Raw genomic sequence first — 57,671 nt, 5'->3', positions numbered from 1 at the left:
AGGAACGCGAGTTCCTCCAGTCGCTGGCCGGGCTCGTGCAGGAGCACGCCGAGACGGTCAAGGGCATGGCGAAGTCGGCGCGATCGAGCCCTGAGGCGACGGCCGCGGCTGCGCCTCGCCAAGGGTCCGAGGCGAAGGCCGAGCCGGTGACGACCGAGTCGGCGAGCGATCGGCCCTCCGGTCCCCAGACCAACCCGCCGGCAGGCCGAGGATCCTCCGAGGCGACGACGGACGACACCACCCGCGTGCCCGAGAGCGACGACACCACCCGCGTGCCCGAGGGCGACGACACCGTCCGCATCGTCGAGGAGCCGGCCACCGCGGCCGCCTCCCGAGGCGAGGCGGACTCCGAGGGCGACCGATCCCTCCGCGAGCTGTTCTGGGGCGAGGACTGACCGACCCTCACGGGGGACGGCGGTACGGGCGCGACGTCGCCGGACGCTACCTCGCCGCGCTGGGGTTGGGAGCGCTCTGCCTCGTGAGCCTGCTCGCGGGCCTCGCCGTCGAACGAGGGGCGTTGCTCGTCGGGCTCGCGGTCGTGACCGGTTCGCTCGCCCTCGTCGCGCTCGCCGACGGCACCCTCAGGCGCGTGCGGGCGAGGCGTAGTCGGCTCGGCGCACGCTGATCCGCACAGGCTCGCCGTCGATCGACGTGTCCACGGCGGGGCCTTCGACCTCACCGTGGATCACGTCGACCGCAAGGGTCTCCCCGGCAACGGTGTCACGGTGGACGGTGAGCGCGTCGGACACGACCGGTCCGGCATCGACGCCGAGCTGGATGCGGTCGGAGATCTCGAGACCCGCTGCCTTCCGTGCCTCCTGGATCGCGCGGATCAGCTCCCTTGCCACCCCCTCGCGCCGCAGGTCGTCCGTCAGGTTGAGATCGAGCGCGAGCGTGACACCGCCCTCGCTCGCGACCCCCCAGCCCTCGCGGACATCCTGCGAGAGATCGACGTCGCCGGGCCCGAGCGTGACGCCGCCGTCGGAGGTGCGCACGACGACCGAGGCGCCCGTGGCGAGCTCGCCTGCGAGCGAGCCGTCGTCGGCCGCCAACGCGACCGCCACCTCCTTCACCCGTGGTCCGAGCGCCGGTCCCAGCGCCTTGAAGTTCGGCTTCGCATGCCATCTGCCGAACGACCCTACGGACTCGGCGAACACGACCCGGTGCACGTTCAGCTCTTCCGCGACCAACTCCAGCAGCGGTTCGAGGCCCTCGAGGCTGCCCGGGAGGTGCACGACGGCCTCGGCCAGCGGCTGGCGCACCCGCGTCTTCGTTTCGGTCCGCACGGTGCGACCCAGCCCGACGATCGTTCGCGCGGCCTCCATCGCGGCATCGAGCGCGTCGTCGATCGCCGCAACGTCGGCCTCCGGGTAGTCGGCGAGGTGCACCGAGTCGGGCCGCCCGGCCCGGCCGGCCGCGAGGTTCCGCCATATCGCGTCGGCGATGAACGGCGTGAATGGAGCGAGCAGCGTCGAGACCGTGACGAGGCACTCGAACAACGTGTGGAACGCCGCCGACGCGTCGGCTGCGTCCTCGCCGCCGGGGTTCCAGAACCGGCGGCGCGAGCGGCGCACGTACCAGTTCGAGAGGTCGTCGACGAAGCGCTCGATACGGCGGCCCGCGCCGGTGGCGTCGTAGGCGTCGAGGCCGTCGCGGGCGGCGACGACCGTGCGTGCGAGCTGGGACAGCACCCACCGGTCGAGCAGGGGCCGGTCGGCGACGGAGGGTGCAGGCGACGCAGGGTCGAACCCGTCGGCGGTCGCGTAGGTCACGAAGAACGCGTGCACGTGGCGCAGGGTCAGGAGGAACTGCCGCACCACGTCGTCGAGCACCTCGTGCCCGATGCGCCGGGACGCCCACGGCGACCCGTTCGTGATCATGAACCAGCGAAGGGCGTCGGCGCCCTGGCGGTCCAACGCATCCCAGGGGTCGAACATGTTCCCGAGCGACTTGGACATCTTCCGCCCGTCGGCCGCGATGATGTGGCCGAGACAGACGACGTTGCGGTAGGCGGTCGAGTCGAAGTGCAGCACGCCCTCGGCCATCAGCGTGTAGAACCACCCGCGCGTCTGGTCGATCGCCTCGGAGATGAAATCGGCGGGGAAGTGCCGCTCGAAGTCCTCGAGGCCGCGGCCCAGGTCGGGGTGGTAGCCCCACTGCGCGAACGGCATCGCGCCCGAGTCGTACCAGGTGTCGATCACCTCGGGAACCCGGCGAGCCGGCTCGCCGCACTCGGCGCAGGCGAACGTCACGTCGTCGATCGCCGGCCGGTGGGGATCGACGTCGCGGACGTCGCGACCCGCGAGCTCGCCGAGCTCGATGAGCGAGCCGACGGCACGCAGGTGACCAGCCGGGCAACGCCAGACCGGAAGCGGCGTGCCCCAGTACCGCTCGCGGGACAGGGCCCAGTCGACGTTGTTCTCCAGCCAGTTCCCGTAACGCCCGTGCTTGATGTGGTCCGGGAACCAGTGCACCCCCTCGTTCACCGCGAGCAGGCGATCCTTCACCTGGGTCGTGCGCACGTACCAAGACGTTCGCGCGTAGTAGAGGAGAGGCGTCTTGCATCGCCAGCAGAACGGGTAGCTGTGCTCGTACGTCCCCGAGCGCAGCAGCAGACCGCGCTCGCGTAGGTCCTCGACGATTCTGGGGTCGGCGTCCTTCACGAAGTGTCCACGCACGAACACCGGCGCGAGATCGGTGAACCGTCCGTCGTCGCCGACCGGTTTGTGCACGGGCCAGCCCTGCTCGAGGCCGATCTGGAGGTCTTCGGGGCCGAACGCGGGGGCGAGGTGCACGATGCCGGTCCCTTCGTCCATCGAGACGAAGTCGGCCGCGACGACGCGATGGGCGTCGTCGACGTTGGGATAGGGCGGCTCGTAGCGGGCGCCGACGAGCGCCGCCCCGGGGATCGTGCGGACGAGGTCGCCGCCCTCGCCGAGCACGGCCTCCCGCAGCGGTGCGCCCACGATCAGCCGCTCGCCGTCGAGGGAGAGCTCGGCGTAGTCCGCCGTGGCATCGACCGCGACCCCCGTGTTCGAGGGCAGGGTCCACGGCGTCGTGGTCCACACGGTCATCGAGGCGCCCACGAGCCCGGCGTCGTCCGCCTCCACGATCGGGAACCGCAGGTGCACGCTCGGGTCGTCGACGGTCTGGTAGCCGAGCGCAACCTCGGCGTCGGACAGGGCCGTGCCGCATCGTGGGCAGTAGGCCGTGACCTTGTCGGCTTCCTGCAGCAGGCCCCGCTCGAACAGCGACTTCAGCGACCACCACACCGATTCGATGTAGCTGGTCGACATCGTCCAGTACGCCTCGTCGAGGTCGACCCAGTAGCCGATGCGCTCGGTGAGCCGCTCGAACTCGCCGACGTACCGCTGCACCGACTCCCGGCAGCGCCGATTGAACTCGGCGATGCCGAACGCCTCGATGTCGCGCTTGGCGGTCGTGCCGATCTCCTTCTCGACCTCGAGCTCGACCGGCAACCCGTGGCAGTCCCATCCTCCCTTGCGAGGCACGAGATGGCCGGTCATGGTCTTGAACCGGGGGTACACGTCCTTGAACGTGCGAGGCTCCACGTGGTGCACGCCCGGCTTGCCGTTCGCGGTCGGAGGCCCCTCGTAGATCATCCAGAGGGGCGCGCCCTCGCGTCGGGCCAGCGAGGCGCGGAAGACGTCGCGCTCCTTCCAGAACGCGAGGATCTCGCGTTCGATCTCCGGGAAGCTCGCCCTCGTGTCGACCGGCTCGAACGCCGCCATCTCCAGTCCTTCCCTCGCCGCCGTCCGTGCGAGGCCCGCAGATGCGCAACGCCCCGCCCCACCGGTGCCGGGACGAGGCGTCGAGTCTGCCCCGCGGTACCACCCCGCGTTGCCGCGCCCTCACGGGTCGCGGCCGCTCGCGGCCTTCGAGGGAAGGCCCCCCGCTGTCACGGGCGGAACCCGCCTGCGCCTCCCACGGCCGCCTCGGCCGGCTCGGGCAGGGGCTCGGGGATGATGTCCACGCGGGGCTCGGCGCCGGGCTCCCACCACCCCCGGCTCGCTCCGGCCTCACGGATCCGCGCGGCGCGTTCCCGTCGTTGCCTATGATTGGCATGTTACATGCCATGGCGAGCCTGACGGTGAGGGTGATGCCTCGATCCGGCCGGACCGAGGTCGTGAAGGGGCCTTCCGGCGAGGTCGTGGTGCGGGTCCGGGCCGCCCCCGAGCGAGGGAGGGCAACGACGGAGGCGGCCGCCGCGCTCGCCGCGCTCGTCGGCGTTCCACCGAGCGCCGTGACCCTGCGCGCCGGGGCTCGCTCCAGGGTCAAGGTCTTCGCGGTCGACGGGGTCTCCGAGGCCGACCTCGAACGGGCGCTAGACCCCCTCTGACCTGCGACGACGCGTTCTGAAGGGCCCCATCTGCTACCCTTCGCCGACCATGGCCCAGACCAAGCTCACCGCCAAGGAGATCGGCGACCTCAAGGGACGCCTCGAAGAGGAACGGGTCGAGCTGCGCGATCAGCTCGCCACGATCGAGGAGGAAGCCTTCGCGGCCACCCAGTCCGAGCTCGCGGGCGACGTGGGCCTCGACGACGAGTCGGCCGATGCGGGGACGGCGACGTTCGAGCGCGAGAAGGACCTGTCCATCGAGAACAACGTGCGGGACCTGCTGGCCAAGATCGATCGTGCGCTCAGGCGCATCGACGACGGCAGCTACGGCACGTGCGATCGATGCGGGAAGCCGATCGAGAAGGCGCGCATCAAGGCGCTGCCCTACGTCGACCTCTGCATCAAGGACGCGCAGGCGCAGTCGCGCCGGTAACGGCCGTGGACCGCGCTCGGCGCAGCGGAGCGATCTGGCTCTTCTCCGTCGCGGGACTGGTCTTCCTCCTGGATCGCCTCACGAAGGTCTGGGCCGAGCAGCGGCTCGCCGACGATCCGATCGAGGTGATCACGGGCGTCCTGACGTTCCGTTTCGCGACCAACCCAGGGGGGGCGTTCAGCCTGGGCCAGGACGCCCCGTGGTTCTTCGCGACGGCGAGCATCCTCGTGTCGATCCTGATCGTCGTCACCGCGTTCCGGCACACGAACCTCCTCACGGCGGTCGCGCTCGGACTCGTGCTCGGCGGCGCCGTCGGGAACCTGACCGACCGGCTCACGCGCGGTGAGGAGTTCTTCTCGGGACAGGTCGTGGACTTCATCGACCTGCAGATCTGGCCCGTCTTCAACATCGCCGACGCCTCGATCGTGGTGGGGGCGGTGATCCTGGCCGCGAGCTCGTTCGTCGGGAACCGTGACCCGGCGACGTCCGACGCTGCCGTCGGCGGGGGCGCATCGCCGGCGCGGGGCGGACACGCCGTCGATGAGCGCTGAGACGTTCGTCGGGCACGCCGGTCGACTCGACGCCGTGATCGCCCGGCTCTCCGGAGCGGCGCGGGCGGACGTGCAACGCGCGATCGCCGATGGACACGTACTCGTCGACGGCGTCGTGCGCCCGAAGTCCTTCCGGCTCCGCGGTGGCGAACGGCTCGAGGTCGAGTTCCGGGTCGATGAACCGCTCGCGGCGGAGGGCCCGCCAGTGCCGGTCCGGTTCGAGGACGCACACCTGTTGGTGATCGCGAAGCCGACGGGGCTGATCACGCACCCCACGGAGCAGCGGCGCACCGGCACCCTGGTGAACCGCCTGCTCGGCATGGGCATCCCGCTGTCGGACGCCGGCGGTCCCTTGCGTCCGGGCATCGTGCACCGGCTCGACGCCGGGACGTCGGGGCTGATGCTCGTTGCGAAGACCGACGACGCCCACGAGGAGCTGTCGCGCATGCTGCGAGGTCACGAGGTGGAGCGCCGGTACCTCGCGCTCGTGCGTGGCCGGGTGGAGCACGAGACGTTCGCCGTGGACGCGCCCCTCGGTCGCCGGGCCGAGCGCATCGTCGTGGACCACAGCGAGGGCCGGACGGCCGAGACCGGCTTCGAGGTCCGCGAACGACTACGCCGCGCCACGCTCCTCGAGGCGGCACCCCGCACCGGGCGGACCCACCAGATCCGCGTGCACCTGCAGGCGATCGGCCATCCGATCCTCGGCGACCGCGCGTACGGGGGAGGCGGGGACGACGCGGCCGCCCTCGGCCTGCATCGGCCGTTCCTGCACTCATGGCGGATCGCGTTCGACCACCCCCTCACCGGAGAGCACGTCGACCTGGAAGAACCATTGCCCGCCGACCTCACCGACGCCCTCGAGAGGGCCCGCGACCTGCAGCCTTGACGACCCCAAGGGCCCGGCGTAGGTTGGTCACCCGCTCGAATCACACCGGTGTAGTTCTCCACAGCCGCCGGGGAAGCTGTGGATATCCGCCCCGCAAGGAGCCGCACACCGCACATGACCGACCGCAGCGACGGCTTCGTCCACCTCCACGTGCACTCCGAGTACTCGCTGCTCGACGGGGCGGCCCGCATCGAGCCTCCCTCGTCGAATCCAGGCGCACCCACGATCTTCAGCGAAGCGCAACGCCTCGGCATGCCGGCGGTCGCCGTCACCGACCACGGATCGATGTTCGGCACGCTGCGGTTCTTCGAGGCGGCCAGGGCGGCGGGCGTGAAGCCGATCATCGGCGTCGAGGCCTACGTCGCCCCAGGCTCACGGTTCGATCGCAACCCCGGCGAGAGCGAGGAGAAGTACTACCACCTCACCCTCCTCGCCCGGAACGACGCCGGCTACCGCAACCTCCTCAAACTCGTCTCCGCCGCCTACCTCGAGGGCTTCTACCACCGTCCCCGCATGGACAAGCAGCTGATGGCCGAGCATGCGGAGGGCATCACGTGCCTGTCTGGCTGCCTGTCGAGCGAGGTGTCAGTGCAGCTGCTGAACGGCCAACGGGAGCGAGCTCGCGAGACGGCCGCCGAGTACCGCGACATCTTCGGCGCCGACGGCTACTACATCGAGGTACAGGACCACGGCATCGGCGAACAGCGCCGCATCCTCCGCCAGCAGTTCGACCTCGGGCGCGACCTCGGCATCCCGGTCGTGGCGACGAACGACCTTCACTACTCCCTCAAGGAGGACGCGAAGCCGCACGACGTGCTGCTCTGCATCCAACAGCAGAAGGTGCAGACCGACCTGAAGCGGCTGAAGTTCGACGCCGACGAGTTCTACCTGAAGAGCGCGGAGGAGATGCGCCACGTGTTCGCCGAGGCACCCGAGGTCTGCGACCACACCCTCGACATCGCCGACAGCGTCGAGCTCGATCTCGTGTACGGCGACCGGGCGCCGGCCCACCAGCGGTACCACCTGCCCCGCTTCGAGACGCCGGGAGGTATGGACCGCGACGCCTACCTGCGGCAGCTCGTCGACGAGGGCGCCGTGGCCCGCTACGGAGAGATCACGCCCGAGATCCGCGAGCGCATCGACCACGAGCTCGACGTGATCACGAACATGGGCTTCGGCGGCTACTTCCTCATCGTCTGGGACCTGATCCGTCACGCGCGCGAGCAGGGCATCCGGGTGGGCCCGGGGCGCGGATCGGCGGCCGGGTCGGTCGTGAGCTACGCCCTGCGCATCACCGACCTCGACCCGCTGCGCTACGGACTGCTGTTCGAGCGATTCCTGAACCCCGAGCGCATCCAGATGCCCGACATCGACATGGACTTCGACGAGCGCCGCCGCGACGAGGTGATCCGCTACGCCACCGAGAAGTACGGCGCCGACCACGTGGCGCAGATCGTCACGTTCCAGACGATCAAGGGGAAGCAGGGCATCCGCGACGCGGCGCGCGTCCTCGGGTTCCCGCCGGTCGTCGGCGATCGTCTCTGCAAGATGTACCCGCCGGCGGTGATGGGCCGCGACTACCCGATCGAGGACGCGCTCAAGCTCTCGCCCGACCTCGCGAACGCCTACGAGCGCGAGCCCGAGGCCAAGGAGATCGTCGAGACCGCGCGCGCCCTCGAGGGACTGCGTCGCGAGGACTCCGTGCATGCGGCCGGCGTCGTGATCGGCGACGCGCCGCTCGTGAACTACCTGCCGCTGAAGCTCTCGAAGGACTCGCGCGACGACAGCAAGAAGGTCGTCACGCAGTTCGACATGAACGGGGTCGAGGCACTCGGCCTGCTGAAGATGGACTTCCTCGGCCTTCGGAACCTCTCGGTGATCGAGGACACCCTGCGGCACCTGCGCGCCCGCGGAGTGGAGCTCGACATCGACCATGTCGCCCTCGACGACCCCGCGACCTACGCGATGCTGCAGCGCGCAGAGACCACCGGCGTGTTCCAGATGGAATCGGCGGGCATGCGCAACCTGATCAAGGTGCTCAAGCCCGACCGTTTCGAGGACCTGATGGCGCTGGTGGCCCTCTACCGGCCCGGGCCCCTGAACAACGGCCTGCACACCGAGTACGCCGAACGTAAGCACGGGCGCCGCCAGGTCGCCTACCCGCACGACGACCTCGAGCCGATCCTGCGCGACACGTACGGGGTGATGATCTACCAGGAGCAGGTGATGCAGGTCGCCGTGGCGCTCGCCGGCTTCTCGATGGGCGAGGCCGACACGCTGCGAAAGGCGATGGGCAAGAAGAAGCTCGACGTACTCATGCCGTTCAAAGAGAAATTCATCGCCGGCGCCGTCGCCAAGGGCTACCCGCAGAAGCTGGCCGCCGACCTGTTCGAGATGATCGTGCCGTTCGCGGACTACGGCTTCAACGCCTCGCACGCCTGCGCGTACGGCTACGTGGCGTACCAGACGGCTTACCTGATGGCCCACCACCCAGTGGAGTACATGTCGGCGATCCTCACGTCGGTCAAGGACGACAAGGATCGCAAGCCCTACTACCTCTACGCCTGCCGCGGCATGAGCATCGAGGTCTTGCCCCCTGACGTCAACGACTCCGAGACCGACTTCGCGCCGGCGAAGGGCGACGTGCCGGCGATCCGGTACGGGTTGTCGGCCGTGCGCAACGTGGGGGAGGGGGCGGTCGCGAAGATCATCGAGGCGCGCCGTGCGGAAGGGGCCTTCACCTCGTTCTCCGACTTCTGCCGGAAGGTCGACCCGGGTGTGCTGACGAAGCGCGTGCTCGAGTCCCTCGTGCAAGCGGGCGCGTTCGACTCGCTCGGGTACACGCGACAAGGCCTCTTGCAGGCGCAGGACAAGGTCGCGGGGCCGATCCTCGCCGAACGCAAGGCCGAGGAGGCCGGCCAGTTCTCTCTGTTCGGCGGAGGCGACGACGCATCCGGGGCCGGGGCGATCGACGAGTCGGTGCTCGAGGCCCAGGAGTTCGACAAGCGCACGCTGCTCCGCCTCGAGAAGGAGATGCTCGGGCAGTTCGTGACCGACCACCCGCTGCTCGAGGTCCGCGATGCGTTGTCGTCGAAGTGCTCGCACGAGATCGCCGACCTCGAGGCGCTCGGCGACGGCGACCTGGTCACGATCGGCGGCATCATCGGAGCCGTCGCCCGCAAGTACACGAAGCGCGGTGAGCCATACGCGCAGTTCCGACTCGAGGGACTCGCCGGGGGCGTCAACGTCGTGGCGTTCCCGAGTGTCTACGAGGCCGTGCCCGGCATGATCGAGACCGATCGCATCGTGCTCGTGGTGGGCCGCATCGACCTGCGCGGGCGCGAGCTGCAGATCCGCGCGACCGAGGTCCGCGAGCCCGACCTGGGCGGCGTCGCATCGATCGTCGCGGCGCCCGACGCGGTCGTCGTCGACCTGCCCGCGGCGGCGTGCACGCCGTCGGTCCTCGCCAAGCTCAAGGATCTCTTCGAGGCACATCCGGGCGGGGCGCCGGTCCGGGTGCGGTTCCTGTCGTCGGAAGGCGTCACCCCGCTGGAGCTCGGCACGTATCGGGTCCATCCGGGCGGCCCGCTCCTCGGGGAACTGCGGTCGCTGCTCGGCGGTGACGCCGCACGTGTCGAGCGTGACCCGGCGGCCGAGCCCGAGCCCGGCGTGCCCGCCACCACCTCGTCCCGGCCCGACTAGTTGGGGCTCACGTCGAGGCCGGCGCCCCCCGCCCCTGCCCCCAGGGCACGCACGAGGGCGGTCTCACGCCGGAAGATCGCGCGCACCGCGGAGAGCCGTTCCCCCGCACCGGCCACCTCCAGCAACGATTGCTGCGTCGGCACGAGGGCGGGAGTGGCCGCGGCGAGCACGTAGCTCGCGGTCACGGGATCGTGGGGGATCGCGGGGACCTGCCCGGCGGGCTCGCCGGTGACCGACAGGTACGCCCAGAGCGCTTCGGCGGCGGCCTCGACATCGTCGGTGCCGGCCCCACCCTCGTCCGGGAAAGGCTCGACCTGCCAGACCGGATACGGGTCGTGGGCACTCGGCGCGATCAGGGCGAAGCGATCCCGGCCGCCGATGCGCAGGCGGTGGGATCCGTCCTCGTCGCGATCGTGCGCCTCGACCGCGACCGTGACGCCGACGCGGTAGGCCTCGTAGGGGCCGCCCACCTCCTGTCCGTGCCGGATCGCGACCACGACGAACGTGCCCGCCGGGAGCACGTCGTCCATCAAGGCCCGGTAGCGTGGCTCGAATACGCGCAATCCCATCGTCCGGCCGGGGAACAGCACGGTGTGGAGCGCGAAGACGGGCATCTCCATGCGTCCATGATGCCAGCGCGCGGCCGGTAGGGTTCCGTCGATGGGCTTCGAGGTGATCCCCGCGATCGACGTCGCCGGCGGGCGGCTCGCGTCGTATTCGCCGGGCGGTCCGGTTCCCGCGAGCGCGTTCGACGGCGACCCACTCGCCGCCGCCGCCGCGTATGTGGCGGCAGGGACCCGGTGGGTGCACGTCGTCGACATGGACCTCGCCTTCGACGGTCTCGCGCGCAACCTCGACGTCGTGCATGCGATCGCGGCGCTCGGCGTGCAAGTGCAAGCGAGCGGCGGCATCAGCACGATCGACCAGGCGCGCGCCGCGCTCGAGGCGGGCGCGCACCGCGTCGTGCTCGGGTCGGCGGCCCTCGTCGATGAGGCCGCCGCCATCGAGGCGGTCGCCTCGCTCGCCGACCGGCTGTTCATCGGCATCGAGGTCGACGACGGCCGCATCCGCCCTCGAGGGACTGACGGCGTAGATCTGCCGCTCGTCGAAACCCTCGGCTGGCTCGCGGGGGGCGGCGCGCGGGCATTCCTCGTGACCGCGGTGGCCCGGGTCGGGACCCTCGACGGACCCGACGTGGCGGTGGTCGAGCGCGTCGTCCGGGCGGGTCGTCCGGTGATCGCCGCCGGGGGAATCGCGAGCATGCACGATCTCGCGTCGCTCCGCGCGGCAGGCGCGGTCGGCGCCGTCGTTGGGCGTGCGGCCCTCGAGGATGGTATCGAGCTCGAGGCGGCCCTGGGCAGCGCCCTCGGGTGAGACGGTCGCGACGCGACCCATCGGTAGACTCGCGGGCTCGATGGGATTCCTCACCGACCTCGTCACCCGAGTGCGACGCGACCTCGACGAGCATCCGCTCGACGAGGGGGCGCTGCTCGCGCGCGCCGGAGCCCGGCCCCCGGCGCGCGGGTTCCTCACCGCGCTGCGCGCGCGGACGCCTGCACTGATCGCCGAGGTGAAGCGCGCGTCGCCGAGCGCCGGCCCGATCGCCGACGGCGCCGACCCGGTCGCGCAGGCGACCTCCTACACCGACGGAGGCGCCGCCGCGATCTCGGTGCTCACCGAGCCGCGACACTTCCGAGGGTCGCTCGCGGACCTCGACGCCGTGCGGGTGAGCGTGAACGTACCGTTGCTGCGCAAGGACTTCCTCGTCCATCCGGGTCAGGTGATCGAGGCGCGGGCCCACGGCGCCGACGCCGTGTTGCTGATCACCGCGGCGCTCACCGACGACGAGCTGACGGCGATGCTGGCGATCGCGCGAGACCTCGGCATGGATGCCCTCGTCGAGACCCACGCCGACGACGAGCTCGAGCGCGCGATGGCGAGCGGGGCCGAGGTGATCGGGGTCAACGCCCGCGACCTCGAGTCACTCGACGTCGACGTCGATCGTGCGCTCGATCGTGTGCGACGGATCCCCGAGGACCGAATGGCCGTCTTCGAGTCGGGCGTGAGGAGCCGCGCCGACGTCGAGGCGGCCGTCGACGCCGGAGCTTCTGCCATCCTGGTGGGCGAGGCCCTGATGCGCGCCGCCGACCCGCGCGCCACCCTGCGCGAGCTCATCGGGGGCGCCCACCCACGATCCGAACGAGGAGGCGACCGGCATGAGTTCTGACACCGCCACGTCACCCGTGCCGACCGTGCCCGACGCGCGAGGACGCTTCGGCGATTACGGGGGCCGGTACGTGCCCGAGGTGTTGATCCCCGCGCTCGACGAGCTCGCCGGCGCGTGGACGCACCTGCGCGACGACGCCGGCTTCCGCGGCGAGCTCGGAGCCCTGAGCCGCGACTTCGTGGGGCGCCCGACGCCGATCACCCACGCGGTCCGTCTCTCCGCCGAGCTCGGCTACGAGGTGTGGCTGAAGCGCGAGGACCTCGCCCACACGGGAGCCCACAAGATCAACAACGCCCTCGGGCAGGCGCTGCTCGCGAAGCGACTGGGGAAGCGGCGCATCATCGCCGAGACCGGCGCCGGGCAGCACGGGGTCGCCACCGCCACCGCCTGTGCGCTGCTCGGGCTGCCCTGCGTCGTCTACATGGGTGAGGAAGACACCCGCCGCCAGGCACCGAACGTCGCCCGCATGAGGCTGCTCGGCGCCGACGTCGTGCCGGTGACTGCGGGCACGAAGACGCTCAAGGAGGCCGTGAACGAAGCGCTGCGAGATTGGGCGGCCACGGTCACCGACACCCATTACATCATCGGATCGGTGGTGGGGCCGCATCCGTTCCCGCAGCTCGTGCGAGACCTGCAGCGGGTGATCGGTGACGAGGCGCGGGCCCAGTACGCCGAGCGGCTCGGTGGCGATCCCGAGGTCGTCGTCGCGTGCGTGGGAGGAGGATCCAACGCGATCGGCATGTTCACGGCGTTCGTCGGCGTCCCCGGCGTGCGCCTGATCGGGGTCGAGGCCGGCGGCCGCGGCATGAACCTGGGGGAGCACTGCTCCTCGATCACCCAGGGGCAGCCAGGCGTGCTGCACGGAGCGATGATGTACCTGCTGCAGGACGCCGATGGGCAGATCGTCGAGACCCATTCCATCTCGGCCGGGCTCGATTACCCGGGGGTGGGCCCCGAGCACGCATGGCTGCACGACGAGGGCCTCGCGGAATACGTGAATGCCTCCGACGACGATGCGCTCGCGGGCTTCCAGGCGCTGGCCCGCACCGAAGGGATCCTGCCCGCCCTGGAGCCCGCCCACGTGATCGGCTGGCTGCTGCACCGCCCCCTGCCCGAGGGCGCCCGGGTCCTCGTCTGCCTCTCCGGCCGGGGCGACAAGGACCTCGATACCGTGCTCGCGGCGCTGGGGTCGCGCGCCTGATGGGGGCCCTGGAGACCGCGCTCCGGGAGCGGCGCGACGCCGGCGGGCGCTCGTTCGTCCCGTACCTGACCGGTGGCTTCCCAGCCGTCGACGCCACGCTGTTGCGTGCCGTGGCCGACGCGGGCGCCGACGCGATCGAGGTGGGAGTGCCCCACTCCGACCCGGTGATGGACGGGGGGGTGATCCAGGAGGCGTCCACGGCCGCGCTCGCGGCCGGCACCCGTCCCTCCGACGTGCTCGCGACGATCCGAGAGGCGGCGCTCGACACCCCCGTCGCCGTGATGACCTACGTGAATCCGGTGCTCCGCCGGGGGGTCGAGGCGTTCCTCGACGAGGCGCGCGACGCAGGCGTCGCGGGCATCATCGTGCCGGACCTGCCGGTCGACGAGGCGGAGTCGTTCGATGAGGCGTGTGCGGACAGGGGCGTCGATGCCGTGCTGTTGGCGGCACCCGGAGCGGCACCCGCGCGGCTCGCCGAGATCGCCGCCAGGTCGCGCGGGTTCGTGTATTGCGTGGCGACCTACGGGGTCACCGGCGCGCGGGATACCTTGGGCGGCATCGCGGAGGAGCTGGTCTCCGCCCTTCGCCCCTTCACCGACCTGCCGCTCCTCGTCGGCGTCGGGATCGGATCGCCCGATCAAGCGCGGGACGCCGGCGCGTTCGCCGACGGCGTGATCGTCGGCAGCGCCCTCATGGCTCGCCTGGTCCAGGGCGACCGCGAGGGCATGCTCGACCTGGCGCGAGACTTCCGCGAAGCGCTCCCGCTCGCCTGAACGACTCCGAGACGCTCGGGCACGCATCCCGCACGGTCCCGTCGAACGTATGCACGTGCAGGCCGATCCGACGGAGCGATTGGCTTGGAGGTTCGGGATGTGGTACCAACACCCGTCTCGAAGCATCGATGGGAAGGGGGCCCTATGAAGCGTCGACCTTGGCTGACGGTGATCGCCACCGTCGCCGTACTCGCTCTGGTGGCGAGCGCATGTTCCAACGACGAGGGTGGTGGCGACACCGGCGGCACCGACACCGAGACCGCGGCCACCGACGAGTTCGGGACGATCGAGGTCGCGGCGGGTGAGCCGATCAACCTGGGCGTTTCCCAGGTGATCAGCGGCGCCGACGCGGCCCTGGGGCAGGACCAGGTGAACGGGATCGAGCTCGCCGTCGACTACATGGACGGCACATTCGACGCCACGCCGGGCATGCTGCTCGGCCACGACATCAATCTGGCGATCGAAGACGACCTCTGCACGGCCGAAGGTGGCCAGGCGGCCGCCACGGCCCTCGCGGCCGATCCGTCGATCGTGGGCGTCATCGGAACCAGCTGTTCCAGCGGCGCCCTGGGCGTCGCGGACACGGTCCTGAGCGACAAGGGCGTCCTGCTGTTCTCCGGATCGAACACGAACCCCGCCCTGACCTCGGAGGAGGCGCATCAGCCGTTCTACGCGCGCACGGCACACAACGACCGCATCCAGGGTGCGATCGTGGCCGAGTTCGCCCTGAACGAGGTCGGTGCCACGAAGCTGGCCACGATCCACGACGAGAGCCCGTACACACAAGGCCTCACCGCCGCCGCGGCGCTGAACTTCGAGGCCGGCGACGGCACCGTGACCGTGCAGGAGCAGATCAACTCCGAAGACACCGACTTCAAACCGTTGCTGCGATCGATCGCGGAGACCGATCCCGACGTGCTGTATGCCCCCGTGTTCGTCGCCGCGTGTTCGCTGATCCTGAAGCAGGCTCTCGACATCATGCCTGACGTTCAGATCATGGCCTCCGACGGATGCATGAGCTCCGACACGATCAAGACCGCGGGCGCGGCGGCGATCGAAGGGGTGAAGCTGTCGTCCCCCGACACATCGGTGTTCAAGGAGGGCGACTTCTACGCGAACGATTTCCTGCCGGCGTACGAGGAGCAGTTCGGATCCGAGCCGACCTCCGTCTTCCACGCCCACGCGTTCGATGCGACGAACGTGCTGTTCGACGCGATCGAGCAGGTGGCGGTCGAGAACGACGACGGGTCGCTGTCGATCCCGCGCACGGCGCTGCGTGATGCCGTGTTCGCCACCTCTGGGTACGAGGGGCTGACAGGCATCATCACGTGCACCGAGCTGGGCGACTGCGCGACCGACGTCACGATCGGCATCTTCGATGGGCCGAACTGGCCCGTCGACGGGGGCGAAGGCGACGGCAAGCCCATCTACACCGACACCAAGTCGCTGGACGACGTGCTCTAACCGGTAGCGAGGTCACAAGGGGGAGTCCCGGGCGGCTGCTTCGCGGCCGCCCGGGACCATCCGCGAGAGGGGGGTGCGGCCGCACGTGTCCGGGTCCGGAGCGGCTTCCGCCGTCGATAGGCGGGTCAACGGCATCGCCACGATCCATTGGCGCCGCATCATCCTCATCATCCTCGGTGGCGCGATCGCCTTCGTGGTGGTCGTCGGTTCCTACAAGACCCTGACCCTTCCCGAAGGTGGCTACTCCGGGGACTTCTGGATCGACCAGGTCGTCAACGGGCTCGGACAGGGCGCGATCCTCGCGCTGATCGCGCTGGGGTACACGCTCGTGTACGGCATCCTGCGCATGATCAACTTTGCCCACGGCGAGGTGTTCATGGCCGGCGCCTTCATCTCGTTCTGGTTCGCCGACGCGTACCAGCGGAGCGGCTTCCTGAACGCGCAGCCGTTCGCGGCACTCACGATCCTGTTGGTCGTCGCGATCGCGGGGTCGACGCTCGTCGCCGTGCTGCTCGAACGGATCGCGTATCGTCCGCTGCGCAACGCGCCTCGGTTGGTGCCGTTGATCACCGCGATCGGGGCGTCGCTGTTCATCGCGAACACGTTCCGCGGCTTCTTCGGACCGCAGCCGTACGGCTACCCTCGGCCGACCATCCTCGAAGGCTCGATCGAGATCCTCGGTGTGCCGGTCGCGAAGGTACAGCTGCTGGTCTTCGTCACCGCGATCGTGGCGATGCTCGGGCTCCAGCTCTTCGTGCACAGGAGCAAGACCGGCCGGTCGATGCGCGCGGTCGCGGAGGACAGCGAGATCGCCAGCCTGATGGGTATCGATGTCGATCGCATCGTCGTGATCACGTTCATCGTCGGCGGGGTCCTCGCCGGGATGGCCGGCCTCCTGTACTCGCTGGCGTTCACACAGGTCCAGTTCACGATGGGGTTCCGGCCCGGCATCGCGGCGTTCACCGCCGCGGTGCTGGGCGGCATCGGCAGCATCGCCGGGGCAGCGCTCGGCGGCTTCGTGCTCGGGCTGCTGCAGGCGATCGGGCCGCCGCTGGTGCTCACGGGGTTCGGCGTCCCGAGCGTGTTCTCCCTGCGTGACGCGTTCGTCTTCCTCGTGCTCGTGCTCGTGCTCGTCTTCCGCCCCGGTGGGCTGCTGGGTTCGGGCGGAGCGGAGAAGGTCTGATGCGTGAGGCCTTCAAGACCGGGGTGATCGCCGGCATCGTCACGATCTTCTTCGCGGCAGTGGGTCTGATCGGCAACTTCACCGACCTGAACCTGATCGGGGAGGTGGTGACGTTCGCACTGCTGATGATCCTGCTGCCCCCGGTCGTCGCCGGGTACGTCACATCGCGGCCCCGGGTCGTGGCGGGTCAGGTAGCCGAGCGATCGCAGGCCGAGGCCGCGCCGATCGGCGCCGTGACGGGGGCGACCGCGGGCCTCTCGTTCGGGGCGTTCGTCGTCTTCGTCGACGCGTTCGGGGTCGAGCGCATCCGCGAGGTGTTCGTGAACATCTCGCCTGCGCTGATGGAGTATCTCCTCTCGGGACGGACCGCGATCGTGACAGCGGCGCTGCTGGTGATCGCGTCGGCGGTCGCCGGCACGCTCGGCGCCGTCTACCGCACGCTGCCAGAGGGCGTCCGAAAGCCGATCGGGACCGCGATCTGGGTCACGCTACTGCTCGGCTTCCTGCAGCGCATCATCCCGATCGCCCTCGACCAGCTCGGCATCGAGCGAGACTGGCTGTACAGCAAGGTCACGGGCGGACTCACGTGGATCGGAGCCGTCACGGTTGCCCTCTTCTCCGCCGGCGCCTCGGTGCTGAAGGCGCGCAAAGGCGACGCGATCCGGGGAGCGCTCACACCTCGGCGCTCCCGCGATGACGAGCCGGACGACGGCTCGCGACGACGTCCCGTCACGCCGCTGATGATCGTGGTGATGCTCGCCGGGCTCGGCGTGCTGCTGGTCGCGCCGTACGTGCTGGGCTCGGTGATCTCCGAGGTGCTCGGCACGGTGATGGTGTTCGCGCTGCTCGGCCTCGGCCTGAACATCGTGGTCGGTTACGCCGGCCTCCTCGACCTCGGGTACGTGTTCTTCTTCACGCTCGGCGCCTACGCGCTCGCCCTGCTCACCGGCGCAACCCTCAATACCTTCATCGGTTCGACCGAGCCGGCGGTCTCGCTCAACCTGAACTTCTACGTCGCGATCCCGATCGTGGTGCTGATCGCGGCCGCATCGGGTGTCCTGATCGGCGCGCCGGTTCTTCGACTCCGCGGCGACTACCTGGCACTCGTGACCCTGGGTCTCGGCGAGATGATCGTCGTACTCGTCACGAGCCCATGGCTCGAGCCGCTCGTCGGCGGTCCGCAGGGCATGCGCGATATCACGAACGCAGCCATCGGCAACTTCGGGTTCCGCGAACCGCAGCACTTCTACTACCTCGGGCTCGCGTTCGTGGTGCTCGCCCTGTTCGTCTCCTGGCGGCTGGCCGGCTCCAGGATCGGCCGTGCATGGACCGCCCTGCGCGAGGACGAACAGGTCGCCGATGCCATGGGCGTGAGCACGACCACCTACAAGCTGCTGGCCTTCGCGATGGGGGGTGCGATCGGCGCAGTCGGGGGCGCCCTGTTCGCAGTGAAGATCGGTTCCCTCACCCCAGCTTCGTTCCAGGTGCTCGTCTCGATCCAGGTGCTCGGCATCGTGATCCTGGGCGGCATCGGCAGCCTGCCGGGCGTGATCGTCGGTTCGCTGGTGCTCGTCGGCCTTCCCGGCCTGCTCCGGGAGTTCGAGGAATACCGTCTGCTCGCCTACGGCGCGGCGCTGGTCGCGGTGATGATCTTGCGACCGCAAGGCGTCGTGCCCAACGTCCGCCGCAGTCGCGAGCTGCGGGAGGAGGATCGAGAACAGGACAAGTGGGCGTCCGACGTCGCGGCCGACGAACACGTGGCGCCGCCGGTGACCCCGCTGGGGGAGGGCGCTGGATGAGCGCTGCGCTGCTCGAGGTCGATGGGGTCACGAAGCGATTCGGCGGTCTGAGCGCACTCAACGAGCTCTCGTTCAAGGTCGAGGACGGAGAGATCGTCTCGATCATCGGCCCCAACGGCGCCGGCAAGTCCACGGTGTTCAACGTCATCACCGGCCTGTACCCTCCCGACAAGGGAGACGTGCTCCTTCGCGGCCAGTCGATCGTCGGGCTGTCACCCAATCGCATCACCAAGGCGGGCATCGCGCGCACCTTCCAGACCGTGCATCTGTTCCCGAACATGACGGTGCTCGAGAACGCGATGGTCGGACAGCACTGCCGCAGCAAGGCCGGCATCTTCGGTTCGATCCTGCGCACCCCTCGCGTGCGCGCGGAGGAGACCCGCATCCGAGAGTATGCGAGTGACAGTCTCGGCTTCTTCGGCTCCCGGCTCGCGGGGTACCGTCAGGACCAGCCCGCGTTCGCGCTCTCCTACGCGAACCGGCGCCGCCTCGAGATGGCGCGTGCCCTCGCGACGCAGCCGACGATCGTGTTGCTCGACGAACCGACCGCCGGGATGAACCCGCGCGAGACGCTCGAGCTGCGCGACCACATCGTGCGGATGCGCGACGAGCTGGGGCTCACGGTGCTCGTGATCGAACACGACATGCGGATCGTCAAGGGCGTCTCGGATCGTGTGATCGCGTGCGACTACGGTCGCAAGATCGCCGAGGGCACCTACGAGGAGGTCGCGAACGACGAGCAGGTGGTCGAGGCCTACCTCGGACGGCGCCACGAGGAGCTGGGATGAGCGTCGACGTGGCGGACCGCACCCCGGTGCTCGAGCTGCGCAACGTCTCCACGCACTACGGGCTCGTCGCGGTCCTGCGCGAGGTGGACATGCAGATCTACGAAGGCGAGATGGTCTGCCTGCTCGGTGGGAACGCGAGCGGGAAGAGCACGACCCTGAAGACGATCCTCGGCTACGTCGTGCCGAGCGAGGGCGAGGTGGCGTTCGAGGGAGAGCCGATCTCGGGGCTCCCGACGTCGGAGATCGTGCGGCGCGGCATCTCGATGGTGCCCGAGAACCGACGACTGTTCGCCGACATGACCGTCGACGAGAACCTCGCGCTCGGCGCCTACCTGCGCAACGACAAGGAGGCCATCGCCCGCGATCGGGAGCAGGTGCTCGAGACCTTCCCCCGCGTCCGCGAGCGGCTCAAGCAGAAGGCGGGCACGCTCTCCGGCGGCGAGCAGCAGATGGTGGCGATGGGCCGCGCGCTGATGGCCGACCCGAAGGTGCTGCTGATGGACGAGCCGTCGATGGGCCTCGCCCCGGTGCTCGTCGAGCAAGTGTTCAAGATCATCCAGACGATCCGCGAGCTTGGGCGCACGGTGTTCGTCGTGGAGCAGAACGCGAACATGGCCCTGCGCATCGCCGACCGCGGATACGTGATCCAGACCGGCGAGGTCGTGCTCGCGGACACGGCCGAGGCGCTGCTCAACAACCCCCAGATGCGCCAGGCGTACCTGGGCGAGCTCTGAGGCGGGCCCCGTGCGGGTGCCTTTCGTGGACGCCGACGAGCTCGCACGCCGACTCCCGACACGCGCCGCGATCGACGCGCTCGAGGCGGCGTTCCGCGACGGCGATCCCTCGGCGACCCCGCTCCGGTCGCACGTCGCGACCCCGGCGGGGACCCTGCTCCTGATGCCCGCGGTGGCAGAGCCCGGTGTGGGGGTGAAGCTCGTCACCCTGACCGAGGCGAACTCCGACCGGGGACTCCCTCTGATCCACGCGATCTACGCGCTGTTCGACCCGGTGACCCAGGCGCCGCGGATGCTGGTCGACGGGTCGGCCCTGACCGCCCTGCGCACCGGGGCGGTGAGCGGACTGGCCACGCGCCACCTGGCGCGTGTCGACGCGGCGCGGCTCGTGATCTTCGGAGCGGGAGTGCAGGCCCACGCGCATCTGGAGGCGATCATGGCGGTGCGGCGGGTGACGCACCTCGTCGTCGTGAGCCGCACACTCGACCGGGCCGAGCAGCTGGCGCACCGAGCGGCAACGATGGGGATCGAGGCGGCCGTGGGCTCCGCCGACGCCGTGGCCGACGCCGACATCGTCTGCACGTGCACGACGTCCGTCGAGCCGCTGTTCGCCGGTCAGCGGCTCCCCCCAGGGGCGCACGTGAACGCCGTCGGCGCGTACCTGCCCGAGGCCAGAGAGGTCGACACCGAGACCGTGCGCCGCGCCCACGTCGTGGTGGAGACGAGGGCGGCTGCGATGGAAGAGGCGGGCGACCTGCTCCTGGCGATCGCGGAAGGCGCCATCTCTGCCGACCACGTGGTCGCGGACCTGCAGGAGGTCGTGCGAGGCGCCGCCGTCCGCCGAAGCGACGACGACGTCACCCTGTTCGAGTCGGTCGGTCTGGCGTTCGAGGATCTCGCGGTTGCGGGGGCCCTCGCTGCGACGATGTGAGGGTGCCGGGAGAGGGGGTCGAACCCTCACGAGCCGAAGCTCACGGGATTTTGAGTCCCGCGCGTCTGCCAGTTCCGCCATCCCGGCCGGAGCCTCCATAGACTAGCGGCCACCCCTCCCATGACCCTGCGCATCCGAAGGCCGATCGTCCTCGCCGTACTCGCCGTGATCCTCGCGAGCATGCCCGCCTGCTCTCCCTCAGCGGCCGGCGGGCCGGACGTCAAGATCGCGTTCTTCCAGGACCTCTCGGTCCCCGACCACGTCGACCTAGTGTCTCCTTCCTTCCTCGCGCTCGACATGGTCGTCCAGCGCAAGCTCGCCGACGGCGGGGTGACGGCCGAGGTGGTGCAGTTCGACACCGGCGGGGACGCGCCGACCGCGATCGAGATGGCGCAGGAGGTCGCAGCCGATCCGGCGTTCGTGCTGGCCGTGGCCGCGCCGTTCTGGCACGAGCCCGCGGAGGTGGCGCGCATCCTCGCCGAGGCCGGGCTGCCGACGATCAGCTTGTCGCCGGTCAGCGCGTCGCCCTGGCTCGCATCGCCGCCGCCTGCGGGCGACGCGTCGACGCTGTGGCGACGGTTCGTGCCCGACCGGAGCGCCGAGGCGTCGTTGCTGGCCGAGATCGCCGGCAGCCGGTCGGCCGACGGCGAACCGCAACCGGTCTGCCTCGTCGACGACGGCAGCCCGTACGGACGCGGGTTGGTGGAGCAGGTCGAGATCGCCCTCGGGTCCTGGCCCTCGTCGCGGATCGAGGGGTCGGTGGCGACGGGGGCCGCGGACGAGGTCGCGACCGCCGGCTGCCGCGTCGTCGTGTGGGGAGGTTTCCCACCGGGTGCGCGGGACCTCGCCCGGGCGATGCGGGCGGCGGGGTCGGCCCGGGGGCGCCCCGTCGACCTCGCCGGGGACGCGCTCAAGACGACGATCCCGCCGACGTCTCCGGCCGGCGACGGCGAGGTGGTGGGATCGGTCGCGTGCTCGTGCGTCGACGTCTCCCTCGACCTTCGTCTGGCGAGCCGTCGATTCGTGAACGCCTATCAATCCGAGCACGGGCTCGCGCCGGGCGTCTACGCCGCGGAAGGCTGGGACGCCGGCCGTCTCGCGGGGGACGCGATCGCGTCGGGGGCGATCGATCGCACGGCGATGCGAGCGGCGTTCGACGCGCTCACGACCTACTTCGGCGTGGCTCGCACGTACGCGTTCGACGACCACGGCGAACTCGTCCGAGCAGAGCCGGGCCTGTTCGCAGCCGCGGGCACGAGGTGGCTCCCGCTTCCTGCCTGAGCCCGCCTCGATCGGCGGTGAACCCGCGGACCTCCGCTCTACGTAGTCCAAGCGGGGGGACCTGCGTGCCCGCGTTGCCCGTCGGTCCCCCCGGGCCTATAGTCCGGCGAGGGGGCGCATGAGTCGCGCTTCCCTCTGGAAGGAGGCAGGATGCGCAAGTTCCGGTTCCGGTCGATCCTCGTGCTCGTGGCGGCGTTGTCGCTCGTCGCGGCAGCGTGCGGAGGCGGTGACGACGACACGTCGGGCTCGGCCGACGGCGGTGGTGGAGGCAGCACCACGGGCGCCTGCGCCGACGCCGACACGTCGGCCGGCGACCTACTCGCTCAGATCTGCGAGGAAGGCGTGATCACTGTCTCGACCGACCCTGCCTATCCGCCAGCGTCGTCGCTGAACCCCGAGACCGGTGAGTACGAAGGCTTCGACATCGACGTCGCGACCGAGATCGCGAACCGCCTCGGTGTCGAGGTCGCGTGGGAAACTCCGAAATGGGAGGCCATCACCGCCGGCAACTGGCAGGGCCGTTGGGACATGAGCGTTGGATCGATGACTGTGAACAAAGAGCGGGCCGAGGTGCTCGACTTCACCCCTGCCTACTACTACACACCGGCCGCGATCGCCGTGCCCGAGGACAGCGACGTCACCTCGCTCGATCAGCTCAGCGGTGCGACGATCGCCCTCTGCTCCGGCTGCACGTACGACTTCTACATGCAAGGGACCTTGGAGATCCCCGGCTATTCCTTCGACCCGCCGCCGATGACCGACGCCGCGGTCAAGGGGTTCGACACCGACTCGACGGCGATCCAGGCGGTGGAGTCGGGCCAGGCCGATGCCGTGATGTCGTCACTGCCGATCCTCCAAGGTGCGATCGACAAGGGGCGGCCCCTCCGCATCGTCGGTGAGCCGCTGTTCTACGAGCCCCTCTCGGTGGCGATCGACAAAGCATCGGAGCTTGACCAGGCCTCGCTCGTGGCAGCGGTCTCCGACATCGTCGACGAGATGCACAGCGACGGCACCTTGAGCGAGCTGTCGACTCAGTGGTTCGGAGAGGACTTCACGGTCTCGACCGAAGGCTAGCTCGCGGGCCCGCGCGGTCCGCGCACGATCGAACGGGGGACGACGTGGCGACACAGGAGATGGGGGCCGGGGCGACCCGGCCCCCCGCCCAGCGCCCCGAAGGGCGCATGGAGGGCATCTCGCAGGCGAGCGCGAGGGTGCCGTTCCGACTGAAGGTGGCGGTCGTCTGGGTCGTGATCTTCCTCATCCTCGCCTTCCTGTTCAACGCGGCGGACTTCGACACGCAGTTCATGCGCGACCGCGCCGACTTCGTCGTCAAGGGCATCACCTACACGATCATGATCGCCCTCGCCTCGATCGTGCTGGCGATCTTCATGGCCTTGCTCGGAGCCCTGGGTCGGCTCTCCCGCAACCCTGTCGCCTATGGGGTGTCGGGGTTCTACACGTCGTTCTTCCGCGGTACGCCGCTGATCGTGCAGCTGTTCCTGATCACGTTCGCGCTGCCCGTGGTCGTGCAGAATCTCGGACTTCCCGAACAGGTCGAGGACCTCCTCACGCTCGACCCGTTCGTGGCGGGCATCATTGCCTTGGGCTTGAACTACGGCGCATACATGACCGAGATCTTCCGGGCGGGTATCCAATCGGTGAGCCATGGTCAGTCCGAGGCTGCGGACGCGCTCGGCATGACGTACAGCCAGAAGATGAAGCGGGTCGTGCTACCGCAGGCGTTCCGGGTCATCATCCCACCGACGGGCAACGAGTTCATCGCGATGATGAAGGACACGGCCCTCGTGAGCTTCATCGGCGTCAGCGCGACGCAGGCCGAGATCTTCCGGCGCGCGCAGCTCGCCGGAGCTGAGGCATTCAATCCGGTCGAGGCCTACATGTTGGCCGCCGGCATGTACTGGTTGCTCACGGCGATCTTCACGTTCTTCCAGAGTCGCCTGGAGCGTCGGATCAGCAAGGGGTATGTGCGCGGAGAGCCGACCGCGGCCCCGAAGGACGCCAAGATCGTGAGCACCAGCGGACAGGGGAGCTCGGGGGGTGACCTCCCGATGGTCATCGACCCGGGTGACGCGGGGCCCGAGCTGAAAGGGCAGGGACATTGACCGGAGTGCGCAACGGTGAGGCCGTCGTCAGGGTCGAGAACCTCTACAAGCGGTTCGGCGCCCTCGAGGTGCTCAAGGGCATCGACATGGAGGTCGACAAGGGCGAGGTCGTCGTCATCTTCGGCCGGTCGGGGTCGGGCAAGAGTACGCTCCTGCGGTGCGTGAACTTCCTCGAGGACCCCACGTCGGGCATGATCGAAGTCTCCGGCGTCCGGCTCGAAGGCGGCCATCGCACGAAGGGCAAGCGGGAGCAGATCCGCCAGGTCCGTATCAAGGCGGGCATGGTCTTCCAATCCTTCAACCTGTTCCCGAACATGACCGTGATCGGCAACGTGATCGAAGGCCCGGTGACCGTGAAGGGCATCCCCGAGGCCGACGCCCGCTCGATGGGGCTCGACCTGCTCGCGAAGGTCGGGCTGGCCGAGAAGGCCGACGAGTATCCGATCCGTCTCTCCGGCGGCCAGCAGCAGCGCGTGGCGATCGCGCGGGCTCTCGCGATGGAGCCCGAGGTCATGCTCTTCGACGAGCCGACCTCGGCGCTCGACCCGGAGCTGATCGGGGAGGTGCTGGCGGTGATGAAGTCGCTCGCCACCGACCTGCACATGACGATGATGGTGGTCACCCACGAGATGGGCTTCGCCCGCGAGGTGGCCAACCGCATGATGTTCTTCAACGAGGGCGTGATCCTCGAGCAGGGCACCCCCGACGAGATGATCAACCACACGAAGTACCCCGAGACGAAGAAGTTCTTCGAAGCGGTCCTCTGACGGCAGCGGGGAAGACCCACGCGGCTCGGCCCGCACATCGTCGTGGATCGCCCGCAGACTCCAGTGATGGTTCAGGGTCGCCGCGAGGACCCCTGAAGTCTCGACCACAGGTTTCGGGTGGAAGGTCGAGCCCTCGTGAGGACGGCGCCGGAGAAAGATGACGGGCCGCGACACCCCTCGGGTTCGATCACGCCTTCCCCATACGCGATCGTTCCCTGTCGAGCATCGCGGCCCGTCAAGCTACGGTCCCGAGCGACCCGGCCGGTCCGGTTTCCCGTTCCTGCCCACGGCCTCGCGGGACCGACGCGAACGATAAACGCGAGGTTGAGACCTGTCAACTCGACACCTATCGCGCTCAAACGGTTTCTCACGAACCCGCAGGTCAGGAGCCCTCTCGGGCGCGATGCGAAAGAGTGACAGGAACGGACCTCGTGGCGATCGCCGTCTCAGCTGCGATCCCCGACGTGTTGGGAGGCCTGTGGATCCGGCGTGGTCGTTGCGTCGTCCGACCGGGTTGCGGGAACCGGCGGAACCGACCGAACGAACAGCCCACCGACGATCACCAGGTACCCGAACCATCCGACGAGCTCGAGCCACGTGGGGTTGGCCTGGTAGCCGAAGATCGCGCGAAGGATGCCTCCCGGTCCCTCGTCGTCCGGGAAAGGAGTCGAGATGTCGAATGCCGTGCCGGCGAGGATCGGGAGCCATCCGGCCTCCTGAAGCTCGTGGAGCCCATAGGCGAAGAGGCCCGCGGCGACCACGATGAGGAGCAGGCCGGTGACGCGGAAGAACGAGCGGAGGTTGAGCCGAAGCCCACCGCGGTACAGGAGGACACCGAGCACCACGGCGAGCACCAGCCCGAGCACGGCTCCGATCACCTGACCGCCGACCCCACCCGACTCGACCGCGGTCCCCTTCGCGGCGGCGAAGATGAACAGGGCGGTCTCCACCCCCTCGCGCAGCACGGCGACGAAGGCGAGGGCCGCGAGCGCGAACCCGCCCGTGAGGAGCGCGGTGTCGACCCGCTCATGCAGCTCCGACCTCACCCGAGCCCCCTGGCGCCGCATCCAGAAGATCATCCAGGTCAGCACGCCGACGGCGGCCAGCGTGACGAGACCCTCGAAGATCTGCTCAGCCTCGCCCTCGAACTCGGCGCCGACCGCGAAGATCACGGTGCCGACGACGATGCTCACGACGACGGCAAGCGCCGTCCCCCACCAGATGAGGTATGCGCGGTTCTGCGCCTGGATCTGCTTCAGGTAGGCAAGCAGGATCGAGATGATCAGCGCCGCCTCGATGCCCTCGCGCAGTGCGACCAGGAACGCAGCTCCCACGTCGGATCTCCTCCCCGCTCGGCCCTTTGTTCGGCTCTCCGAACACCATCTCTTCGGGTCCTCGAAACCCTATCTAGCAGGTCGGATTCATGTCAAGGTCGTTCGGCACCGAACGAAACGGATTGGATCGGCGGACGTCAGGCTGGAGCGGCCTCGACCCAGAGGTTGTCAGCGAGTTCGGCCCCCAAGGCCACCGATCGTGCCTGCACGGTGAGGCTCATCGATCCGTCGGGACCGACACCGTCGACCGCGACGGATGCGCCCGGCATGAGCCCCGACTCTTCCAGGAACCGCATCACCGCGAGTTCGAGCTCGAGGTCCTCGGTGAGCCGACGCAGGGTGACGGTGGTGCCTGACTCGACGTCCTTCAGCGCCACGAGCGAGGTCACGTCGACCTCGTGGCTGGACCCGGGGATGGGATTGCCGTGGGGGCACGCGCCGGGGTCGCCGAGGATCTCCACGAGTCGCTCCTCGACCTGCGCCGAGATCACCCGCTCCCAGACCTCCGCCTCCTGATGCGCCTGATGCCAGGGCAGCCCGATCACGTCGATCAGGAGGTGCTCGGCGAGACGGTGGCGGCGCACGAGCGCGATCGCCACGCGGCGCCCATCGTCGGTGAACGCGAGGGTCCTCCCGTCGGCCGTCAGCAGGCCGTCACCGATCAGGCGCTTGACGTGCTCGCTGACCGACGGGCGGCTCACTCCCATCCACCTCGCGATCTCGGCCTGGACCATCGGGAAGCCCTCCTCCTCGATCTCGTAGAGCGCCTCGAGGTAGTCGGCTGAGGGGTGGCGGATCTCGGTGGCCGGCACGTCGGTCGTCATGGGCGGAGACTACGATACGGGCCGTGAGCCCCTCGACCCGCAGCACACCTGCCGAGACGGACGCCGACGCCCCGCGGCGCATCTTCCTACTCGACGGACACTCGCTCGCGTACCGCGCCTTCTTCGCGCTGCCACCCACCCTGGCGACCTCGAGCGGCACCCTGACGAACGCCGTCTACGGGTTCACGAGCATGGTGATCAAACTGCTCGCCGAGGAGAAGCCCGACCTGATCGCCGTGTTCTTCGATGCGGGTAAGCCGACCGTTCGGCTGGCCAAGGACGCCGACTACAAGGCGGGGCGCCGCGAGACACCGCAGGACTTCACGTCGCAGCTCGGGCTGATCGAGGAGGTGCTCGAGGCGATGCGCATCCCGGTGCTCCGCATCGCCGACGGCAACGAAGCCGACGACGCGATCGGCACGCTCGCGCTTCGGGCCCATGAGCAGGGTGTCGACGCCACGATCGTCACAGCCGATCGCGACTTCTTCCAACTCGTGCGGCCGGGGGTCACCGTGATGTTCAACCGCAAGGGCATCAGCGACATCGTCCGCTACGACGAGCAGGCGGTGACCGAGCGCTACGGCATCACGCCGGCGCAGTACCTCGACTTCGTGGCGCTGAAGGGCGACACGAGCGACAACATCCCCGGGGTCCCCGGCGTCGGCGACAAGACGGCGGCCAAGCTCGTGAACCAGTTCGGCAGCGTCGAGGAGCTCGCCGCGCACACCGACATGCTGAAGGGCAAGCAGAAGGAGCACGTCGAGGCGTCGGCCGACCGGCTCGGCCTCAACAAGGATCTCGCGCGCATCGACACCGGCCTCGAGCTGCCGGTCGACATCGACGACTGTGTGATGGGGGAGTGGGACACCGACGAGGTTCGCCGTCTCTTCACGTCGCTCGAGTTCCGATCGCTCTTCGATCGGCTGCAGGAGATCGGCAACGTCAAGCCGAAGGTCGACGTGGCCGAGCTCGACCTCCGCGAGGTCTCCGCCGACGAGCTCGCGTCGACCTGGGAGGGCGGCGCCCCGGTCGGTGTGCGGCTCGACGCCGATGACGATGCCGTGCGCGGCGCGGCGATCTCGGCAGGCGGCGCGCAGGCCGCGTACGCCCAACTCGACGGCGTCGTGGCGCTCGAGGTGTTCCTCGCCGACGGCGGCGCGCCGAAGTGGGCTCACGATGCCAAGTCGCTCGAGCGGGTGGCGCTGCGCTCGGGCGGCGAAATCGACGGCATGGCTTTCGATACGATGCTCGCCGGCTACCTGCTCGATCCCGCGTCGGCCGACTACCCGCTGCGCACGCTCGCCGAGACATACCTCGGCGCCGACGTGCTCGGCGCGGCAGAGGGCGAGGAGGCCGGCGAGGGCCAGCTGTTCGCCGATAGGTCGTGGCGCACGGTCGCGGCCGAGGCCGCCGCGATCGCCCTGCTCGCACCGGTGATGGAGGAGCGCATCGAGAAGCAGGGGCTCCGGTCCCTGCTCGACGACGTGGAGCTCCCGCTCTCGTCGGTGCTCGCCCGCATGGAAGCCCGCGGCATCCGGCTCGACGTCGACTACCTCGAGGAGATGGGGGAATCGGTCCGCGACCGGATGGCGACCCTGAAGGCCGAGGTCTACACGCACGCCGGCGAGGAGTTCAACCTCAACTCGCCACCGCAGCTGCGCAAGATCCTCTACGAGCAGCTCGGCCTCCAGCCCGGCAAGAAGACACCCAAGGGTGAGCTCTCCACCGATGCGAGCGTGCTCGAGAAGCTCCGCGACGCGCACCCGATCGTCGACGCGCTGCTGTCGTGGCGCGAGCTCGACAAACTGAACTCGACGTACCTCGAAGCGCTGCCGAAGCTCGTCGACCCGCGCGACGGTCGCGTGCACACGACGTTCGTGCAGACCGCCGCCGCCACCGGCCGTCTGTCCTCGAGCAATCCGAACCTGCAGAACGTGCCGATCCGCACGGATCTCGGCCGGCAGATCCGCCGCGCGTTCGTGCCCGGCTCCGACGACCAGGTGTTGCTCGTGCTCGACTACTCCCAGATCGAGCTGCGCATCCTCGCGCACCTCTCGGGAGACGAGGGCCTGCGCACGGCGTTCGAGAGCGGCGAGGACATCCACACGGCCACGGCGGCACGCGTGTTCGGGCTGCCGCTCGATGCCGTCGATCCGCTGTCGCGTTCGAGGGCGAAGATGGTGAACTACGGACTCGCCTACGGAATGAACGCATGGGGGCTCGCGCAACGGCTCGACATCGCCCCCGACGAGGCGCAGGAGATCATGGACGCCTATTTCGCATCGTTCCCCGCGATCCGCGAGTACCTCGACAACCAGGTCGGCCATGCGACGGTCGAGGGGTTCACCGAGACGCTCCTCGGGCGCCGGCGCTACATCCCGGAGCTGCAGGCGGCGAACCCTCGCGTGCGCGACATGGGGCGCCGGCAGGCGTTGAACGCCCCGATCCAGGGCAGCGCGAGCGACGTGTTCAAGATGGCGATGATCCGGGTCGACGAGGCGCTCCGCGAGCACGAAGACCTCGACTGTCACATGCTGCTCACCGTGCACGACGAGTTGGTGTTCGAGGTCCTGGAGGCGAAGGCGGAGGCCGCCTCCGGCCTCGTGAAGGACCGTATGGAGCACGCCGTCGACCTGGAGGTGCCGCTGCGGGCCGACGTGGGCTGGGGCACGAACTGGTCCGACGCAGCACCGGCGGGCCATTGAAGGCGGGCATGGCCGCTCGCTGCAGGGGGGAGGCGTCCGCATGGGGTCCGTAACGTTCGAGGATCTCCGCGAGCTCGTGACGATCCAACCGGGAGCGGTCGTCTCCAAGGTCGTGTATCGCGAGGGCGGCGTCGACGTGACCGTGTTCGGGTTCGATGCTGGCGAGGGTCTGGCCGAGCACGCGGCGGCTCGTGCCGCGATCGTCCAGGTCCTCGCCGGCGACCTTCGGTTCGAGGTGGAGGGCAGGGAGGAACGGCTGCGACATGGATCGTGGGTGACCATGAGTCCGGGGACGGTCCACTCGCTGGAGGCCGTCGAGCCCACGATCATGCTTCTGACGATGCTCCCCGGGGGTGACCCCTCACCTGAGGCGGCCGAGCCCGCCTGAGCACCTGCCTCGTTTGACGGCGTTTCCGCTGGACACCTACCCTGTGCACGGCCGTGGGTTCGCTCGCGTGCCACTCGCACAATCCCAAACCGCGAGTGGTGAGCCCCGCGCGCCGGAAGGAGACCGACCAGATGAGTGACGAGACGACGGTCGCCCCCGAGGCGACCGAGACCGAAGCGGCCCCTGAGGCCTCCACCGAGGAGGTAACCGCCGCTGACACGACCGCCGCGACCGCAGCCGCACCGCGTCCGGCTGCCAACGCGGCGCCCGCCACCCCCGCTCCCGCCGACGGCAAGGACTACACGCCCGAGGAGCTGGTCCAAGCGCTCGAGGCGTCGTTCCGCGACTTCGGCGACGGCGACATCGTCGAGGGCGACGTCGTGAAGATCGACCGCGACGAGGTGCTGCTCGACATCGGCTACAAGAGCGAGGGCGTGATCCCGAGCAAGGAGCTCTCGATCCGCCACGACGTCGACCCGAACGAGGTCGTGAAGGTCGGCGACCACATCGAGGCCCTGGTCCTGCAGAAGGAGGACAAGGAGGGCCGCCTGATCCTGTCGAAGAAGCGAGCGCAGTACGAGCGCGCGTGGGGTCGCATCGAAGAGGTCATGAACTCGGGCCAGACGATCAAAGGCCCGGTGATCGAGGTCGTCAAGGGCGGGCTGATCCTCGACATCGGCCTGCGCGGGTTCCTGCCGGCCTCGCTCGTCGACCTGCGTCGCGTGCGCGACCTACACCCGTTCGTCGGCACCGAGCTCGAGGCCAAGATCATCGAGCTCGACCGCAACCGCAACAACGTCGTGCTGAGCCGGCGCGCCTTCCTCGAGGAGTCGCAGAGCGAGGGACGCAAGAAGTTCCTCGAAGGCCTGCAGAAGGGCGAGCGGCGCAAGGGCACGGTCAGTTCGATCGTGAACTTCGGCGCGTTCGTCGACCTCGGCGGCGTCGACGGCCTCGTGCACGTCAGCGAGCTGAGCTGGAAACACGTCGACCACCCGCAGGAGGTCGTCACGGTCGGCCAGGAGGTCGAGGTCGAGGTGCTCGACGTCGACCTCGAGCGCGAGCGCGTCTCGCTCTCCCTCAAGGCCACCCAGGAGGACCCCTGGAAGGAGTTCGAGCGCACGTCGCAGGCCGGCGCGATCATCACCGGCCAGGTCACGAAGCTCGTGCCGTTCGGCGCGTTCGTCCGCGTCGCGCAGGGTATCGAGGGCCTCGTCCACATCTCCGAGATCAGCCACGAGCACGTGGACACGCCGGAGTCGGTGCTGTCGGTCGGCGACGAGGTGCAGGTCAAGGTGATCGACGTCGACGTGTCACGCCGGCGGGTGAGTCTGTCGATGCGTCAGGTATCGGCGCCGCCGCCGCGCGAGCCCGAGATCAAGGCCGAACCCGAGCAGCGGCGTGAGCCGACGCCCGAGATGGTCTCCACGATCCAGATCCCAGACGACATCCTGGCCGCGGTCGCCGAGGCCGACGCCGCCCGGGCGACCGAGCCCGAACCCGCGGCGCCGGCCCCCGCCGAGCCTGAGGTCGCCGAGTCCGAGGTCGACACCACCGAGGATGCCGTGGCTGAGGCCGTGGAGGAAGCCGTCGAGACCGTCGTCGCCGAGACCGCCGTCGAGGCGGCGATCGAGGAGACCCGGGTCGAGGAGGCGGTCGACGTCGCGGTCGCCGAGGCCGCCATCGACGACGCGATCGTCGCGGAGGCCGAGGGCGACACCGCCACGGCCGAAGCCGACGTCGCGGAGGCCGAGGAGGTGGTCGAGGCCGCCGAGGAGGCCACCGACGAGGAGGTCTCACTCGAAGCGATCCTCGAGGACCTGAAGCGGCGCGAAGGTCGCTCCGACTAACGGGCCGCAGGCCGGGCGGCGGGTAACGACGTGCTCCTCGTCGGCCTCACGGGTGGCATCGGGTCGGGCAAGTCGACGGTCGCGCGCATGCTCGCGGCGCGTGGCGCGGTGGTCCTCGATTCCGACATGCTCGCGCGTGAAGCCGTCGAACCGGGCACGTCGGGGTTCGATGCCGTGGTCGCTCGCTTCGGTGACGGCGTGCTCGGCTCCGACGGCTCCCTCGACCGAGAGGCCCTCGCGTCGATCGTCTTCGCCGACGACGTGGCGCGCGCCGACCTCGAGGCGATCGTGCACCCGGTGGTCCGGCGAGCGATCGCCGAAACGGTGGCCGCACACGCCGGGACCGACGACGTGGTGGTGGTCGACTCCCCCTTGCTGATCGAGACGGGCGCGCACGAGGGGTTCCCGGTCGTCGTGGTCGTGACGGCGTCCGTCCACGCACGCGTTGCCCGCCTCGTCGAGCGAGGCATGGCCGAAAAGGACGTGCGCGACCGCATGGCCGCTCAGATGCCCCTGGAGGAGAAGGTCGCGTACGCCGACGTGGTCCTGGACAACGAGGACACCGTGGCCGGCCTCGAGGAGCGGGTCGACCAGCTCTGGTCGGACCTGCGCTCCCGGGCCCTATCATCGCCGGCGTGAGGACGACGTGAGGTTCCGGGCCGTGCTCTTCGACGCGGGGGAGACCCTTGTGCATCCGTCGCCGTCGTTCCCCGAGCTGTTCTCCCGGATCGTGCGGGACGCCGGCCACGAGCGCGACCCCGACGACGTGCTCGAGGCGAGCGCGGCCGTGCTTCGTCGCTTCAGCGAAGCGTCGCGCGACGGGGACCTGTGGACGCTCTCGCCCGAGGCCTCGCGCACGTTCTGGCTCGGGGTGTACGGACGCATGCTCGAGTCGCTCGGCCTCCCCTCTGCCGACGGCCTCCGCGAGACGCTCTACGAGGGGTTCACCGATCTCGGCAACTACGCCTTGTTCGACGACGTGGCGGAGACGCTCGACGGTCTGGCCGAGGCCGGGGTCACGCTCGGCATCGTGTCGAACTTCGAGGCCTGGCTCGAGGACCTGCTGGCTGCGCTCGGCGTGCGCGACCGATTCCCGGTGCGCGTGATCAGCGGCATCGAGGGCATCGAGAAGCCGGACCCACGCATCTACCGGCTGGCCCTCGAACGTGCCGGGGTATCGCCGAGGGAGGTGGCCTTCGTCGGCGACAACCCGGAGTACGACGTCGTCCCGCCAGCGGTGCTGGGCATGTTCACGGTGCTGATCGATCGTCGCGAGCGGCATCCGGCGCATCCCGGCGCCCGCATCACCGACCTGCGTGCCCTCACCGGCGTGCTGGAGACGGCATGACGGCGAAGGTCTTCGACGTCGCGCAGGCCGAGGCGACGCTGCCATTGCTCATGGAGCTGCTGCCGCGGGTCCGCGACGCGCGCCGGGCGCTGGTCGACGCGAGCGACCGCATCACCGCGGCCGTGGAGACGGACGGCGGCGGCGTTGCCGGCACCGACTGGTTCACGGCGCAAGAGCGACTGCGTGAGGACCTCACGACACTCGCCGATGAGGGCATCCTGCTCCGCGACCCCGAGATCGGGCTCGTGGACTTCCCTGCCGAACGCGAGGGCAGGCGGGTGTTCCTCTGCTGGCGCCTCGGAGAAGCCTCGGTGACCTGGTTCCACGAAGAACACGCCGGCTACTCGAACAGGAAGCCGCTGTGAGCCCAGCCGATCGGAGGCCCGTCGTCGTGGTCGCAGGCGCCGACGCCGCCGATCCCCCGCCGGGCATCGAGGCGGCGACCGAGGTGGCAGAGCTGCGTTACGCGCCCGAGCTTGGAGCCCTCTCGAGGCTCCTTCCGGACGCCGACGTCGTGTTCCTGTGGCGCCTCGATCCGACCTGGCTGCCCGGGCTCTGGCCGGCCCCCGATCGCCTCCGATGGATCCAGTCGGCGTCGGCGGGGGTCGATGCGCTCCTGTTCCCAGGATTGATCGAGAGCGACGTCGTCGTGACGAACGCCGCCGGCGTCTTCGACGAGCCGATCGCCGAGTGGGTGGTCGGGGCGATGCTCGCATTCACCACGGGGCTGCAGCGATCGATCGTCGACCAACATCGAGGGGAGTGGACGACGGGACGCACGACCGAGCGGCTCGAGGGAGCGCGGCTCGTGATCGTCGGCCCCGGACCGATCGGCCGGGCGACGGCCACACGCGCGCTCGCCCTCGGCATGTCGGTCACCCTCGTCGGCCGGCAGCCGCGAGCACACGAGACGTTCGGCGACGTGCTCGGCGTCGCGCAGCTCCACCGCGCGCTCACCGACGCCGACCACGTCCTCGACGCGCTGCCGCTCACCGCGCAGACCCGGGGCCTGTTCGACGCGAACGCGTTCGCGGCGATGCCCGCGCGCGCTCGCTTCTACAACGTGGGACGCGGGGGCACGGTCGACGAATCCGCGCTCGTCGAGGCGCTGGCGGCCCGCACGATCGCCGGCGCGGCCCTCGACGTCTTCGCGACCGAGCCGCTGCCGGCCGAGAGCCCGCTGTGGGCGATGCCGAACGTGATCGTCTCGCCCCACATCAGCGGCGACGCCGAGGGGTGGGAAGGTCGTGTGGTGTCGGTCTTCGTCGAGAACCTGCGACGGTTCTCCGAGGGCGAGCCGCTCGAGAACGTCGTCGACAAGGAAGCCGGCCACGGCACGGGCGAGCCGCCTGCGGGCCACGGCCGAGGACTTCCCCCGGGTCCGACCGCACGTGGCGATGGAGGCCGATGAGCGAACGCGTGATCGATGTCCGGGGCCTCCGCATGGCCTACGGCGACGTGGAGGCCGTCAGGGGCATCGACCTCTACGTCGACCGGGGGGAGGTGTTCGCCCTGCTCGGCCCCAACGGCGCCGGCAAGACGACCACGGCGAGATCCTCGAGGGGTACCGCGACCGCACCGGGGGGCGGGGTGCGCGTGCTCGGCAGCGATCCCGCATCGGGCGGAGCCGAGCAGAAGCGGCGGACCGGCATCGTCCTGCAGTCGACAGGCGTCGACCCGTTCCTCACGGTGCGGGAGACGGTTCAGCAGTACGCGGGGCACTACCCAGCGCCGCGGGAGGTCGACGAGGTGATCGAGCTCATGGGCTCGCCGAGAAGCGCGATACCCGTGTGAACAAGCTCTCGGGCGGGCAACAGCGTCGGCTCGACGTGGCGGTCGCGCTCGCCGGCGACTCGAGCTGCTCTTCCTGGATGAGCCCACGACCGGCTTCGACCCCAACGCGAGGCGCAACGCACGGGAGATCGTGCGCAACCCTCGCCGACCTCGGGAAGACCGTCTTCCTCGCGACCCACTTCATGGACGAGGCGCGGGGTCGCAGGCCTCGTGCTCGCCGCTCGGTTCTTCAGCTGGGAACCCCGCAGGTAGCACGAAACGCTCTGCTAGGCTCCGGACCCTGGGCGCGAGGCGGTGGTTGCCTGCCTGGGACGACACGAACGAGGGGGATGCGCGATGCGGAGATTCCTGCTCGGGCTCGCGGTGCTCGCGATCGTCGCGGCCGCCTGCGCGCCCGAAGACGAAACGAGCCAACCCGCCGACAGCGGCGGCGCCACCGAGCCGGCGCCCGTGGACGCCGCGACCTGTGCGGCCGACGCGGACCTCGTCAACGAGGGCACGCTCACGATCGCCACGGGCAACCCCGCGTACAAGCCGTGGTACGGAGGCAAGAGCGTCGAGGGCTCCGAATGGGAGTCCGGCCAGTTCACGGGCGATCCGCACTCCGGCGAGGGATACGAGTCCGCGTTCGCTTACGCGCTCGCCGAGGAGCTCGGCTTCAGCGAGGACCAGGTGCAATGGCTCGGCATCCCGTTCAACAAGTCCTTCGCGCCCGGTCCGAAGGACTTCGACTTCTCGATGCAGCAGGTCTCGATCACCGAGAAGCGGGCGCAGGCGGTCGACTTCAGCGACGGGTACTTCGACGTGAACCAGGCACTGATCGCGAACGAGGGTTCGCCGGCGATCGGCGCGACCACGCTGGCCGAGCTCCAGGATCTGAGGCTGGGCGCACCGATCGGCACGACGAGCCTCACGGCGATCGAGGAACTCGTCCAGCCGACCGAGGGCGCCAGCGTCTACGACGACCTCGACCTCGCGCTCAAGGACCTGAAGAACGGACAGATCGACGGCGTGGTCGTCGACTTCCCGACCGCGTTCTACGGCTACGCCGACGTCGTCGTCGGGCAGTTCCCCGACTTGGGCGAGCAGGAGCAGTTCGGCCTGACGTTCGAGAAGGGGAACCCGTTCGTGGAGTGCGTGAACCTGGGCATCGCTGCGCTCGAGGCCGGCGGGACGCTCGATGCGCTGAAGGACGAGTGGCTCGAGACCGACACGAGCGTTCCGACCTTCGAGTAACCGAGGGGCTCCGATCGCGCGGTGAGCGACGTAGGAGGGCAACCCACCGTCGACGGGGCTCCGCGTCCCGATCCTCGAGAACCCCTGTCCCCGTCGGGCGGCAGGGGTTCTCGCATCTTGGGCGGGGGCGACGGGACCCGCAGCGTGTGGATCGCCGTCGTCAGCACGGTGATCTTCTTCGCCGTCGTGATCCTGGCGGTCGTGAACTCGCCGGGCTGGTCGGCGCCCGGTGGCGTGAGGCAGCAGTTCTTCAACCGGGAGATCTTCGAGGAGTCGCTGCCGAAGATCCTCGACGGCTTCTGGCTCAACGTGCGCATCTTCCTGATCGCCGAGGTCCTGGTGCTGATCCTCGCCCTGGTGCTCGCGGTGATGCGGAGCCTGCCGGGTCCGGTCTTCGCGCCGCTGCGCCTGCTCGCCGTGTCGTACTCGATCCTCTTCCGCGGCGTTCCGACGATCCTGGTGATCTTCATCCTCGGGTTCGGCATGCCGGCGTTGGAACTGCAAGGGGTGCCCAACAGCGACGTGTTCTGGGCGATCGTGGCACTCACGCTCGTGTACTCGGCCTACGTCGCTGAGGTGTACCGGGCCGGCATCGAGTCCGTACACCCCAGTCAGACCGCCGCGGCCCGGTCGCTCGGCCTGCGCCGGGGCCAGGCGATGCGCTACGTCGTGCTCCCGCAGGCGATCAAGCGGGTCCTGCCGCCGCTCCTGAACGACTTCATCGGCCTGCAGAAGGACTCCGCGCTGGTCGCGGTCCTCGGCGTCACCGAGGGGCTCCGTCAGGCGCAGATCACACAGGCGACCTTCTTCAACTTCACACCGTACGTGTCGCTCGCCCTCGTCTACGTGGTGATCACGATCCCGCAGGTGCTCTTCGTCGACTGGCTGATCAAGCGGGACCAGCGCCGGCAGCAGGCCGGGGGAGTCGCGTGATCCCCACGACGCAAGGGCCGGCGATCGTGATCGAGGGGCTCCACAAGTCCTTCGGTGACCTGCAGGTGCTGCGGGGCGTCGACCTCGAGGTGGCCGACCACGAGGTGATCTGCCTGATCGGCGCATCCGGGTCGGGCAAGTCCACCCTGCTGCGGTGCGTGAACCTGATCGAACCGATCGACGCCGGACGCATCGTGGTCGAGGGCGACGAGATCACGGCGCCGGGGATCGACGTGAATGCGATCCGCCGGCGCATCGGCATCGTGTTCCAGTCGTTCAACCTCTTCCCCCACATGAGCGTGCTCCGCAACATCACGCTCGCGCCCACGAAAGTGGTCGGCACGAGCGGACCGCAGGCAGAGGCAGAGGCGCGTGAGCTGCTCGACCGCTTCGACCTGGCGGACAAGGCCGAGGAGTACCCCGACCGCCTCTCCGGCGGCCAGCAGCAGCGGGTCGCCATCATGCGCGCCCTCGCGATGAAGCCGGACATCATGCTGCTCGATGAGGTCACGAGCGCGCTGGACCCCGAGCTCGTGGCCGAGGTGCTCGACGTGATCCGCGAGCTCGCGGCCGCCGGCATGACGATGCTGATCGCGACCCACGAGATGGGCTTCGCGCGCGACATCGCGACGCGCGTGTGCTTCCTCGACGAGGGCGTGATCGCCGAGCAGGGACCCCCCGAGCAGATCTTCGACGATCCCCGGCAGGAGCGGACCGGTCAGTTCCTGGCCAGGATCGTGGCCGCGGGGCGCTTGTGACTCAGTCCAGGGTGCGCTCGACCGCCTCCAGGTCGTCGAGGTAGGGCATCGCCCCCAGCGCCTCGAACGTCGGCCGTGCCTGGGTCAGCCGCGCGCGGGCGTCGCCGGCGCGCCCGAGCTTGACGAGACAGCGGGCCGATCCCACCCGCGCGAGTGCCGTCTCGAGCGGGAAGCCGTAGGACTCCCACTCTGCGCCGACCCGCGCATGCAGGTCGAGCGCGCCGGTCGGGTCGCCCCACGTCTCCTCGAACGTCGCCCGTCCGGTGTCGTGGGAGAGCTGAAGCCTGCGCGACGAACCACCCTCGTTGATGTCGACGTCGAGGATCCCGGCCGCCCGGGTCCGCTCGTCGGCCTTCGCAAGCATGCGCACGGCCAACGGCAGGAAGCCCGTCCGGAAGGTCGGCTGCGACGCTGTCGACGCGGTGAACGCGTCGAGATGCATGAGCATGCCGCGCCTGTCGTCGTCCGCGCACGCGATCTCGGCCGCGAGCAGGAACGCCGGTGCGAGGTACTCGACCGTCCCGAGCTGCGTCGCCCTGTCCATCAGCTCCTTGGCGCACGCCCGAGCGGTCTCGTGATCCCCTCTGCGGAGCGTGACCCACCCCTGGAACTGGACGGCGACCGACCCCGGCTGGGTTTCACCGCCGTGGTCGGCGTCCCATCCGCGCAACCATGCCGCCGTGGAGAGCACGTGATCCCAGTCGCCGGTGTCGAACAACGGCTCGAGCACGCCTCCGCGGGCCCACGCGTAGGAGGTCTCGAGCCCCCGGGCCACGCAGAACGTCGCCATCTCCTCCCAGACCGGCTCCGAGGCGGCGGGCCCCTGGTGGTACCAGAGCTCATACGCGTAGTTGTTGTACGCGGTCGCCGTCTCCTCGCCGAGCCCGTACTCCACGCCCACTCGCAAGGCCTCTCGCAGATCCTCGAGACCGGCGTCGTCGCCGAGCTTGCTGCGGCTCGCCCCGCGGTACTGCAGCGCGAGCACCTCCTCCCGATGCAGCGCCATCTCTCGGGCGAGCCCCAAGGCCCGCTCGGACCACGAGACGCACTGGCGCAGCTCCCCGACGACCCACAGATGGCCGGCCATGCGGGTGGTGGCGTGCGCCAGCGCCGGACCGGGAGGGTGTGCCTCGAGCACCTCGATCGCCTGCTCCAGCAGTGGCCCCTCGCCCTCGATGTCACCCCGCTCGAACCGCGATCGCGCGAGCATCACGGTCGCGTCGGCCGCTCCGACCTCGTCCTCATGCAGGGCGAACAGGTCGACCGCGGCGCGCAGGTCGTCCTCGGCCTGGTCGAACCGCCCTGCCACGAGGGCCGCGGTCCCGGCGCCGACCAGGGTGCGAGGACGCCTCGGGTCGTCGTCGGCCATCAGGTCGAGGGCTCGCCGGGCATGGGCGAGCGAGCGGGCGGGGTCGAGCCCTACGGCGCGCTCCGAGGCCGCCAGCAGGTGGTCGACCGCCTGATCGGCCATCTCCCAAGCCATCGCGTCGCCGGCCGCCTCGGCCAGGTCGTGGGCCTCTACGTAATGGGAAGCGAGACGCTCCTCCCGGTCGGCGGCGCCGCCGCCGAGCGTCGAGCCGAGCCACCCGGCGACGGCCCGGTGCTTGCGGGCCCGATCCGCCCGAGGGATGCGCCCGTACGCCACGTCGCGCACGAGCACGTGCCGGAACGCGTACTCGGTCTGCCCGGCGACCGAGGTCGTCTTGGCACGGCGCAGGATCTCGCGTTCCACCAGCTCCTCGAGCGTGGTCCGCGTCACGTCGTCGGAGGCGCCGTTGACCGCGGCCACCGCGCCGGGCCAACAGGTCAGACCGACGACGGCGGCGTCCTGCGCGGCGGCGCGCAGACGCGTGGGGAGCGCGTCGAGGCGCGACGAGAGCAGGGCCTGGATCGTCGGCGGGAGCGCGCCGGTCGCGGCGCGTGCCCCGCCGCCGGCGTCGCGCCTGGTCTGGTCGCGCAGCATCCGCATGAACTCCTCCGCGTACAGCGGGTTCCCACCCGAGCGTTCGACGACCGCCTCGGCCATGTCCGCCGGCAGCGTGTCGCGGTCGCGCAGAGCGGCCACGAGCTGTGCGGTCTCGGCCTCCGACAGGGGCGCGAGCCGCATCGTCGTCGCGCCCGGCCGGTCCCCCCACCCCGGCCTGACATCGAATAGCTCCCGGCGTCCCGCCACGATCACGGTGAGGGGCACGGTGCCGACGTTGTCGAGCAACAGGTCGAGGAAGGAGAACAAGGCCGGCGAAGCGTCGTGCATGTCCTCGAACGCCAGGATCGTCGGGTTCTCCTGTGCGAGACGCTCGACGAACGTGGACCACGCCGAGAACGTCTCCTCACGGGTGGGGTCGTCGGCCGCCGCGCGGGCCGTGACCAACGGCAGGAGGTGGCGGTGCAGCCGATGCACCTCGTCGGCGGTCGTCGCGACCCGTTGGAGGGTCTCATCGAGTTTCGAGGCGACCGCCTCGGGCGGGTCGGAATCGAGGATGCCCGCCTCGGCCTTCACGACATCGGCGAACGGCGCGAACGCCGTCGTGTCCCCGTACGGGGTCGGTCGTCCCATGCGCCAGCGCACGAGCTCGGGGAGGTTGTCGGTCACGACCGACAACTCCGCGATCAGCCGGCTCTTCCCGAGCCCGGCGTCGCCCACGATCGTCACCAACCGCGGACGCCGGTCGCGCAGCGACGACAGGAACTCGGCACGCATCGTCCGAAGCTCGTCACGCCGACCGACGAACGGGGCGCCCGTGGGGTCGGGTGGCTCGATCGCCATCCGCCCTCGCGACTCGATCGGTGCCCAGATCGGGATCGGCTCTGCCTTGCCCTTCACGGTGACCGGGCGAAGTTCCTGCCATCGGAAGGTGAAGCGCGTCGCGAGGTACGTTGACGCGGCGACCACGAGCCCGTCGGGCGGGGCGGTCGACTGCAGCCGCGAGGCCGTGTTCACCACGTCGCCCGTCACCCGCTCACCGATGCGCGGGCCCCGTCCCAGGGAGACGACGACCTCTCCCGTCGCGATGCCCACCCGGACCGCGAGCGACGACGGGTCCTGCAGACGCAGGGCCTGCATCTCCTCCCTGATGCGCAGCGCGGCCCGCACCGCGCGCTCGGCGTCGTCCTCGTGGGTGACGGGAACACCGAAGACCCCGAACACCACGTTGCCGACGACCTTCTCGACCGCACCGCCGAACCCCTCGATCTGCCGCTGGAGCAGCTCATGGAAGGGCCGCAGGGTCGCCGTGAGGTCCTCGGGATCCAAACCGGGCTCGAAGCGTCGCTGCACGTCGACGACGTCGGCGAACAGTGCCGTGATCAGCCGGCGTTCCTCGCCGGGAGAGTCCAGCGGGGTGCCGCACGCGATGCAGAACCGAGCCTGCTCAGGATTCTGTGCACCACAGTTCGGACAGATCCGCACGCCCCGAGTCTACGGAGGCGTGTCCTCCCCCCGATAAGCACCTCGCAGAACGGTGAGGCTATCCGGCCCGCGTCACGCTCCGGACACGGGTTCCGGTCACCTGGTGGGCGACGTCGGGCTCGCCCGTCGACGCCAGCGCTGCCCATCGACCGCGAGGCACGCGGTCGGCCGTCCAGGTGAGGTTCCCCGTGGTGCACAGCTGGGCTTCCTCCGTGTCCGTGAGCGTTGCCCACGTGACCTCGAACGCGCCTTCGGCCGTCTGCCCGCGGAAGACGCCGGTCACGTGGAGCGCCTCATACAGGAACCGCTCGTCGAACGCGAGCCGTCGCCCGTCGAGCCGATGGCCGACCCCCCCGAAGCTCCACCACGACGAGTACTCGAGCGTCGTCGCGTCCTCACAGTGGAGGGCGGCGTCGAACCGGAGCCCCTTCATCGACATTTGTCCTTGCTGCCCGACCCGGACCCGGAACCCGATCTTCGTGCCCGCCGAGGTCTCGCCCGCGTACGCTCGGATCCGAGCGGCGGTTGCCGGGGTCGCTCCGAGCATCACGAAGAGGGTGACGGCGAGCGGAACGATCGCTGCACGGCGCATACAGTGCCTCCTGACTGAAGGGTTGCGACATCGTGACATGCGCCCGGCACCCTCACATCGGTCCCATCGCCCCATGTCGGCGTGGCTCTCTAGACTGACCCCGTGCCCCCGTTCACCTTGCGCTCGGAGTTCAGGCCTGCCGGCGACCAGCCTGCCGCGATCGAGCAGCTCACCGCGGCCGTGCAGGCCGGCGACGAGCACGTCACGCTGCTCGGCGCCACGGGCACCGGCAAGACGTTCACGATCGCGCACGTCGTCGAGCAGGTGCAGCGTCCCACCCTGGTGATCGCGCCGAACAAGTCGCTCGCCGCCCAGCTCGCCAACGAGTTCCGCGAGGTGTTCCCCGACAACGCGGTCGAGTACTTCGTGAGCTACTACGACTACTACCAACCCGAGGCGTACATCCCCTCGACCGACACGTACATCGAGAAGGACAGCTCGGTCAACGACGAGATCGAGCGGCTGCGCCACTCGGCGACCGCCGCGCTCCTCGGCCGCCGCGACGTGCTGATCGTGGCGAGCGTTTCGTGCATCTACGGGCTCGGGTCGCCCGAGGAGTACGAGGGGCAGATCCTCCGGCCGTACAAGGGCACCGACATCCCCCTCGAGTTCGCGATGCAGCGGCTCGTCGACATCCAGTACTCGCGCAACAACGTGAGCCGGGCGCGCGGCACGTTCCGGGTGCAGGGCGATACGCTCGAGGTATTCCCGCCGTACGAGCAGACCGGCTACCGCATCGAGTGGTGGGGGGACACGGTCGAGAAGATCTCGCGGTTCGATCCGGTCACGGGCGAGATCGTGGCCGGCGATATCGTCGACCTCACCGTCTTCCCGGCCTCGCACTACGCGACGAGCGAGGGGCGCATGAAGGCCGCCGTCGTCACGATCGAAGAGGAGCTGCACGAACGGCTCGCCGAGCTCGAGGGGGAGGCCAAGCTGCTCGAGGCCGAGCGGCTGCGCATGCGAACGAGCTACGACCTCGAGATGATGCGCGAGGTCGGGTTCTGCAGCGGCATCGAGAACTACTCGCGGCACATCGACGGTCGCAGCCCCGGCACGGCGCCGTACACGCTGCTCGACTACTTCCCCGACGACTACCTCGTCGTGATCGACGAGTCGCACGTGACCGTCCCGCAGATCGGCGGCATGTACGAGGGCGACCTCTCGCGCAAGTCGGTGCTCGTCGAGCACGGGTTCCGGCTGCCGAGCGCGATCGACAACCGCCCGCTGAAGTTCGAGGAGTTCGCAGAGCGCGCGCGGCAGACCGTCTACATGTCGGCCACTCCGGGGCCCTACGAACTGCGCCACTCCACGAAGGTGGTCGAGCAGATCGTGCGCCCGACCGGCCTCGTCGATCCCGAGGTGCAGATCCGCCCCACGAAAGGACAGGTCGACGACCTGATCGAGGAGATCCGTCGCCGCGCCGAGGCCGACCAGCGCGTGCTCGTCACGACGCTCACGAAGAAGATGGCCGAGGACCTGACCGACTATCTCGTCGAGATGGGCATCCGTGTGCGCTACCTGCACTCCGAGGTCGACACCCTCCAGCGGATCGAGATCGTGCGAGACCTGCGGCTGGGTGAGTTCGACGTGCTCGTCGGCATCAACCTGCTCCGCGAGGGGCTCGACCTGCCCGAGGTCTCGCTCGTCGCGATCCTCGACGCCGACAAGGAAGGCTTCCTGCGCTCGGAGACGTCGCTGATCCAGACGATCGGCCGGGCGGCGCGCAACGTCGACGGCACGGTGCTGATGTACGCCGACGCCGTGACCGACTCGATGAAGACCGCGATCGGTGAGACCCAGCGGCGACGCCAGATCCAGCAGCGGTACAACGCGGAGCACGGTATCGATCCGCAGACCGTGCAGCGCAAGGTCACCGACATCCTGCTCTCGCTGCGTGGTGAGTCCGATCCGAAGGCGACGGCCCCGACGAAGCCACGGCGTCGACGCGCCCCACGCGAGGAGATGCCGACCGAGGAGCTCGAGCGGCTCGTCCAGGGCCTCGAGGAGGAGATGCACCAAGCCGCGAAAGATCTGCGTTTCGAGTACGCGGCGCGCCTGCGCGACGAGGTGCACGACCTGAAGCGCGAGCTGAAGCAGCTCAGGGAAGCCGGCGTCGCCTGAACCGGCTCAGCCTCAGGAAGCCGGTGCGAAGAACTCGACCGCGATCCCGTCGGGGTCGCGTGCCGTGACGACCGTCGCGTATCCGGGCTCCTCGAGCGGGCCATGCGTCACGCCGAGCGCGTCGAGGTGATCGATCCAGTCCCGAACCACGTCGCCGTCCGCGCACGCGATCGCGAAATGGTCGAGACCCACGTGGCGATGATCGAACCTTCCGTCCGCCGGCCCGCCCGCGTGTACGGTGAGTCCGACCGTCAAGCCGCCGTCCGATCGCATCACCGATCGGACCCATCCCTCGCCCGATCGGTCGGCGACCTTGCGTACCCCGAGCACCTGCTCGTACCACCGCATGCTTCGCGCCAGGTCCGTCACGGTGAGCGACACGTGCTGATAGCCGGCCACGACGGCTGGCGGAAGACTCATCTCAGCTCGGCCCGGTGGCGGTAGAAGTCGACCTTCTCCGGCTCGAGGGGCGTGTTGCCGAGGATCAGATCGGCCGACTTCTCGGCGAGCATCATGACGGGCGCGTAGATGTTCCCGTTGGTGACGTACGGCATCGACGAGGCGTCGACGACGCGCAAGCCTTCGAGCCCGTGCACCTTCATCGTAAGGGGGTCGAGCACCGACATCTCGTCGACGCCCATGCGTGCGGTGCACGAGGGGTGCAGGGCGGTCTCGCCGTCCTTCGCGACCCAGGCGAGGATCTCCTCGTCGGTCTCGACGCTCGGACCGGGTGAGAGTTCGCCACCGTTGAAGGGGTCGAACGCCGGCTGCGTGAGGATGTTTCGGGCGACCCGGATCCCCTCGACCCATTCCCGTCGATCCTGGTCGGTCGAGAGGTAATTGAAGCGCAGCGCGGGATGCACCCGCGGGTCGGCACTCTTCAGCTTCACGGAGCCGCGAGCGTCTGAGTACATCGGCCCGATGTGGACCTGGTAGCCATGGTCGCCCGATGGCGCCGAGCCGTCGTAGCGGATCGCGATCGGCAGGAAGTGGAACATCAGGTTCGGGTAGTCGACGTCGTCGTTGCTGCGCACGAACCCGCCCGCTTCGAAGTGGTTCGTCGCCCCGAGCCCGGACCGCAGGAACAGCCACTCGGCGCCGATGAACGGACGACGCCACATCTTCATGCCGGGTGCGATCGATACCGGCTGCGTGCACGAGTACTGCACGTACACCTCGAGGTGGTCCTGCATGTGCTCGCCGACCCCCGGCAGGTCGTGGACCACGTCGATCCCGAGCGTCTGCAGCTCGGCGGCGTTGCCGACCCCCGAGAGTTGCAGCAGTTGCGGCGAGTTGAAGGCGCCGCCGCAGAGCACGACGTCGCCGCCCATCGCGCGCTTCGGCGACCCGTCGCGACCCTGCGTGTACTCGACCCCGATCGCGCGCGTGCCGTCGAACAGGATCCTCGTGACGAAGGCGCGCGTCCGGACGTCGAGGTTGGGCCGCGACATCACGGGGTGCAAGTACGCCCGCGCCGCCGAGAGCCGGCGTCCACGATGGATCGTGCGGTCGAACGGCGCGAAGCCCTCCTGCCGGAAGCCGTTCACGTCGTCGGTGAGCGGGTACCCGGCCTGCTGCACGGCCTCGAAAAACGCCCCGAACAGCGGCGTCGTTGCCGGCCCGCGCTCGAGCACGAGGGGCCCGGCGTGCCCGCGCATCTGGTCGGTGCGGTCCGAGGCGAGCGCGCGCTCCATGCGCTTGAAGTAAGGCAGGCAATGCGCGTAGTCCCACGTCTCCATGCCCGGGTCCGACGCCCACCGCTCGTAGTCGAGCGGGTTCCCGCGCTGGAAGATCATGCCGTTGATGCTGCTCGACCCGCCGAGCACCTTCCCTCGTGCGTGGTAGACGCGGCGACCGTTCATGTGTGGCTCGGGCTCGCTCTCGTACTTCCAGTCGTAGTACTTGCTGCCGATCGGGAACGCGAGCGCCGCCGGCATGTGGATGAAGACGTCCCAGATGTAGTCGGGGCGCCCCGCCTCGAGCACCAGCACGCGGTTCGAGGGGTCGGACGAGAGCCTGTTGCCGAGCGCGCTGCCGGCGGAACCGCCACCGACGATCACGAAGTCGTACCGCCCACCCATCAGCGTGCCTCCTCGCGTCTGTCGCCGACCGCGAGCATGCACCAGCAGCACGCCGGCTGCACCGCCGGCGTTGCCCATCCCGCAACGCGCGGTGACCGTCCGCGGGTTAGGGTTCGGCGCGTGGCTCGACTTGTGATCCGTGCGCCGCTCGCATGGCTCGGCCCCGGGCGTGCGACCCCCGACGTGCAGGTGACCTGCGAGAGCGGATCGATCGTGGAGGTCGGTCGCGTCCACCCGGTGCCCGAGACCGACGAGCTCGTGGTGGCCGACGGCTTCCTGCTGCCGGCGGGCGCCGACCGTCACGTGCACATCGAGCTCGGCGACCCGGGGGCGATCCTGCGCCGGGGCGTGACCGCGGTCCGCGATCTGGCGTGGCCGTCGGAGGCGATCTTCCCGCTCGCCGAGGCGTCGGAGATGCCCGGCTTCAACGGTCCGTTCGTCAGGGCGACCGGTCCGATGCTCACCGCGCCCGGCGGGTACCCGACGCGGGCATCGTGGGCGCCGCCCGGCACCGGCCTCGAGGTGGCCGACCCCGAGGAGGCCGCGGTCGCGGTTGCGGGCCTCGCGACGAGAGGCGCCGTCGCGATCAAGGTCTCGCTGAACGCCGAGGCGGGGGCGACACCGAGCGACGCGGTGCTCGCGGCGATCTGCGATGCGGCGGCCGAGCACGACCTGCCGGTGACGGCACATGCGCAGGGGGCGGGGCAGGTCGCGCGGGCGTTGGGCGCCGGCGTCGGCGAGCTGGCGCACGCGCCGTGGAGCGAGCGCCTCGACGATGCGACCGTGGCCGCCGCCGCGTCCCGCCAGCGATGGGTCTCGACGCTCGACATCCACGGTTTCGGCCGAGACACGCCCGAGCTCCGCTGCGCCCTCGACAACCTGGCGAGGTTCCATCGCTCGGGCGGCGAGATCGCCTACGGCACCGACCTCGGCAACGGTCCCATCCCGCCGGGGGTGCACGTCGACGAGCTGCGATGGCTGCGCGCCGCAGGGCTCACGACCGAGGAGGCCCTCCAGGCGTTCGTACGCGCACCGATCGAGGTCGGAGCCCCTGCCGATCTGCTGGTCGTGGGGGAGAGTCCCCTCGGCGACGTCGCGGCGCTCGACGACATCAGGGTCGTCGTCCGGGCGGGACGGATCGTGCCCACCCGGTAGTCTGCTTCAGACTACTCGGCGGCGACCCCGTCCCCGACCGGATTCAGCGCGAGGCCAACACCGCCCGCAGCTCGTCGAAGCACCGATCGACGTCTTCCTCGGTATTGAAGAAGTGCGGGCTGATCCGGAGGCCGTCGCCGCGGAAGTCGGTGCAGACATCACGAGCGAGCAGCTCGTGGCAGATCGCGTCGGCGTCGGCGCCGACCCGCACGTTCACGACACCGCCGCGCTCACCGCGCTCGCGGGGGGTCCGCACCGCCAACCCGGCCTCGTCGGCCCGCGCGATCACGTGATCGGTCAGCTCGCTCTGGCGCGCCCGGATCCGCTCGACACCCACCTCCGAGATGATGTCGATGCCGCCCTGCGCGAGGAAGAACACCGGCGCGGGCGGGGTGCCGTGCTCGAGCCGGCGCGCCGTGGGGTGGTACGCGAGGTGCTCGGTGTCGAACGAGAACGGATCCTCGGTCGCGAACCACCCGGTCACCGTGGGCTCCAACGCCGGCAGCAACGAACGCCGAGCGTAGAGGAACACCATGCCCGGCCCCCCGCACATCCACTTCAGCGAGCCGGCGGTGTAGAGGTCGCAGCCCAGGCCGTGCAGGTCGAGCGGCACGGTGCCGAGGCCGTGGTAGTCATCGACGAACGAGAGCGCCCCTCGTTCCCGCGTCAGCGCGCAGATCGCCGCAGCGTCGACGACCGCGCTCGACCGGTAGAGCACACGATTCACCATGACCAGTGCGGTGTGCTCGTCGATCGCCTCGTCGTAGTCCTCGAGCGGGATCGTGAGCCCGTCGGGAGATCGCAGCCAGACGATCTCGGCGCCCGTCTTCGCCGCCCAGGCGAGCCAGACATGCCCGTCGGTGGGGAAGTCGAGCTCGCTCAGGATCACGCGGTTCCGCTCACCGCGCAGATCGATCGCCGAGGCGACGGTCGCGAGCGCCACCGAGATGTTCGTCGTGATCGCGACCTCGTCCGCGTCGCACCCCGCCAGCGCCGAGAAGGACCGCTTCAGACCCGCCATGGCTGGGAAGATGTCCTCGAACCAGACGTGGTCGGGCGCGCCCTTCGTCGCCCACGCGTCGAGGTAGCCGTCGAGCAGCGCGCGCGAACGGTGCGAGATCGGCCCGAGCGAGGCGCTGATCAGGTACGTCTTGCGATCGAGCACCGGGAACTCGTCCCGGTACGAGGCGAGATCGCGCTCAGGCGCCGTCGCCGGTCTCCTCGGCGGCCCCGGCGGCGTCGCTCGCCTCACTCGTCTCGTCCGGGTGGTGCCCGCGATCGTGCTCCAGCAGGTAGTCGACGTACATCGGCCGCAAGGCCTCGCCGAGCGGGCCGGAGTCGGCGTCGTAGAGCAGGTCGTTCAGCAGTGCCAGAGGACGGCGCACGTCGGTCTTGCTCCGCTCATCGTCGCCGATGACTTCCTCGGCCACCGGCAGCGCCTTCAGCAGCTCCCAGAAGAACCCCACGTCGAGCCGGCGCTTGGCGAGGGCGATCGTCCGATCGTAGAGATCCTTCGTCGGCAGGGCTTCGAGTTCGGCGCGGGTCGTCATGCCAGGCAGCCTAGCGTCCGTCGCCCCTGCCTGGCAGGAACCGCTCGAACCAGGCGACCGTGCGAGTGGCAAGGTCGAGGATCGCTGGGAACTCGCCCACGCCGTGCCCCTCCTGGGGGTACAGCACCACCTCGGCGGGCACCCCGTGCTCGCGGAGCGCCCGGTAGAACTCCACGGCCTGGCCGACCGGGGTCGCACGGTCGTGGCGACCTGACGTGAGCAGCACGGGCGTCGTGACGTTCGCGGCGTGCAGCGCCGGGCTGCGGCCTGTGTACTCCTGCGGCACATCGTGCGGCTGCCCGCCGAGGAAGTCGCCCACCCACGCGCCGAGGCTGCTGTCGAACCGTTCGGACCACCAGTCGGTCACCGGGGAGATCGATACCGACGCCTTGAACCGCTGATCGCGGGTCGGGATCCATGCGGCCATGAACCCACCGTAGCTGCCTCCAGTCAGGACGAGACGGTCGGGGTCGGCGAGGCCGGCGGCGACCGCGGCGTCGACGCCGGTGAGCACGTCGTCGACGTCAAGCCCACCCATGTCGCCGACGACCCGGCCGGCGAACCCTTGGCCGTGGCCGGTCGACCCCCGCGGGTTCGGCTCGAGGATCGCGAACCCGCGCGAGAGCAGCAGCGCATCGAGCACGCCGGGGAAACGGTCGTCGGAACTGCCGATCGGGCCGCCGTGCACGTCGAGCACGAGCGGGAACGGTCCTTCGCCCGACGGCAGTGTGAGCAGCCCCTCGATCTCGAGGCCGTCGGTCGAGGTCCATCGCATCACCTCGCGCCGCCCGATCGCCCCGAGCACGACGTCGTGACCGGCGTGGCGCGGGGCGGCGACCTCGCGCTCGTCCTCGTCGCGGTCGACGACGACGATGGACGGGGGCCGACGATGCGACGACGTGAGCACCGCGATCCCGTCGCCGAACGCGGCGCCGCTGGGGTGGTAGAGCTCACCGACCGATCCGTCGGTGGTCCAGATCTCGCGGACGATCCCCCCGGCCGTCACCTCGAGGGCGACGGAGACGAGGCCCCGGCGTCCGAAGACGAGAAGCTGCTCCTCACCGATCCAGACGGCGCGCGACGCGTCGACGTCACCGAGATCCACCAGCGACATCGTGCCCGAGGCGATGTCGATCAGGCGGAGGTCGCCGCAGACCACGACCCGGTCGCTGCAGACGGCCTCGATCACCGCGGCCGTCGTGCCCGACGGTGAGCCCGCGACCCAACCGAATTGCACATCGCTCGACGCCAGCTCTCGCTCCGAGCCGTCGGCAAGGTCGATCAGGGACACCCCCGCCCGGTACCAGGCGTCCTCACCCGCGCCGTCGGAAGTGACGGCGACCGCGTGGTCGGTGCCGCACCAGTCGGCTTCCCAGACGTTGCGAACCTCGGCCGAGATCCGCCGGCCCTCGCCGGTCGCGGCGTCGATCAGCCAGAGCGACCGCCGTTCCGCGTCGCCGTCGTCGACGGACTCGACGTCGGGCACCCACGCCGGCACGTCCTGCTCGCCGCCCAGGGTGCCGGAACCGAGCGCGTCGGCCTGCTCGGCGGCGCGTCCCGCGACCCCGACGAGGATGCCCTCGCCGTCGGCCGACCACCGATGCCACTCCACGGCGCCGGGAAGCGCCGCCACCTGGCGGGCCTCGGCGGGCAGATCGGCATCGAGCACGTACAGCTGGTGCCGCCCCTTCTCCGCTCGGTCGGAGCGGAAACTCAACCGCCTGCCGTCGGGAGACCATCGTGGCTCCGAGTCGTCGTTGGGTCCGTCCGTGATCTGGCGGAGCCCCGTGCCGTCGGCGCCGACCAGGCAGATCCGGCCGAGAGGGTGGCCCTCCAGGCGGTCGAGCCGCTGGCCGCGGAACGCGAGCCAGCGACCGTCGGGCGAGGGAGCCGGGTCACCGGCGGGCGTGGCGGTGCCGAACCCCGGCTCGAGGACCGAGCGGAAGAACGACTCGAGGTCCTTGAACAGTGGCGTCTCGCGCAGGTCTCGTTCCATCGGAGGAGGATAGGCGGTCCGATCACCCCGCGTTCCGGCCTCAGACGATCGCCGTCGCGATCCAGAGGTAGAGCAGGATCGAGAGCAGATCCTGGATCACCGTCGCCAGCGGGCCGCTCCCGAAGGCGGGGTCGACCCCGGCCCTGCGGAGCAGCGCAGGCAGGGCCATGGCGACCACGCTGGCCACACCGCACGCCGCGAGCAGCGACAGGGCGACCGCGATCGCCACGTCGGGGTCCCCACGCCACCACAGCACGAACGGGAAGGCCAGCGCCGCCAAGGTGAGCCCGATCAAGAGGCCGGTCGCGGACTCCCGACGCACGACCTCGCGGATGGACACTCCGACCGAAAGGCCACGGATGATGAGCGTCTCGGTTTGGGTGCCGACGGCATCGGCCATGTACACGATCCCGGGGAGGAAGACCGCGAGCACCGCGGCGCGCGCGAGGTCGGCCTCGTAGCTCCGGACGAGCACGGCTGAGGCCGCGGCGCCCGCGAGCCCGATGATCAGCCACGGCAGCCGATGACGGAGCCGACGTCCGATGGACTCCCGGCTCGAGATCCGGGCCTCCGACGTGTCGTGCAGCGACCCACCGAGGCGCGACAGGTCTTCTTCGTGCTCCGCCGCGAGCACCGCCAGGAGTGCATGGGGGGGAACCAAGCCGAGGAAACGCCCGTTCGCGTCCTCGACGGCCACGGTGTGCGCGAGACCGTTCACGACCTGCCAGGCCGCCACCTCGGGGTCGGTCTCGGGCCGGGCGCGCGGCGGGTCTGGATCCATCAAGGCAGAGGCGATGGACTCGTCGGAGGCCGACAGCAGCGCTTCGACGGCGAGAAGTCCCGCCATGTGCCCATCCCGCAGGACCACCACCGCGGGCGCCCGGTAGGGCGGCGACCCGCGGAGCTCGGCGCGGATCTCGCCGATCGACGCCTCGACCGAGGCGACCGGCACGTCTCGCTCTGCCAGAACCCCGATCGTCCTGGCGCGCGCGACGCCGGCCCTCGTCAATGTCGACATCGTTGCATCCTCCTTGGGCGATCCCGGCGGTGATCTACGACACGCTACGACGCTCCCCGGAGCGTGTCGCCGGGCGCCACTACACTGGCTCACCGTATGGGCACCGACTCCCTCGTCATCCACGGCGCCCGTGAGCACAACCTCAAGAACGTCACGCTCGAGCTCCCCCGTGACCGCCTGATCGTGTTCACGGGCCTGTCCGGCTCCGGCAAGTCCTCGCTCGCCTTCGACACGATCTACGCCGAGGGACAGCGGCGCTACGTGGAGTCGTTGTCGGCGTACGCGCGACAGTTCCTCGGCCAGATGGAGAAGCCCGACGTCGACTTCATCGAGGGCCTCTCGCCGGCGATCTCGATCGACCAGAAGTCCACGTCGCGGAACCCGCGCTCGACCGTCGGCACGATCACCGAGATCTACGACTACCTGCGCGTGCTGTACGCCCGCGTCGGACACCCGCACTGCTACAACTGCGGCCGACCGATCGGGCGACAGACCCCCGACCAGATCGTCGACCAGGTGATGGAGCTGCCCGACGGCACCCGGTTCCAGGTCCTCGCCCCCGTCGTTCGCGGGCGCAAGGGCGAGTACGGCAAGCTGCTCGACGAGCTCGCGCGGAAGGGCTTCCCACGTGCGCGCATCGACGGCGAGGTGCGGGAGCTCGACGAGCCGATCCGGCTGGCCAAGACGTACAAGCACACGATCGAGGTCGTCGTCGACCGGCTCGTCGCCAAGCCCGACATCCGGCGCCGCGTCGCCGACTCCATCGAGACCGCGCTCGAGCTCGCCGAGGGCATCGCATCGATCGCGGTCCAGACGCACGACGGGGGAGAGGAGCTGCAGAACTTCTCCCAATCGTTGGCGTGCACGCACTGCGGACTCTCGTTCGACGAGATGGCCCCGAGGAACTTCTCGTTCAACTCCCCGTACGGCGCGTGTCCGACCTGCGACGGCCTCGGCACGCGGCTCGAGGTCGACCCCGAGCTCGTCGTGCCCGACACCGATCTCTCGGTGCGCGAGGGCGCGCTCGCCCCCTGGGCGAGCGCCACGCTCGAGTACTGGAACCGGGTGCTCGAGTCTGTCGCCGAAGCCCACGACATCGACCTCGACATACCGTTCCGCCGCCTCGCGAAGAAGCAGCGCGACGTGCTGCTCTACGGCAGCGACGAGCAGATCCACGTGCGGTACAAGAACCGGTACGGACGGCAGCGTTCCTACTGGACCACCTACGAGGGCGTGGTCACCAACGTCGAGCGGCGTCACCGCGAGACCGACTCCGAGTCCCAGCGAGACAAACTCGAGCAGTTCATGCGCGAGATCCCGTGCCGGGCGTGCAAGGGTGCGCGCCTGCGACCCGAAACCCTCGCGGTCACCGTCGCCGGTCTGAACATCGCCGAACTCACCGACCGCTCGATCCGCGACACACTCACGTTCGTCGACACGATCGACCTCAGCGAGCGCGAGCTGATGATCGCGGAGCGCCTGCTCAAGGAGATCCGTGAGCGGCTCCGCTTCCTCGTCGACGTGGGGCTCGACTACCTTTCGCTGGCGCGGCCCTCCGGCACGCTCGCGGGCGGTGAGGCGCAGCGCATCCGGCTGGCCACCCAGATCGGCTCCGGGCTCGTCGGGGTGCTGTACATCCTCGACGAGCCGTCGATCGGGCTCCACCAGCGCGACAACAAGCGGCTGATCGACACCCTCGTTCGCCTCCGCGACCTCGGGAACACGCTCGTCGTCGTCGAGCACGACGAGGCCACGATCCTCGAGGCCGACCACATCGTCGACATCGGCCCGCTCGCCGGGGAACACGGCGGCGAGATCGTGTACTCGGGCGACCTCAAGGGACTGCTCGAGTGCGAGGCGTCGATCACCGGGGCCTTCCTGACCGGGCGCCGACAGATCCCCACGCCCGAGATGCGCCGCACGCCCGGCGATCGGCGGGTTCGGCTCGAGGGGGTTCGTGAGCACAACCTGCAGAACGTCACCGTCGACGTGCCGCTCGGGCTCTTCGTCTGCGTCACGGGCGTGAGCGGTTCGGGCAAGTCCACGCTCGTCCAGGACGTGCTGCTGCGCGCGCTGATGCAGAAGGTGTATCGCTCTCGCCTGCAACCTGGGAAGCACAAGAAACTCCACGGATGGGAACAGGTCGACAAGATCGTCGACATCGACCAGTCGCCGATCGGGCGCACCCCCCGGTCGAACCCGGCGACCTACACGGGCGTGTTCGATCACGTGCGCAAGCTCTTCGCTCAGGTGCCGGAGGCGAAGCTGCGTGGCTACCAGCAGGGCCGGTTCTCGTTCAACGTGCGCGGCGGACGATGCGAGCACTGCGCCGGGGACGGTCAGATCAAGATCGAGATGCACTTCCTGCCCGACGTGTACGTCACGTGCGAGGTCTGCAAGGGCAAGCGGTACAACCGCGAGACGCTCGAGGTGCGCTACAAGGGCCGGTCGATCGCCGACGTGCTCGAGATGAGCGTCGACGAGGCGCTCGAGTTCTTCCAGCACATCCCCCCGATCAAGCGGCACATGCAGACGCTCTCCGACGTCGGCCTCGGCTACGTGCGATTGGGCCAACCCGCGCCAACCCTGTCGGGCGGCGAGGCCCAGCGCATCAAGCTCAGCTCCGAGCTCCACAAGCGGGCGACCGGCAACACGATGTACGTGCTCGACGAGCCGACCACCGGCCTGCACTTCGAGGATGTGCGGAAGCTGCTGGCGGTGCTCCAGCGTCTCGTGTCGACCGGCAACACCGTGCTCGTGATCGAGCACAACCTCGACGTGATCAAGACCGCCGACTGGCTGATCGACCTCGGACCCGAGGGCGGGGACCAAGGAGGCAAGGTCGTCGCCACGGGCACGCCCGAGTCCGTTGCCGTCGAACCCATGTCCCACACGGGCAGGTTCCTCGCCGAGGCCCTGGAGCGTCCGCAGCTGCCGCTCGAGACCACCGACTCGCTCGTCCCACAGGGGTGATCCGGCTGCCCTGCACCGGGGCCGATGCTTGTTAGTATCCCCGCCGACGTGACCACGCGCCTGCTGATCATCCTGTGTGCCCTGGCCCTCAGCGTCGCCGCCTGCGGCTCGATCCCGGAAGGCGAGGTCGTCAGCGGTGAAGGCGAGCGCTTCGTCCCGTTCGTCGCCGAGTTCCTCGACGATGCTGGCCTCGGCAACGCGGTCGCCGTCGACGCCGAGGGCGTGCCCCACACCTCCTACTGGATCTTCCCGGCCGTGCTCGAGGAGGGCGAGATCCCCGTCGGGCGCCCGATCGGCGCCCCGTACATCACGACCGACGACCCCGAGGCCAAGGACGGCGCCGCGATCGGCGTCGCGAGTCTGTCGGCCGACGGCGTGTGGACGAGGGGGGCCGCGGCCCAGGTTCGAGAGACCCCGACCGGCGTCTACATCCCCTACGGGCCCGCGTTCGACAAGAGCCTCGTCGGGGCGACGGCCGAGAACACGAACGGCACCGACATCGCGATCGACGACGCCGGCGGCAAGCACGTGGTCTGGACCAGCCAGAACGGCATCTCCTACGCCGGTGGCACCGACGCGTTCACGGTGGAGCAGGTCTACGACTACGGCTTCAGCCTCCGCAAGGCGGGACCGATCGGGCAGGCGTCCGTCACCGCCGACGCCGACGGCAACCCGTGGGTCGCCTACACGCTGAACGCCTCCGGACAGGAGGTGCGGGTCGCGACGAAGTCTGATGACGGGTGGAGCACGCAGACGGTGGCGACGATCCCGCAGTGCGCGGGCTGCCCGCAGCCGCAACCGACCCGTATCGGCGTGACCTCGGCGGGGCCGACCGTGGCGTGGGTCGACACCGACGCCGGCGCGGTGATGGTCTCGGTGCTCGACGGCGACGAGTGGGTCGCCAGCGAGGTGGCCGGCGGCGTGAGCGGGCAGGGCCTCGATATGGCGGTCGATGCTGACGGCAACGGTATCCTCACGTTCTTCGACGATGACGGCGGCGTGCAGCTCGCCCACCAGAGCGGGGCGGGCTGGTCGCTCACGAAGATCGCCGACGCCGCTCCAGCCGATCCCGAGACGATCGGGAACCTGGCGTCGACGACGAGCATCGCCGTCGACGACGAGGGCGGTCTCGTCGCCGCCTGGGACGACGCCGACGGCGTGGTGCTGGCCACGAGCGACGACGGCGAGACGTTCACCCCGATCGAGACGGCCGACACGCTCGGCGGACGCTCGGGCTCGGTGGGGGTGAGTCCCGACGGCGCGAACATCTTCCTCGCTTGGTACGACATGGAGGGTCAGAACCTGCGGTTCGGCGTCCAGGGCGACATCGGGGAACTCCCGGTGGCGGCACCGAGCCCGACGGTCGCTCCCGACCAGATCCCGGCCCCGACGACCGATGGCGGTGAATGCGGCGCCGACGGCGAGATCCTGCTCGACATCGTCGCGAGCGGGGTCGCGTGGGACACGAGTTGCCTCGTCGCCCCGGCGGGCGAGGCGTTCACCGTGAACATCGACAACCAGGACGCCGGGATCCCGCACAACTTCGACCTGCTCACCGAGGAGGGCGGCGATGAGATCGGGAAGACCGCGGTCGAGCCGGGTCCGGTCCAGCAGACCCTCGACGTCGACCCCCTCGATGCCGGGGAGTACTTCTACGTCTGCGACGTGCACCCGACGACGATGACCGGCACCATGGTCGCGATCGAGTCTGGCGGCGGAGGCGGCGGCAACTAGCCCTCGCTCGCCGGTCGTGTCCGGCGGCACGACTACGATGACCGGGTGAGCCTCACCCGACCCCCCGCCGGCGACATCCCCGACGAGCCGGGGGCGTACCTGTTCCGCGACGCCGACGGACGGGTGATCTACGTCGGCAAGGCCCGGTCGCTCCGCAAGCGCCTGGCGAACTACTGGGGCAAGCCCCTGCACCCCCGCACCGAGGCGATGGTCGCCTCGGCCGAGAGCGTCGAGTGGATCGTCGCGAGCGGCGAGGTCGACGCCCTGATGCTCGAGTACAACCTGATCCAGCGCCACCGGCCGCGGTTCAACATCCGATACCGCGACGACAAGAGCTACCCGTACCTCGCCCTCACCGTGGGAGAGGAGTGGCCGAGGGCACAGGTGCTCCGGGGCGCCAAGCGGAAGAAGGTCCGCTACTTCGGGCCGTACGGGCACGCGTGGGCGATCCGCGAGACCGTCGACCTGATGCTGCGGGTCTTCCCCGTCCGCACCTGCTCGGCGGGCGTGTTCCGGAACGCGGCGTCGGCCGGCCGGCCCTGCCTCCTCGGCTACATCGGCAAGTGCTCGGCGCCCTGCGTCGGCCGGGTGACGCCGGAGGAGCACCGTGAACTGGCGGAGGATTTCTGCGACTTCATGGCCGGCCGCACCGGCACGTACATCCGC

The 57,671-nt window shown here is 69.8% G+C and carries 49 protein-coding genes and 1 tRNA gene (1 of these 50 running past the window's edge); 37 read left to right on the top strand and 13 right to left on the bottom strand.

Annotation, left to right across the window (positions count from 1 at the left end; translation table 11 throughout):
- Both VFI59_09995 and VFI59_09990 read left to right on the top strand, forming a co-directional pair.
- Positions 1 to 395, top strand: the 3' portion of a protein-coding gene (locus VFI59_09995) for a DivIVA domain-containing protein (protein ID HET6714027.1). Its footprint begins 379 nt before the window's first position; the window shows 395 of its 774 coding nt (coding positions 380–774); its start codon lies beyond the left edge, outside the window; the stop codon is at positions 393 to 395.
- Positions 396 to 478: 83 nt separating this feature from the next.
- Positions 479 to 625, top strand: a complete 147-nt coding sequence (locus VFI59_09990) for a hypothetical protein (GenBank protein HET6714026.1) — start codon at positions 479 to 481, stop codon at positions 623 to 625.
- On the opposite strand, the gene ileS is transcribed toward VFI59_09990, so the two are convergent.
- On the bottom strand, positions 582 to 3,752 hold the full coding sequence (ileS, locus tag VFI59_09985; protein HET6714025.1) for an isoleucine--tRNA ligase: 3,171 nt from the start codon (positions 3,750 to 3,752) through the stop codon (positions 582 to 584). The two genes, VFI59_09990 and ileS, sit on opposite strands and share 44 nt — an antisense overlap.
- Before the next feature lie 323 nt (positions 3,753 to 4,075).
- Between ileS and VFI59_09980 the strand changes: the two genes are divergently transcribed.
- The 5 genes from VFI59_09980 to dnaE all read left to right on the top strand — a co-directional run bounded on the left by VFI59_09980 (position 4,076) and on the right by dnaE (position 9,935).
- On the top strand, positions 4,076 to 4,360 hold the full coding sequence (locus VFI59_09980; protein HET6714024.1) for a DUF167 family protein: 285 nt from the start codon (positions 4,076 to 4,078) through the stop codon (positions 4,358 to 4,360).
- A gap of 49 nt (positions 4,361 to 4,409) precedes the next feature.
- Positions 4,410 to 4,793, top strand: coding sequence for a TraR/DksA C4-type zinc finger protein (locus tag VFI59_09975; GenBank protein HET6714023.1), 384 nt, complete (start codon positions 4,410 to 4,412; stop codon positions 4,791 to 4,793).
- Positions 4,794 to 4,798: 5 nt separating this feature from the next.
- Positions 4,799 to 5,344: a signal peptidase II gene (lspA, locus tag VFI59_09970; GenBank protein ID HET6714022.1), complete on the top strand. Its 546-nt coding sequence runs from the start codon at positions 4,799 to 4,801 to the stop codon at positions 5,342 to 5,344.
- Positions 5,334 to 6,233 carry an RluA family pseudouridine synthase gene (locus VFI59_09965; protein HET6714021.1) on the top strand — a complete coding sequence of 300 codons (900 nt, stop codon included), beginning with the start codon at positions 5,334 to 5,336 and terminating at the stop codon, positions 6,231 to 6,233. Before lspA ends, VFI59_09965 begins: the two co-directional genes overlap by 11 nt.
- A 114-nt stretch (positions 6,234 to 6,347) precedes the next feature.
- Positions 6,348 to 9,935, top strand: a complete 3,588-nt coding sequence (gene dnaE, locus VFI59_09960; protein ID HET6714020.1) for a DNA polymerase III subunit alpha — start codon at positions 6,348 to 6,350, stop codon at positions 9,933 to 9,935.
- Here the strand turns inward: dnaE and VFI59_09955 are convergent.
- Positions 9,932 to 10,555, bottom strand: coding sequence for an LON peptidase substrate-binding domain-containing protein (locus VFI59_09955; GenBank protein HET6714019.1), 624 nt, complete (start codon positions 10,553 to 10,555; stop codon positions 9,932 to 9,934). The genes dnaE and VFI59_09955 overlap by 4 nt on opposite strands.
- Before the next feature lie 40 nt (positions 10,556 to 10,595).
- On the opposite strand from VFI59_09955, the gene VFI59_09950 reads away from it, so the two are divergent.
- The 10 genes from VFI59_09950 (at position 10,596) to VFI59_09905 (ending at position 21,035) form a co-directional block, all read left to right on the top strand.
- Positions 10,596 to 11,309 (top strand): HisA/HisF-related TIM barrel protein, encoded by a 714-nt coding sequence (locus VFI59_09950; protein ID HET6714018.1) that lies wholly within the window; start codon positions 10,596 to 10,598, stop codon positions 11,307 to 11,309.
- Positions 11,310 to 11,349: 40 nt separating this feature from the next.
- A complete protein-coding gene (locus VFI59_09945; GenBank protein ID HET6714017.1) occupies positions 11,350 to 12,162 on the top strand; it encodes an indole-3-glycerol phosphate synthase TrpC in 813 nt (270 codons plus the stop codon).
- Complete coding sequence (trpB, locus tag VFI59_09940) at positions 12,152 to 13,363, top strand: tryptophan synthase subunit beta (GenBank protein ID HET6714016.1); 1,212 nt, start codon at positions 12,152 to 12,154, stop codon at positions 13,361 to 13,363. The genes VFI59_09945 and trpB overlap by 11 nt, the downstream gene beginning before the upstream one ends.
- On the top strand, positions 13,363 to 14,136 hold the full coding sequence (trpA, locus tag VFI59_09935; GenBank protein HET6714015.1) for a tryptophan synthase subunit alpha: 774 nt from the start codon (positions 13,363 to 13,365) through the stop codon (positions 14,134 to 14,136). The genes trpB and trpA overlap by 1 nt, the downstream gene beginning before the upstream one ends.
- A gap of 144 nt (positions 14,137 to 14,280) precedes the next feature.
- A complete protein-coding gene (locus tag VFI59_09930; GenBank protein ID HET6714014.1) occupies positions 14,281 to 15,600 on the top strand; it encodes a branched-chain amino acid ABC transporter substrate-binding protein in 1,320 nt (439 codons plus the stop codon).
- An 85-nt stretch (positions 15,601 to 15,685) separates the two neighbouring features.
- Positions 15,686 to 16,783, top strand: coding sequence for a branched-chain amino acid ABC transporter permease (locus tag VFI59_09925; protein ID HET6714013.1), 1,098 nt, complete (start codon positions 15,686 to 15,688; stop codon positions 16,781 to 16,783).
- Positions 16,783 to 18,582: a leucine/isoleucine/valine transporter permease subunit gene (locus VFI59_09920; protein ID HET6714012.1), complete on the top strand. Its 1,800-nt coding sequence runs from the start codon at positions 16,783 to 16,785 to the stop codon at positions 18,580 to 18,582. The genes VFI59_09925 and VFI59_09920 overlap by 1 nt, the downstream gene beginning before the upstream one ends.
- On the top strand, positions 18,579 to 19,370 hold the full coding sequence (locus tag VFI59_09915) for an ABC transporter ATP-binding protein (protein ID HET6714011.1): 792 nt from the start codon (positions 18,579 to 18,581) through the stop codon (positions 19,368 to 19,370). The genes VFI59_09920 and VFI59_09915 overlap by 4 nt, the downstream gene beginning before the upstream one ends.
- Positions 19,367 to 20,104 (top strand): ABC transporter ATP-binding protein, encoded by a 738-nt coding sequence (locus tag VFI59_09910; GenBank protein ID HET6714010.1) that lies wholly within the window; start codon positions 19,367 to 19,369, stop codon positions 20,102 to 20,104. Before VFI59_09915 ends, VFI59_09910 begins: the two co-directional genes overlap by 4 nt.
- Before the next feature lie 10 nt (positions 20,105 to 20,114).
- Positions 20,115 to 21,035, top strand: a complete 921-nt coding sequence (locus VFI59_09905) for an ornithine cyclodeaminase family protein (GenBank protein ID HET6714009.1) — start codon at positions 20,115 to 20,117, stop codon at positions 21,033 to 21,035.
- A 3-nt stretch (positions 21,036 to 21,038) separates the two neighbouring features.
- On the opposite strand, the gene VFI59_09900 is transcribed toward VFI59_09905, so the two are convergent.
- Positions 21,039 to 21,122 (bottom strand) — tRNA-Leu (locus VFI59_09900).
- A gap of 33 nt (positions 21,123 to 21,155) precedes the next feature.
- On the opposite strand from VFI59_09900, the gene VFI59_09895 reads away from it, so the two are divergent.
- The 4 genes from VFI59_09895 (at position 21,156) to VFI59_09880 (ending at position 25,206) form a co-directional block, all read left to right on the top strand.
- Positions 21,156 to 22,316, top strand: coding sequence for an ABC transporter substrate-binding protein (locus VFI59_09895; GenBank protein HET6714008.1), 1,161 nt, complete (start codon positions 21,156 to 21,158; stop codon positions 22,314 to 22,316).
- 150 nt (positions 22,317 to 22,466) lie between these two features.
- Positions 22,467 to 23,390, top strand: coding sequence for a transporter substrate-binding domain-containing protein (locus VFI59_09890; GenBank protein HET6714007.1), 924 nt, complete (start codon positions 22,467 to 22,469; stop codon positions 23,388 to 23,390).
- A 44-nt stretch (positions 23,391 to 23,434) separates the two neighbouring features.
- A complete protein-coding gene (locus VFI59_09885; protein ID HET6714006.1) occupies positions 23,435 to 24,439 on the top strand; it encodes an amino acid ABC transporter permease in 1,005 nt (334 codons plus the stop codon).
- A 5-nt stretch (positions 24,440 to 24,444) separates the two neighbouring features.
- Positions 24,445 to 25,206, top strand: a complete 762-nt coding sequence (locus tag VFI59_09880) for an amino acid ABC transporter ATP-binding protein (protein ID HET6714005.1) — start codon at positions 24,445 to 24,447, stop codon at positions 25,204 to 25,206.
- 446 nt (positions 25,207 to 25,652) lie between these two features.
- Here VFI59_09880 and efeU read toward each other — a convergent pair whose 3' ends face one another.
- The gene (efeU, locus tag VFI59_09875) at positions 25,653 to 26,540 is read right to left on the bottom strand and encodes an iron uptake transporter permease EfeU (protein HET6714004.1); all 888 of its coding nucleotides are present in this window, start codon (positions 26,538 to 26,540) and stop codon (positions 25,653 to 25,655) included.
- 137 nt (positions 26,541 to 26,677) lie between these two features.
- Positions 26,678 to 27,364, bottom strand: a complete 687-nt coding sequence (locus VFI59_09870) for a metal-dependent transcriptional regulator (GenBank protein ID HET6714003.1) — start codon at positions 27,362 to 27,364, stop codon at positions 26,678 to 26,680.
- 23 nt (positions 27,365 to 27,387) lie between these two features.
- On the opposite strand from VFI59_09870, the gene polA reads away from it, so the two are divergent.
- From polA to VFI59_09815, 11 genes are all read left to right on the top strand, one after another.
- A complete protein-coding gene (polA, locus tag VFI59_09865; protein ID HET6714002.1) occupies positions 27,388 to 30,069 on the top strand; it encodes a DNA polymerase I in 2,682 nt (893 codons plus the stop codon).
- A gap of 40 nt (positions 30,070 to 30,109) precedes the next feature.
- Entirely contained in the window at positions 30,110 to 30,457 is a 348-nt protein-coding gene (locus VFI59_09860; protein ID HET6714001.1) for a cupin domain-containing protein, read from the top strand.
- Positions 30,458 to 30,588: 131 nt separating this feature from the next.
- On the top strand, positions 30,589 to 32,304 hold the full coding sequence (gene rpsA / locus VFI59_09855; protein HET6714000.1) for a 30S ribosomal protein S1: 1,716 nt from the start codon (positions 30,589 to 30,591) through the stop codon (positions 32,302 to 32,304).
- Between the two features lie 30 nt (positions 32,305 to 32,334).
- The gene (coaE, locus tag VFI59_09850; GenBank protein ID HET6713999.1) at positions 32,335 to 32,943 is read left to right on the top strand and encodes a dephospho-CoA kinase; all 609 of its coding nucleotides are present in this window, start codon (positions 32,335 to 32,337) and stop codon (positions 32,941 to 32,943) included.
- 7 nt (positions 32,944 to 32,950) lie between these two features.
- Positions 32,951 to 33,652, top strand: coding sequence for an HAD-IA family hydrolase (locus VFI59_09845; protein ID HET6713998.1), 702 nt, complete (start codon positions 32,951 to 32,953; stop codon positions 33,650 to 33,652).
- On the top strand, positions 33,649 to 34,017 hold the full coding sequence (locus VFI59_09840; protein HET6713997.1) for a DUF2203 domain-containing protein: 369 nt from the start codon (positions 33,649 to 33,651) through the stop codon (positions 34,015 to 34,017). The genes VFI59_09845 and VFI59_09840 overlap by 4 nt, the downstream gene beginning before the upstream one ends.
- 26 nt (positions 34,018 to 34,043) lie before the next feature.
- Positions 34,044 to 35,063 carry a D-2-hydroxyacid dehydrogenase gene (locus tag VFI59_09835; GenBank protein ID HET6713996.1) on the top strand — a complete coding sequence of 340 codons (1,020 nt, stop codon included), beginning with the start codon at positions 34,044 to 34,046 and terminating at the stop codon, positions 35,061 to 35,063.
- On the top strand, positions 35,060 to 35,446 hold the full coding sequence (locus VFI59_09830; protein ID HET6713995.1) for an ATP-binding cassette domain-containing protein: 387 nt from the start codon (positions 35,060 to 35,062) through the stop codon (positions 35,444 to 35,446). Before VFI59_09835 ends, VFI59_09830 begins: the two co-directional genes overlap by 4 nt.
- A 336-nt stretch (positions 35,447 to 35,782) precedes the next feature.
- The gene (locus VFI59_09825; protein HET6713994.1) at positions 35,783 to 36,682 is read left to right on the top strand and encodes an ABC transporter substrate-binding protein; all 900 of its coding nucleotides are present in this window, start codon (positions 35,783 to 35,785) and stop codon (positions 36,680 to 36,682) included.
- Between the two features lie 144 nt (positions 36,683 to 36,826).
- Positions 36,827 to 37,615: an amino acid ABC transporter permease gene (locus tag VFI59_09820; GenBank protein ID HET6713993.1), complete on the top strand. Its 789-nt coding sequence runs from the start codon at positions 36,827 to 36,829 to the stop codon at positions 37,613 to 37,615.
- Positions 37,612 to 38,373, top strand: coding sequence for an amino acid ABC transporter ATP-binding protein (locus tag VFI59_09815; protein HET6713992.1), 762 nt, complete (start codon positions 37,612 to 37,614; stop codon positions 38,371 to 38,373). Before VFI59_09820 ends, VFI59_09815 begins: the two co-directional genes overlap by 4 nt.
- Before the next feature lies 1 nt (position 38,374).
- Here VFI59_09815 and VFI59_09810 read toward each other — a convergent pair whose 3' ends face one another.
- On the bottom strand, positions 38,375 to 41,782 hold the full coding sequence (locus VFI59_09810; protein ID HET6713991.1) for an adenylate/guanylate cyclase domain-containing protein: 3,408 nt from the start codon (positions 41,780 to 41,782) through the stop codon (positions 38,375 to 38,377).
- A 58-nt stretch (positions 41,783 to 41,840) separates the two neighbouring features.
- Positions 41,841 to 42,374 (bottom strand): hypothetical protein, encoded by a 534-nt coding sequence (locus VFI59_09805; GenBank protein ID HET6713990.1) that lies wholly within the window; start codon positions 42,372 to 42,374, stop codon positions 41,841 to 41,843.
- A gap of 102 nt (positions 42,375 to 42,476) precedes the next feature.
- Here VFI59_09805 and uvrB point away from each other — a divergent pair, with 102 nt between their 5' ends.
- Entirely contained in the window at positions 42,477 to 44,498 is a 2,022-nt protein-coding gene (gene uvrB / locus VFI59_09800; GenBank protein HET6713989.1) for an excinuclease ABC subunit UvrB, read from the top strand.
- Positions 44,499 to 44,510: 12 nt separating this feature from the next.
- Here uvrB and VFI59_09795 read toward each other — a convergent pair whose 3' ends face one another.
- Both VFI59_09795 and betA read right to left on the bottom strand, forming a co-directional pair.
- Positions 44,511 to 44,918 carry a VOC family protein gene (locus tag VFI59_09795; protein ID HET6713988.1) on the bottom strand — a complete coding sequence of 136 codons (408 nt, stop codon included), beginning with the start codon at positions 44,916 to 44,918 and terminating at the stop codon, positions 44,511 to 44,513.
- Positions 44,915 to 46,579: a choline dehydrogenase gene (betA, locus tag VFI59_09790; GenBank protein ID HET6713987.1), complete on the bottom strand. Its 1,665-nt coding sequence runs from the start codon at positions 46,577 to 46,579 to the stop codon at positions 44,915 to 44,917. Before betA ends, VFI59_09795 begins: the two co-directional genes overlap by 4 nt.
- 120 nt (positions 46,580 to 46,699) lie before the next feature.
- Between betA and VFI59_09785 the strand changes: the two genes are divergently transcribed.
- Entirely contained in the window at positions 46,700 to 47,734 is a 1,035-nt protein-coding gene (locus tag VFI59_09785; GenBank protein HET6713986.1) for an amidohydrolase family protein, read from the top strand.
- 43 nt (positions 47,735 to 47,777) lie between these two features.
- Here the strand turns inward: VFI59_09785 and VFI59_09780 are convergent, their stop codons facing one another.
- The 4 genes from VFI59_09780 to VFI59_09765 are packed head-to-tail and all read right to left on the bottom strand — an operon-like array spanning position 47,778 to position 52,298.
- Positions 47,778 to 48,899, bottom strand: a complete 1,122-nt coding sequence (locus VFI59_09780; protein HET6713985.1) for an aminotransferase class V-fold PLP-dependent enzyme — start codon at positions 48,897 to 48,899, stop codon at positions 47,778 to 47,780.
- Between the two features lie 34 nt (positions 48,900 to 48,933).
- Complete coding sequence (locus tag VFI59_09775) at positions 48,934 to 49,284, bottom strand: hypothetical protein (GenBank protein ID HET6713984.1); 351 nt, start codon at positions 49,282 to 49,284, stop codon at positions 48,934 to 48,936.
- A gap of 10 nt (positions 49,285 to 49,294) precedes the next feature.
- The gene (locus VFI59_09770; protein HET6713983.1) at positions 49,295 to 51,280 is read right to left on the bottom strand and encodes a S9 family peptidase; all 1,986 of its coding nucleotides are present in this window, start codon (positions 51,278 to 51,280) and stop codon (positions 49,295 to 49,297) included.
- Positions 51,281 to 51,320: 40 nt separating this feature from the next.
- Positions 51,321 to 52,298: a magnesium transporter gene (locus VFI59_09765; protein HET6713982.1), complete on the bottom strand. Its 978-nt coding sequence runs from the start codon at positions 52,296 to 52,298 to the stop codon at positions 51,321 to 51,323.
- A gap of 96 nt (positions 52,299 to 52,394) precedes the next feature.
- On the opposite strand from VFI59_09765, the gene uvrA reads away from it, so the two are divergent.
- The 3 genes from uvrA to VFI59_09750 all read left to right on the top strand — a co-directional run.
- Positions 52,395 to 55,271: an excinuclease ABC subunit UvrA gene (gene uvrA, locus VFI59_09760; GenBank protein ID HET6713981.1), complete on the top strand. Its 2,877-nt coding sequence runs from the start codon at positions 52,395 to 52,397 to the stop codon at positions 55,269 to 55,271.
- Positions 55,272 to 55,319: 48 nt separating this feature from the next.
- On the top strand, positions 55,320 to 57,005 hold the full coding sequence (locus VFI59_09755) for a cupredoxin domain-containing protein (protein HET6713980.1): 1,686 nt from the start codon (positions 55,320 to 55,322) through the stop codon (positions 57,003 to 57,005).
- Between the two features lie 45 nt (positions 57,006 to 57,050).
- The coding region (locus VFI59_09750) for a GIY-YIG nuclease family protein (protein HET6713979.1) at positions 57,051 to 57,671 on the top strand (621 nt) is incomplete at its 3' end.

This window comes from Actinomycetota bacterium (genome assembly GCA_035697485.1).
Lineage (GTDB): Bacteria > Actinomycetota > UBA4738 > UBA4738 > HRBIN12 > JAOUEA01.
The sequence above is the reverse complement of the archived record's forward strand: the minus strand, read 5'-3'. Positions and strand labels throughout refer to the sequence as shown.

Excerpts from the sequence above, each read along its gene's own strand:
- VFI59_09795 (HET6713988.1), bottom strand. The coding sequence starts at position 44,918 with ATGAGTCTTCCGCCAGCCGTCGTGGCCGGCTATCAGCACGTGTCGCTC.
- VFI59_09890 (HET6714007.1), top strand. The coding sequence starts at position 22,467 with ATGCGCAAGTTCCGGTTCCGGTCGATCCTCGTGCTCGTGGCGGCGTTG.
- VFI59_09910 (HET6714010.1), top strand. The coding sequence starts at position 19,367 with ATGAGCGTCGACGTGGCGGACCGCACCCCGGTGCTCGAGCTGCGCAAC.
- ileS (HET6714025.1), bottom strand. The coding sequence starts at position 3,752 with ATGGCGGCGTTCGAGCCGGTCGACACGAGGGCGAGCTTCCCGGAGATC.
- dnaE (HET6714020.1), top strand. The coding sequence starts at position 6,348 with ATGACCGACCGCAGCGACGGCTTCGTCCACCTCCACGTGCACTCCGAG.
- VFI59_09840 (HET6713997.1), top strand. The coding sequence starts at position 33,649 with ATGACGGCGAAGGTCTTCGACGTCGCGCAGGCCGAGGCGACGCTGCCA.
- trpA (HET6714015.1), top strand. The coding sequence starts at position 13,363 with ATGGGGGCCCTGGAGACCGCGCTCCGGGAGCGGCGCGACGCCGGCGGG.
- betA (HET6713987.1), bottom strand. The coding sequence starts at position 46,579 with ATGGGTGGGCGGTACGACTTCGTGATCGTCGGTGGCGGTTCCGCCGGC.
- VFI59_09765 (HET6713982.1), bottom strand. The coding sequence starts at position 52,298 with ATGTCGACATTGACGAGGGCCGGCGTCGCGCGCGCCAGGACGATCGGG.
- VFI59_09895 (HET6714008.1), top strand. The coding sequence starts at position 21,156 with ATGACCCTGCGCATCCGAAGGCCGATCGTCCTCGCCGTACTCGCCGTG.
- VFI59_09965 (HET6714021.1), top strand. The coding sequence starts at position 5,334 with ATGAGCGCTGAGACGTTCGTCGGGCACGCCGGTCGACTCGACGCCGTG.
- VFI59_09930 (HET6714014.1), top strand. The coding sequence starts at position 14,281 with ATGAAGCGTCGACCTTGGCTGACGGTGATCGCCACCGTCGCCGTACTC.
- VFI59_09870 (HET6714003.1), bottom strand. The coding sequence starts at position 27,364 with ATGACGACCGACGTGCCGGCCACCGAGATCCGCCACCCCTCAGCCGAC.
- VFI59_09950 (HET6714018.1), top strand. The coding sequence starts at position 10,596 with ATGGGCTTCGAGGTGATCCCCGCGATCGACGTCGCCGGCGGGCGGCTC.
- VFI59_09915 (HET6714011.1), top strand. The coding sequence starts at position 18,579 with ATGAGCGCTGCGCTGCTCGAGGTCGATGGGGTCACGAAGCGATTCGGC.
- VFI59_09920 (HET6714012.1), top strand. The coding sequence starts at position 16,783 with ATGCGTGAGGCCTTCAAGACCGGGGTGATCGCCGGCATCGTCACGATC.
- uvrA (HET6713981.1), top strand. The coding sequence starts at position 52,395 with ATGGGCACCGACTCCCTCGTCATCCACGGCGCCCGTGAGCACAACCTC.
- VFI59_09945 (HET6714017.1), top strand. The coding sequence starts at position 11,350 with ATGGGATTCCTCACCGACCTCGTCACCCGAGTGCGACGCGACCTCGAC.
- VFI59_09770 (HET6713983.1), bottom strand. The coding sequence starts at position 51,280 with ATGGAACGAGACCTGCGCGAGACGCCACTGTTCAAGGACCTCGAGTCG.
- VFI59_09825 (HET6713994.1), top strand. The coding sequence starts at position 35,783 with ATGCGGAGATTCCTGCTCGGGCTCGCGGTGCTCGCGATCGTCGCGGCC.
- trpB (HET6714016.1), top strand. The coding sequence starts at position 12,152 with ATGAGTTCTGACACCGCCACGTCACCCGTGCCGACCGTGCCCGACGCG.
- VFI59_09860 (HET6714001.1), top strand. The coding sequence starts at position 30,110 with ATGGGGTCCGTAACGTTCGAGGATCTCCGCGAGCTCGTGACGATCCAA.
- VFI59_09975 (HET6714023.1), top strand. The coding sequence starts at position 4,410 with ATGGCCCAGACCAAGCTCACCGCCAAGGAGATCGGCGACCTCAAGGGA.
- VFI59_09775 (HET6713984.1), bottom strand. The coding sequence starts at position 49,284 with ATGACGACCCGCGCCGAACTCGAAGCCCTGCCGACGAAGGATCTCTAC.
- VFI59_09830 (HET6713995.1), top strand. The coding sequence starts at position 35,060 with ATGAGCGAACGCGTGATCGATGTCCGGGGCCTCCGCATGGCCTACGGC.
- VFI59_09805 (HET6713990.1), bottom strand. The coding sequence starts at position 42,374 with ATGCGCCGTGCAGCGATCGTTCCGCTCGCCGTCACCCTCTTCGTGATG.
- VFI59_09980 (HET6714024.1), top strand. The coding sequence starts at position 4,076 with ATGATTGGCATGTTACATGCCATGGCGAGCCTGACGGTGAGGGTGATG.
- rpsA (HET6714000.1), top strand. The coding sequence starts at position 30,589 with ATGAGTGACGAGACGACGGTCGCCCCCGAGGCGACCGAGACCGAAGCG.
- VFI59_09955 (HET6714019.1), bottom strand. The coding sequence starts at position 10,555 with ATGGAGATGCCCGTCTTCGCGCTCCACACCGTGCTGTTCCCCGGCCGG.